Raw genomic sequence first — 57,671 nt, 5'->3', positions numbered from 1 at the left:
TTGATTGCCAAATTATTGTATTTGGTCATGGCGTACCTGATTAAACGTTGGTGTATTGGAAAAGGTAAAGGCTTCTTCGATCTATTCAATTCCATTGTTTCTAGAAGCAACTCTATGATTATTATTAGTATCATTGTTGCTCTTTTTGTGGTGTTTGCCACGCCAGAATCAGTATTAGAAATGCTACGTCCTTGGTACCTATATACACTCTTAGCTCTATTTACACTTAGCAATGTTATCTGGCAAGGTTCAATAATTGTCACAATTGTGATGGATGAGGGTAAAGCTAAATTTGATAAGTTTTATATCGCCATATTAGCTTTGATTTCAACGACAATCGTATCAGTTTTAATTTCAGTATTAGCTATGGCAATTATTCATTTTATTAAGTAATCAATGAACGGCATGTTTTCAATTACGAAAGCATGTCGTTTTTGTTTAATGTAGGATCAATTGAAAGAAATTAAATAACAATTTTACGCCGTAACCAATAATAATTACTCCACAAATCAAGTTGATGATTCGTAACACTTTGGGATTGAACCAATCACTGAAAAATGAGATCAACAATGTTAACCCCGTGAACCAGATTACTGAAGCAATGGAAACTCCGGTGATAAAAGGGGTGGAACTGCTTGTTGGTAGAGTTACTCGGAATGCGCCTAACATCATCGTTCCATCAATAATTGCTTGCGGATTGAACCAAGTAACCACAAAAGCTGTGGAGATGGTTTTCTTTAATGTGGTTGTTGATCTGGATTGATTGGCTTCTGTTTTTCCTGGTCGAATTAATCCAACTCCGATATAGATAACTATTAAACTTCCTATCAACAGGATTGCTAGTTTTAACCACTGGTAATGTTGCATCAGGATACCTATCCCAAAGAAACAGCTAAGCGATAATGCTACATCGAAAAATATTACAATTAATGCGTTTAGTAATGCTCTTTTACGTGTGTTTGTTAATGCAGAATCGATCACGAAAAGGTTCTGCATTCCGATTGGGATGACATATGCCAATCCCATAGTTAAACCCTGAATGAAAAAGTTCATTTATATTACCTCTATACCAACCAAATTTTCTATATTAATTATCTTAAAAGTACTAGTATTAGACTTAATATAGATGATTATAATGTTGGTCTTAACGATTGTGACCAGCCAAATCAATATTGTAGACCCAGCCAAACGGAGTGATTAGATGAAACAAATTTCTGCTATTGATATTGAATGGAAACCGAACAAAGACAGCAACGTGCCGATGTATCGTCAAATAGTAAAATTTGTCAGTGACAAAGTCGCAAGTGGGGAATGGCCAATTGGGACGAGATTACCTTCGCAACGCGAGCTATCAGCGATTTTTGAAGTCAATCGTAGCACCGTTACAACTGCTATTGATGAATTAACTTCCTATGGAATCGTATCAGGACGACATGGTGCAGGTACTCAAATTTCCAGTAATACTTGGTCACTTCTATTGCCCGATAATTCGGAATGGAACAGCTATTTATCTTCAGGTTTCTTCCAAGAAAATAAAGCTATCGTACAATCAATAAACCGCTTGGAATTTACTGAAAATGTTATTCGAATTGGGACGGGTGAAATTGATCCACGACTGTTCCCTCGAGATATGTGGAAGGATATTCTGCTGAAAGTTAGTAATAGATTAACGTCATTGGGATATCTTGAAAATTTGGGATTGTCAGAACTTCGACAAGCAATTTCAAATCATCTTGAGAAATTTGGTATATATGCTAGTCCAGACAATATTTTGATCACTTCAGGTTCCTTACAGGCGTTACAACTTATATCAGTAAGTCTTTTAAAGCATGGCAGTACTGTCTATACAGAGGCTCCGAGCTACCTGAAATCTTTAGAAATGTTTCAGTCTGCCGGTATGAAGTTGTCGGGTGTACCGATAGATCATCAAGGATTGGAATATTGGAAATTGTCTAGAAATCAGGATGAGCATAATGCTCTCTATACAATCCCAACTAATCAGAATCCAACCGGTATCACTATGTCTGAAGATAGACGACAAGATTTAATGAAATATTGCAATGATAACGGATTGCCAATTATTGAAGATGGTGCATATCAAGAACTTTGTTATGACGGCGAATCACCGACTACTCTGAAATCATTAGATGAAAACGGAATGGTTATTCATTTAGGAACCGCATCTAAAACATTAGCTCCTGGTCTTCGAATAGGCTGGGTAGTCGCTGATAAGCCAATCGTAGATAGACTTGGTGATATCAAAATGCAGATGGATTATGGTGCGAGTTCATTGTCACAATGGGCGATGGCAGAATTTTTGAACAGCGGTGTTTATGACGAATATGTTGATGATCTACGAAAAATATTAAAAAAACGTCGAGATGCAGCCTTAGATAATCTTACAAAATATTTCAGTGATATCGCTACATGGAAAAAGCCGACTGGTGGTTTTTATATCTGGCTGACGTTCAATAAGAAAATAAAAATTGAGAAGCTTTTTGAGATTGCTGCAAACGCTGGTATTTTACTGAATCCTGGTGATATATATGATTTTAAGGAAAACCGATCACTCAGATTATCATTCGCATATGTAAGTAGTTCTGAATTTGATCAAGCAATCAAAAGACTATCTGAAATAATAAAGAGCAAATTTCTGTAAATTGACACCTGATTTTCATAAGACTAATATTTTACGTTATGAGTACTAACTGCTTTTGTTTCAAAAATGGGGGAATAAATTGTGAATCGGAGAAGTAAATATATCGTCACGTTTGCGTTGATTCTGTCGAATGCCATGGCAGGACTGGATGCGACTATCATTAATACTGCCTTGCCGGCAATCGTAAGTGATCTGCACGCAATCCAGTATATGGGATGGATTGTGGCAATTTTTCTACTTGGAATGGCTGTGGCGACGCCACTTTGGAGTAAATTTGGCGAGAAAAAGGGTAACAAAACTGCTTATATCACGTCAACTATTGTGTTTATGGTCGGTGCTTTATTCCAAGGTTTAGCTACCAATATTACATGGTTTATTATTGCCCGTGCATTCATGGGAATTGGCGCGGGTGGTATGAACACGATTCCTTTTATTATTTATTCTCAAATGTTTAAAAATATTCGTCGACGAGCCCAGGTTATTGGAGTTGCGGCTGCCAGTTTCAGTGGTACTTCAATTATTGGCCCATTGTTAGGTGGCTGGATTGTTGATACTTTCAGTTGGCACTGGGTGTTCTACATTAATCTTCCTTTAGCCTTATTATCAATTTTAATTGTCGTGTTCTACTTCAAAATTAAACAGAGACTGAATAAGGCAAAGATAGACTACAAAGGTGCTACGTTAATGGTATTTGGACTGGTTTCTATCTTGATTGGGATTCAGGAATTAGGAGTTTCTTCTATATTTGTGACACTTGGATTTATTTTAGTTGGTATTTTACTTGTGGCATGGATGGTCAAAGCTGAGAGTAAAGCTGTTGACCCAATCGTTCCTAACCGATTATTTAAAAATGCTCAATTAGTTGTCGACATGTTGTTATTCGCATTATTGTGGGGAGCATTCGTCGCTTTCAATATTTACGTTCCAATGTGGGCGCAAGGTATCATGGGATTGAGTGCTCTAATTGGTGGTATGACACAGATTCCAGGTTCAATAACTAACTTTATTGGATCAGAATTGGGACCTATTTTGCAGAGACCTTTGGGAAGATACAACATTATTTCCATTGGTACAGCTTCGTTTTTAGTTGCCTTTATCGGATTATTCATCGCTGGACAGCAGACGAGCTATACATTTTTATTGATAATGGGGATGTTTGAAGGATTTGGATTAGGACTATGTTTCAACGTTCTGCAAGTTGCCGTTCAATCTGATGCTGAGCCACGAGATGTTCCAATCGCAACATCATTCGCATATTTGGTCAGAATTTTAGCTCAAACATTTATGTCATCTATTTATGGAGTTATTTTGAATCATGCATTGTTCCGTGGAGTTGCCGAAAGTCATGGCCAGATAACAATGGCCATGATGAACCGCTTGAGTGATTCGAAAGCTGCCAAACTTTTGCCACAACATTTATTGCCGGAAATGAGAACAATATTGTTCAGTGGAATACATAATATATTTTTGACCGCACTGATATTGCTCGTTGCTGTATCAATATTGTTGGTTATTCTGTACAAAATGGGATTCAATAAAACTATTAAGTCACATGATATTTAAAATCAAATATCATATCATATATGAAGTGATCCGTTGAAAAACGGGTCACTTTTTTGTTTTGTAATCGTTTTTATGCTCGTATATTAATATTTTGGGTATTTTATTTGCTATACTATTTGTATCTTTAAAAAAATATTTATATTTATGTTGTAAGGGGGAAATACTTCATGAAGAACTGCCCAAATTGTGGTGCACCACTTCAACCTGGAGTGAAATTTTGTACGAAGTGTGGGGCAAAGATTCCTGAATCGAACCAAGGGGAAAGTTCAGTTCAAATGGATCCGGCGAACACATCAAAAATGGAACCTACAAAAAAAGAACCTAATCCTGTTCAATTAGATCCCAAAGAAAATAAATCAGGTTTTGATAATAAGCCAGAACCTCAACCTGAACATAATACTTCAATTCCAAATGGAGGGTCGAATCAACAAAATCTTTCTACTTCGAATGGCCCCATCAATCCAAGTGGAGTTCCTAATCAATCAATGCCTCAAAACATGGGACCTGCACAAAATAATCAACCTCAAATGAATCAAAATGTTAATTCCAATACTAATCCAAACATGCAACCCAATATGGGACCAATGCCAACTCCAAACAATCAACCCCAAATGAATCAGGGACAGAATATGCCACCTAATATGCAGCCCAATATGGGACCTACGCAAAATGGGCCAATGCCTGGCAATCAAATGCCTGGCAACCAGATGCCTAATAATCAGCCATTTCAAAATCAGCCTCAAATGAATCCAAATATGAATCCAAACTTTCAGCAACAGATGAATCCCAACCAGCCGGCATCAGGTAACTCTGGAGTGCACAAGGATAGTTTTTCTAACTACTTTGTTTGGTACAAGAATTCTTTGATCCATCCATCTGAAGTATCTAATGAGAACAACTTTTTCGGATTGATTTCTCTTCTTTTGAATTCTCTATTAGTCGCTTTGGCATTGTACGTCACCGGAAGTCGAATTTTTGGAGCAACACTGGAAGCTCTCAGTGAAGTGCAGGATTATGTAGAAAGCTCAGGTAGTAGTGCTTCATCTACCATTCAAAAAATGGTTCCATCTGGGATTATGCTGTATCTGAAGCTATTCTTACTTGTACTGGTATTTAATGCCGTATACTTGTTAATCGGATTTTTAACAAAGCGGTATTTCATAAGCGACAAATCTGGTGCATTTTCATATTTCAATCAAATCGCCAGTTACAGTAATTCAATGCTGATTCTTGATGTGTTATTGATCATTTTAATGTTCGCTCTGACTCCGAAAAATCTCGAAAACTTTATCAGTGCCGAACAGAACCAGTCGTATGCTTTCATGACCGTTTTGATATTGATGCTTGCGTTTATTACGATTATTTGGACTGTCGCGTTCCTAGCTTCGATAATCGTAACTGATGTCAAAATGAGGATCGATAAAATTTACGTCGCCATCATTGCCTTCATAGTTGTAACAATCATTTTAGCCTTGATAGGTAGATTCATTGGAAATTCACTTATGCATAGTATTTCTAATCAAAGTATTGGGCAGAATATTATTTCAGGAATTATAGCTTGATGAAAAAACGTAGTGGAATCTTTTATGTTCTTCTTCTTTTACTGGCGATTGTAGTAACTGCTTGTGCCCAACAAACTAATAACGCTACAGACAAAAAGTCAGTTAAGACTGAACATAAACAAACTAATAATAAAAAGAAAAAGCCGAAAATGACGTCAAAGAAAACTATTCTATCAACTTTAAAGAACTCAAATAAAAAGACGATAACTTATGATGCTCTGGGTGATTCTTTATCAGTTGGACTATTTTCCAACACTAAAGCGACACGCTTTACGACCCAATTTGCCAATGATTTGCAAAAGGGTACTGACAAAAAAGTTATCGAAAATAATACTTCTTTAGCGGGTAAAACTGTTACTAATTTTGGTTTGCCGATGGTCCAAAAGGTCATCGATGATAATCCAGATTTGGTAACAATCGAATTTGGAACGAACGACGCAGCATACGGAACTGATGCAACAAATTTTGGAAACTTTTCTCGTAATTTAGATACAGTAGTTTCCAAAGTGAAAAATGGAACGCATGCACAGATTTTATTGATGACAACCTGGTCACCTACTGGTGGTCAATTTGAAAAAAATGATGTTGTTTATGATCAAAAAATCGAAGAGATAGGTAAGAAATACAATATTCCGGTAGTTGATCTTTCAACTATTTGGAAAGGTGATCCAAGTGTTACTAAGAACGATTCTGGATATAGCGACGTTTACAGTATTCAAAAAGATTCGTTCCATCCTAACCAATTAGGTCACGACAAAATTGCAAAATTACTTTATCAAACGGTTCAAAAGTAAAAATTTTTAGGGGATTAATATGAATAAATTAGAGAATTGTCCTAATTGTGGAACACATTTAGGTGCTAATGATGATTTTTGTCCAAACTGTGGATTTAATCTGAAAAAATTTGCTGCAGAAAATATTGCCAATAACAATGGTCCTGTCAACAATCAACCAATGAATAATGGACCTCAAGGCCCACAACCAAATGGTCCTATGCAACCAAATCAAGGACCAATGAATAATGGACCACAAGGCCCAGTTCCAAACGGTCCGATGCAACCAAACCAAAGACCAATGAATAATGGACCTCAAGGTCCAGTACCAAATGGCCCAATGGGACCAAATCAAGGACCAATGAATAATGGACCTCAAGGCCCAGTTCCAAACGGTCCAATGGTACCAAATCAAGGCCCAATGAATAATGGACCACAGGGCCCGGTTCCAAACGGTCCAATGGGACCCAATCAAAGACCAATGAATAATGGACCCCAAGGTCCAGTACCAAATGGTCCTATGCAACCAAATCAAGGACCAATGAATAATGGACCACAGGGTCCACAACCAAATGGCCCAGCTCCACAAAATAAGAAGCCAGCTGACAAGGCACCTCAAGGTTCTAAGCCAACAAACGCTGCACCTAAGGCACCAAAGGATACAGAAGCTCCCAAAACTAGTACCAAAGAATCTCAATCAACAACGTCAAATTCTCAAGCTACTAAACCAAATGGTCCAGCACCACAGAATCAACGTCCAATGAACAATGGTCCTCAAGGACAACAAAATAGACCTCAAGGTCCAGTTCCTAACGGTCCTCAAGGTCCTATCCCAAATGGTCAACAACCAAACAATATGGCTCCTCAAAATACGCAACAAATGAATCAAGCTTCTAACACTAATCAACCAACTCCTAACAACAGTGCACCTACAACTAAGAAAGCTAAAAAGGCTGCACGTAAAGGTAAGGGTAAAGGCAAAGGAAACAGCAAGTGGTCACAAATGAATCCTAAATTGCGTATTGGCCTGATTGTTGTCGGTACTTTACTTGTTTTGTACCTATTAGGATTCTGGTTCTATGGTCAAAACCGTCAAGTACACAGTCTTGAAGACAAGGTAACTAGCGGTGACGTTGGTCAAATGAGAAAAGCTTTGGTCATGCAAGATGGCTCTCAATTGACTGAAGATCAAGCTGATTCTTTGAAACGTTTATACACTAAAGATGATTCAACTGTTTCAAAAATCAGAACACAAATTCAAGCAAATGACCAATCGAAAACTTTCAGCGTGGTACAACAAGGTAGATATATGTTGTTGTATAAGAAGTACAAGATTCTCGTTTCCACCAAGAATGTGGCAGTGCAAACAAATATCACTAACCCAAGCTTCACAGTAAATGGGAAAACTATCGCTGCTAAATCTTTCAACGACGAATATACTTTGCCAGAAATGACTCCTGGTGTTTATGACGTTAAGGCCAAGAGCAGCACAAAGAGTAAGCAATCGAAGTTTAAACAAGTTGAAGTTGGAATCGACGGATCTACTTCTGATGTTCAAATGAATGTTAAGAAGGCTAAGAAAGATAAATCTTCTGACGATGATACTGATACTAGTTCAGATAATTCTGATAACGGTGGAGATACTTCAGAAGGTAGTTCTGATAATGGCGGTGGATCATCATCGTCTTCCTCATCAAACAACAGCTCAAGTTCAAGCAGCAGTTCATCCGATAGTGATATAGTTGGTGACTATGAAGGTGAAAATGATGACGATGATTTAAGCTTGTACGGTGATGGAACTTATCAACTTGGCGACAAGTCCGGTACTTACAAGATTGTCTCCAACAATGGCGATCACGTTAGAATCCAATATAACGAAGATGGTGGCGGTTCAGTTACCGAATCTTATAGTTATGATGGATCAAGTTTGTACTCGTCTAAGTATGGCGAAACATGGTCAAGATATTAAAATTGTTCAATTAAAAAAGGCTTTAGGAAATAATTTTCCTAAAGCTCTTTTTGCATATTAACGTGCGAGATTTTCATCTTTTACAAATTCATTTGTAGATACTCGATAGTAAGTATGATCACCTATTATAATAAGTCTATCTGTTGCCCAGCTAGAACCTGGAGCTAATCCACGATTAGAAACTCGTGTTCCGTTAAATGTGTATAGTGGGGAATAATCACCACTAATGTTAACTATCTCCATGTTTCCTCGGTCACTTAGTTGAGTAAATGTATATCCGTATTGTGGATCGTTTCCAACATAACCTCTGTAGTCTGTACGTGTGCCATTTTCGTCAACTAGGTCGTAACGGACTCTTTCAAATCCAGTTTTTCCATTGGAAGTATAAAGTACATTCCAGGCACCAAGTGCACCATTTCCACCGGCACCTTGAAATGTTTCTGGTGTTCCAGCGAATACTCCAACGTTGAAAGTTGTACCATCACTACCAGTTGCGACAGCAAATGCAGCATGATCAATAAATGGACTTAACATACTCTTCATGTGTCCAAAATCTGCATTTCCATAATCACGATAGTAGTCGGTGATTATTCGTTGGCCTTTTTGAGTGGTATCTAAGTTATCAAAACTCATGTGAGGTCGTTTCAATCCAACAATTTCACTACTTGATGACGTAACATATTGTGATGGATAAACACTTCTATCGAAACCACGGTGATAATCGACATCGTTTATTGCAACTTGGTCGTTAACTCGTTTGTTGGCAATATTTTGTAAATCTGCGTCCCAAGATACTGGATATTGACCGTTTTGAGTCCTTAACCGATTCATTTCATTCAGTGCAGCTGTTGCAACGGCCGAATCGCTATTGGCATCCGCTTTGACTTCTGAAATTTTATTCCCCGACAAATCGCTTAGTACTGGGTTACTCACTACTGCTGTTAATCCTAGAGTCAATAGTGCCGTAACTATTAATGGCTTAGCTAGTTTCATTTATAACTCCCCCTAAAAATAAAAATATTTATATTTTTAATTATAGTTGAAGCTGTAATTAAAGCCAATAAAATTTTAAGGATTTTGACTAATCAGTAGTTACGATGACTTGTCCAATATTTCTTGGAGATTCCATAACATATTTATGGACTTCTTGAATATCAGACAACTTGAATATTTTTGCGATAGGTATCTGTAAATCGTTAGTGTTTATGATGTCGAACATTTCGTCTACTAACTGCGGGTCAACATTGGTTGAGTCATAATAGGTAAGGTATTTATTGCTCATAAATTCAAATGGATCAAAATCATTTATCTTCCATTCGCCAGTGACCATACCTAAAACTGTACATGTTCCTCCGACTTTCAAATGGCTTAGTGTATTTTCCAAAACAGGATTACCAATCATGTCTATAACGCCGTCATACATTTCATCTGTCTCGAGAACACCATTAGTATCAAGTACAGCATTATCAGCGGTAACAGTTGTTATCATACCTAAATTAGATTCATGACGGCTAGTACCTGTGACAACGAGTCCCATGGTTTTAGCCAATTCAATTGCCGCCATACCGACAGCTGTAGTTCCTCCTCGAACTAGTAGATGTTGTCCCTCGTGTAGATGTGTCGCTTTTAAGGCACCAAAGGCCGTATAGAACGTTTCCGGAAATGTCGCTAATGTTTCCCATGCTCCGTTATAATGTACAGGATACAGCTGATCATTGGGTACTAGGGCATATTCTTCATAGCTTCCGTCAAATTCACGTCCAAAGCCGCCCATTAAAGTGATGACTTTTTCTCCAATTTCGAATTCACTATCCTCAGTTGTCTCATAGATTTCGCCGACTGCTTCAACTCCAATAACACGGGGGAATTTAACAGATGGTGACCCACCTTCACGGGTCAATACTTCATATCTATGAACGGGAAAAGCATATATCTTCATAACTGATTCATACTTGTTTGCTTTGGGGATCGGGCGTTCCTCAATTTCCAGGGCCTCTGGTCCTCCAGCTTTATTTACCACAACAGCTCTCATTTTTGACACTCCCTTCATAACTATCTTTATTCTATACTTTTTCAAATTGGCATAAATATAAATGTAGATACTTTTTAGTTAAAAATAGAAGAGACAAAAGTGGCTCGATAAAGTTGGAAATATTTTAGCTTAACATTGACTTAATAATATTAGAATGCTTTAATTAACGGTAATAAGAAAAGAAGGGAAACAAAACAATGGCTAAACTCAGACCTACTATGAATACAGCGTTTATGGGCTTTGTAAACTTTAGGTAGCGTCCGTATTGCACTTAGATGCGGACGTCCAACACGTTCGTGTCTAAGGTTAGCGAAGTCAGTTTTGTCTTGGCCAACTAGACACGTGAAAGTCTAGCTGGTATTCCTTTGTTATAATGTTGAACTCGTCAATTATAGCCAGCTGGATTTTCAAATCTAGCTGGCTTTTTATTTTCCAAAAAATTGTGAGGTATATCATTATGAAAATTCACACCCTAGGACCACGAGAGACCGATAGTTATGCAGCAGCAAAACAGTATAATAACAAAGAATGTCAGGGTAAAGCTGAAATTGTTGGTCATTCAAGTTTTGAACGAATACTCGATAATTTAACAAGATATTCCAATGATTATTTGTTGATTCCAGCTGCATTTAAATCCAAGCAGATGCAGGCAAGCTGGGGCGATATCCACTATGAAATGTTGGATAACCTTGAATTAGAAAACTGCTTTATGACTAATCTTGATCCATTGGTAGTCGTTCAGCGAACTGACGCTAAGAATGATGTTGGATATACACATGCTGCAACAGCACAATTATTGGAAAAGGTGGTCGGAGATGTTGACGTGAAAACCGCCGCCAGTAAGTATCAGGCGTATCAACTTTATGAGGATACAGATGCAGAATATGTTTTGACGAATGAGAAAAATGTCGCTTTGAAATCTGACGAACGGGTTATTAAACGTATGACACCTTCGATGGTTTGGTGTTTGTACAAAATTGCATAAAAAAAGCCTTGGTTTCCCAAGACTGATGTTTTATCCAAATACTGAAAGTGAGATCCACAATCCTAATAGGGTAACGAATAACACAGGGATCGTAATTGTGATACCGATTCTGAAGTAAGTTCCCCATTTGATTTTGACACCTTTTTGGTCAAGTACATGCAACCAAACTAGAGTTGCTAAAGAACCAATTGGTGTGATCTTTGGTCCTAAATCTGAACCGATGATGTTGGCATAAACTAATGTCTGATGCATAAGGCCAGTAACGTTGGCGCCTTTGATAGCAAGTGCATCGATCATAACGGTTGGCATATTGTTCATAGCTGATGAAAGGAATGCGGCTAAGTATCCCATTCCCATTGTTGCTAAGAATGTTCCACCTGATGCAATTTTAGCGACCAATGTTGAAAGCAAAGCCGTCAATCCAACGTTTTGTAGTCCATAGACAACGACATACATACCGATGGAGAAGAAGACGATGTTCCAAGGTGCGCCTTTAACAACAGTTTTAACGTTAACGTGAGAACTTCTACCACCAACAATCAAGAAGATGGCGGCAATCGTTAAGGCAATCAGTGAAACAGGAACGTGGATGAAACTACTACTGAAGTAGCCGATCAACAAGGCTGCCAGAACGACCCAAGAAAACTTAAATAGTCCTGGATCTTTAATAGCAGTTTTTGGCTCAGCTAGTTGAGTAACATCGTATTTCTTTGGAATGGATTTTCTGAAGAAAATGTACAAGATACTTATACTTGCGACTAATGAGAATAAATCTGGAATCCACATTCTTAAGGCATATTGTGAAAAAGTAATTCCGAAAAAGTCTGCCGAAACAATGTTGACGAGGTTACTAACAACTAGTGGCAATGATGTTGTATCAGCGATAAATCCACTGGCGATTATGAATGGGAAAACTTTTTTCTCATCAAAGTGCAGTGCACGAACCATTGCTAAAACGATAGGTGTCAGGATCAGAGCAGCACCGTCGTTAGCGAATAATGCCGCTACGATCGCACCGAGGACTGAAATGAAGATAAACATTCTGATACCATGGCCATTAGCAAGTCGAGCCATGTGTAGAGCTGCCCATTCGAAGAAACCAATTTGATCAAGAATCAGCGAGATCAAAATGATGGCAACAAACGAAAGTGTTGCGTTCCAAACAATGCCGGTAACGGTACCAACATCCTTAAAGGTGACAACTTGGAAAATCAGTGCTAGAACTGCACCACCGATGGCAGTCCAGCCAATCGATAATCCCTTAGGTTGCCAAATTACGAAAACTAAAGTAAGCAAAAATATAAATACGGCTAAAAATATTTGCATGATATCCCCCTAGATAACATATAGATATTTGTCTATGCTTTAACCATACTTGTATACGGTTTCTTTTTCAACATAATATAAAAAAACGTGTAATCCAATTATGAATTACACGTTAATATTAATCGTTTAAATTATATCTAAGTTTCATATTTTCTGATCCAGCAATAACCATGTCACCAAGTAGTTTAGTTTGACGTTTAAGTGATTCATTAGCAAGCTTGTTGTTAGCATCTGCTAAGAATGACTGCACATCATTTTTTCCAGAAATACCTGCATCAGTTTCATGTTGAATTTGACGATAAGCACCCATGGCTTCTAGTTCAAAGGTGTTACGGAAGTCGACGTAGAAGTCGTAATCAGTATCACCCAATAGAGCAGTAGTACAGCTCAACCAATACATATTGTTCAAGTTGAAAGTATCGTCAGCGTCTTTGTAGCAAGCAGGTGTGTCGTTAACGTTAGCATAGAAGGGAACGACTGAGTTGAAAGTATTGGCACCAAATGCTAACCAGTGGATACCAGCAATTTCGTCAGGCACACCATTTCTGATTTGAAGAATGTGAACATCGTGATTACGGTTGATACCGATTGGACGGAATAATTTCTTTTCGGCTTCAGTACCATTTCCATAAACATCATATTTTGTATTCTCATAGTGAGAACTCAAAACGAATTTAACATCTTCGATTGAAATCTTACGGTTGGCGTGGCAGATGAATGGTAAATCTTGACCCATAGGATCCTGTTCGATCTCTGGGTTAAAATACTTTTGTCCGAACCAAGCACGAGGATTGTTGTAAACAGTATCTTTGATTGAAGAACTACCAAAGATATGACGGAGATTATATTTTTCAAAATCAGGGTTCAAATCATTCTTGTCGATCATTTCTTTCAAATCAGCGGCGTATAATGTGTTGTCTGATTCGAAATCAAAATCATCGATATTCATACGATTAGGTGCAACAACGTAAGCGTCATCGGGGATACGGACAGCTGCCCAGTGGTGACCACCGATTGTTTCAAGCCACCAAACTTCGTTTTTATCAGAAAAACCAATTCCGTTTGGTTCGTATGTTCCATATTTTTCAAGAAGTGAGCCAAGACGTTCGACACCTTCAGCAGCACTGTGAATATAAGGTAGAACAAGAGTAACTAGATCTTCTTCACCAATTCCACCTTCAACGTAGGGATCAAGTCCAAGGACACGTGAGTTAGTAGTGATAGTTTCAGTAGCTGACATAGCAACGTTATCACTGTTGATACCAGCAGCAGGCCAAATTCCGTTTGTCAAAATTGAATTTGGAATAGAAGTATAACGCATAGGGTCATCAGGCAAATCCACCTTTACGCCACTGATCACAGCTTGGTAATGTTTAGGTTGATCTTCAGGATTGATAACAACAAAGCGCTCAGGATCGAGAGCTTCGTGACCATCATCATTACGGGAAATAATTGTAGAGCCGTCAATAGAGGCTTTTTTACCGACTAAAATAGTCGTACATGAACCTTTAATTCTTTTATCCATTATTAAGGGATGCTCCTTTTTGATATTAATATCTTAATTATAACGTTTTTTGATATTGGACTAAATGATTTCAAAAAAATAGGTGTCAATTTTATCTTTATCATCGATAGTTCAAATAAAATCAAATAATTATCTATAAATTTTGTATATAAAGTCTTAGAATTATCCTTTTTGGGAATTCTAGGGCTTTTTCTGTATAATAGTAATATCAAGAAACTGTAAATATATTTTAATATAATGATATTTATATTTACTCAAGGAGATATTAATGGGTTTTCTATCAACAATATTTGGAAAAGACATGGCATTACCGGCACCAAAGATTTCAAACGATCCACATGCAGCAAGAAAAGTAAGAATCGACGCACATCATTACATCATTCCAAAGGAAGTTTATGACTTACTGTGGTTCGGTGATGGTCGGCACAAAAACACCCAAGAATTTGTTAAAGAGGGCATGGTGGCTGAACCGTCAATTATATTTGGCAAGTCATCGGTAATACGAGAAGATCCAACAACGAAAGTAGAATTTTATCCATCTTATGACAGTCTGACACCAGAACAGAAGTATCATTACGTCAAATGGCTGGGGAAAATCGATAAGTCCGATGATGTAGGATACGCGTTTCTCTTCCTGTACGGGTTAGAAAGACATATCCACGCAGGAAGTATGGTCGAACAAGCAGTAAGCATGATCAGTAGAATGCATCAAAAGTTCGATAACGAGTCATTCAATTATTATTCATCAAATACATTAGTATGGGCAGCTCATAAGTATCGAAGAGTTGAATTTTTGAATGGATTAAAAATGGATACAATGCCACCAGGCACGCAAATATTCGTAAAACTATATACAAAAGGACACTTAACGCCAAATGACATCATGATTTTGTCAAAAGAATTAGGATTGGCAGACCAAGATTTCATAAAAGATGATCCAGAATTATTTGAAGCAAAATTACTAGAAAGATTAATAAAGAAATACGGAGAACCAAACTTCCCATTAAGTGAAGTACCAGGTTCATCCAGTGAGACAACCATTTCGGTGAGATTAGCCAACTTCTCATTACCAGAAGCAGAACGAACAGTAGAAATACCAGACATGCTAAATAACAAGTACGTCAGAGAACCACTTCAAGAATTACTAGAGAAAACAAATCGTTCAGGCAGACTAATAGTCATATAAAAAATTACAGTGTATACAAAAAGGTCAGACAGAAATTGTCTGGCCTTTTTGTACGCACTTGACCCAGTTTCGTATGCAAAGCATACGAGACAACAGGACACCTGCAAAGCAGAAGGATTTTCACTGAAGAAAGCTTCGATTTGTCCTGGTAAACCTTTTAAGTTCAAGTATGTTAAAGCAATTACTGAGAACCAGCCAAGGATTTGGATCCAAAGTTTATTCTTGAATCTTTGTCCCATTTCATTTGCGCTACCTGTCATGATCAACAATGGCAACATTGAGAATGGTAAAGCGAAGGCCAAGAATACTTGGGAATTATTCATTAAATCATTCAAGGCACGATGTTCTTCAACCATTGATTTTCCGCTGGTCATTAATACGCAGATAAGTACTGGAACGACGGCAATCAAACGTGTGATCAATCTACGTAACCAAATTGGCATGCGTAAGTTGATGAATCCTTCCATGATTACTTGTCCTGTCAATGTACCGGTAATAGTTGAGTTTTGTCCTGATGCCAACAAGGCTACAGCAAATAATGTTGAAAGAATTCCTGTTTTTGCAACGCTGATTAGAACGTCATTGTTTAAAGTTGATGTATCTGAAAGTGCGTTAAATAGTCCGAAGAATGATGGATCGCCAACTGCACCGTTTTTAAATACAGCCACACCCATGATCAATAGTAGGGCGTTAACGAAGAAAGCTAAAGTTAATTGGATATTTGAATCCCAAGCTGTAAATCGAACTGATTGTGCTACTTCTTCTTCATCGTTATGGTTCACTTTACGAGTTTGAGAAACAGCTGAGTGGAGGTACAAGTTATGAGGCATAACTGTTGCTCCGATGATTCCTAAGGCACCTGTAAGTGGTGAATGTCCACCAACTGGTGTATCTGAGAATGCTTGAGCTGAAGGAATTAATCCTTTCACAACGGCACCCCAGTTTGGATATGATAAAGCTACTTGGTAAGCAAAAACTGCAATGATAACCAAGATAAGACATACAACGATTGCTTCAATTTTTCTAAAACCAATTTTCGTTAATAACAATAGTAGTAATACGTCGAAGACTGTAATGAAAACTGCGACTACTAATGGAATATGGAACAGTAGGTATAACGCGATTGCCGCACCGATAACTTCGGCGATGTCGGTCGCCATGATTGCGAGCTCGGTCAATACCCATAAAACAATCCCCAAGGACTTGCTTGTTCTTGCTCGAATTGCCTGAGCCAAGTCAGTTTGTGTCACGATTCCTAGTTTAGCGGCCATGTATTGAAGTAACATCGCAACCAAACTCGAAAGTAGGATTATTGACATCAACATATATTGGAAGTTTTGACCTCCAGTAATAGATGTCGACCAGTTACCTGGATCCATATATCCAACGGCTACTAGAGCCCCTGGGCCTGAATAGGCAAATAATGTACGTAGAAAACCTTTTCCTTTTGGTACCTTAACGCTACCATTAATTTCATCTAGAGAGGGTCCGTTTGTGTATTGCATCATTTTGGAACCTCTAGGATTTTGATTAGACATAAGTTAAATCCCCTTTCCCTAACGACACACTATAAAGTATAAGTTTGCGTAAGGAAACAAGAAGTTTAGGCCGGGCTAAATTATTCGAAAGATTCGGGAATTGTAATGGTTGTTAGCTTCATACGTAGTATGGATTTGCCAAAGTAATTGTCCAAATATTATTTTTCTAAAATTAATCAATAAATCACGAATTATTTAGCATAGAATGTAACCACTAACACGGTATTGCTACATAGGTTGAAAGCAATATCAATGATATACTTTTGGTACTGTATTTCCAGGAGGAATAAAATGTTTGAACCCACTAAGCTCGAAAGAATGTTAACTATGGTCTTAATCCTTTTGTCAAAAAAAGAGGTCAGCTCAATGCATTTGATCAATTACGCTGACACCACAGATGATGAATTACGTGAAACTGTTGGATTTTTACGAAAAGCAGGTTTGCATATAGACAGACATCATAGTACTGAAATTTCCTATCGACTGGATACTCCTCTATACAATAATAGAAAGTTTCTGACACTTAACAATTTTCTCGCAATTAAACACTTGGCTGAAGGTAACAATGATACATTGAATGAAAATGAGTTAAGATCTTTTATTATTTCAATTCTGTATAATGATTTTTCAGCCAACACACAGAGATTAGAATCAGAAGAAAGCCATATTATGGCAGAACCAACCGATGCTAGATATTCTGCCAAAATCTATAATGCCATCGAGAAGAATGAATTGTTGGAGATTCAATATGAAGATGTGGAAGGTCAGCGAACTCGACGTCGTATTGAACCTATGGAAATCTATTTTCAGGGTGGCTGTTGGTACGTTTGGGCATACTGTTTGAAAAGAAAGGATCTTCGTAACTTTAGAGTTGACCGAATTGTTGGGCTGACTGAAACAGGCGAAATCTTTATTCGTCGGCCTTTTGAGATGGTCGAGAGTGAGAAAACTGCGTCATCCTATAAGGTCAGTTTGAAATTTGACCTTAGTATGAAACATATCGTGATGCAGGATTTTATTGACGATAATCCAACTGTGGTCAAGGATGGAGTACTTGTATTAGAAAAAGACTTCTATAATGAGGAGTTTGCGATGGCAAGCATTATTAAATATGGTAATAAAGTTCATATAGAAGCACCAAAACAATTGATTGCGGAATTACTTCAACGAATTACAGAAATTCAGAACTTGTACAAATAAAAAAGTACATCAACTAATGATGTACTCGAGTGACATTTATCTGCTGTGTTCCTATCAACACAGCTTATCTGAAAATCATTACGGAAATGTCCGCGTATTTTGCCATATAGGCAGCTTGGCTTCCAAAGTGTTTTGAAATCCCTTTGCGCGCCTCTGATCCAACTACTAACAGATCAGGGTGAACATTAGGGATTATTTTTTTGACGATGGTTTCTCCAGGTTCACCTTCATCAACTACGGCAAAAACTTTTTCAACTCCAGCTTTTTCAGCTAGATTTTTGAATTTAAGAATGTGTTCCTCTAATTGTTCTCTTTCTCCATGAATGTAGTCTTTATCTAAAACTTGAAAGACGTTCATATCATTACTTTCGAGAATTGAAACGATATATAATTCTGATTTATCTTCTTTGGCAGTGTGAATTGCATACTTCAGAGCTAATAAAGAATCTTCTGAATCGTCAACTCCCACTAATATCCTTTTAAAAATATTATCACTCATGATTTTTTCTCCTCATATCAGCTATTAGATTATTTTGATTGAATTTTTGAAATCTTCTGATTTCCATGATAAAGCTCGATGACTGTCCAAAGTAGTAATCCAACGACAGCTGCAATCAGAGCGTAGGAAATATAATCAGCGGTCATCAGTTGACTCTTGGTGGCGTTATTTCCGAAGAATGCTTCGATTTGTGCTGGCAGACCTTTCATATTCAAAACGGTCAAACTTATAACAGAGAACCATCCCAAGATTCTTAACCACAAGCGATTTCTAAATCTTTCTCCCATTTCCGCCTTACTGTCAGTCATAAGTAATAATGGCAACATTGAGAATGGTAGTGCGAATGCTAGAAATACCTGTGAATTATTCATCAAATCATTTAAAGCTCTATGTTCATCGATTGGGCTTTTACCACTGGTCAACATTACACAGATCAATACGGGAATAACTGAAATTAGTCTTGTGACCAATCTACGTAACCAGAGAGGCATACGTAAGTGAACGAATCCTTCCATAATGACTTGACCAGTCAATGTACCAGTAATGGTTGAGTTTTGGCCAGAAGCCAATAGGGCAACCGCGAATAATGTTGAAAGAATTCCTGATTTAGCGACTCCAATCAATAGGCCGTTGCTCAAAGTGGATGTATCAGACAATGCAGCAAATAATCCGAAGAATGAAGGATCTTTGACGGAGCCACTTTTGAAAACTGCAACTCCCATGATCAATAACAGGGCGTTTACGAAGAAAGCACCAGTTAATTGTATGTTCGAATCCCATCCTGAAAATCTAACTGATTGTGCAACTTGATCTTCATCGTTATGGTCAATATCTCTAGTTTGAGAAATGGCTGAATGAAGATATAGGTTGTGGGGCATAACAGTGGCTCCAATAATTCCTAACGCACCGGTCAATGGAGTTTGTCCTCCAACACTTGGTGAATCAGAAAATGTGGCAGCTGAAGGGATCAATCCTTTAACGATGCCACCCCAGTCAGGGTCTGATAGTGCAACTTGATACACGAAAACTAAAATAATAACTAAAATAAGACAGACAACAATGGATTCGATTTTTCGGAAGCCTATTTTTGTCAAAAGTAACAGTAACAAAACATCGAAAACTGTTATAAATACGGCTATTACTAGTGGAATATGAAACAGAAGATACAGAGCAATGGCGGCACCGATAACTTCGGCAATGTCAGTCGCCATGATTGCAAATTCTGTTAATATCCATAAGACAATCCCCAAGGACTTACTTGTTCTGGCTCTAATTGCTTGAGCTAGATCCATCTGAGTCACAATTCCTAGTTTGGCTGCCATATATTGCAATAGCATCGCAACCAAACTCGAAAGTAGGATTATCGACATTAGCATGTACTGAAAGTTTTGACCTCCAGTAATACTAGTTGACCAATTACCGGGATCCATGTATCCAACGGCAATCAAAGCTCCTGGTCCGGAATAAGCTAGTAACGTGGGCCAGAAGCCTTTCCCCTTTGGTACTTTGACAGTACTATTTATTTCTTCCAAAGATGGACCGTTGGCATATTGGATCAACTTAGTCCCCTTGGATTTTTCATTTGACGCCATAAATAAATCCCCTTTCACATAACCTCTATATTTTAGCTCTAATATTAGAATATGTGAACAATTAATTTAGATGAGCCTAACAAGTTTGTTATACATCATGAATAATATGAGTGCAGGGCAGATATGTGGAGCGGCTTTCCGCAAGATGATAAAATTAATTTATAAAGTAATATAAATTTACTTTAAATTATGCCAATTGGAGGTGATCAAATTGGGCAAAGCAGTAGTCGCCATGGATTTGTCTAGATTAATTTTTGTAGACAAAAATACGACCATTTATACAGTTTCAAGTATGGAATCAAAAAAATGGGCTGATGAACATCAAGGTACTAGTATTAGATTTATCAAAATTCCTTCGTACGTTAATATAGGCGATAAAGTCGTGAATGGTTTTGAGAAACATATCCTAAAAATTCACGACCAATCTGAGTATGTAAATATGCTCCACTTTGTCTATTTTGCTCACATGGCAGCATATTACATTGCTAATAAGGAATATACGCAAGTATTGTTTGAAAATGCCAATTTGCAGAGTAAGGTGTTAATGCAATTTGGCAATGGCATGAAATATTTGGATTGTGCCGATGTTATTTAGTACGGGAAACTAAATATTATTGGAGGGATGACTAATGTCAAACAATAAAAAGAACTCACAAAAATTTAACAAAAAAGATTCCACTGTAAATAGAGATTGCCAATCATTCGAGTCAAAAGTTACTCAAAAAAGTAAAATCAAGATACCTAAAGAGATTCGGAAGGCTTTAAATATAAAACCAGGTAACAGTGTCTGGTTTGAAATGGATAAACATAATGAAGTTAGAGTAAGGAAAGTTCCAACGGCTGAAGATTGGGCAGAATTGATTCGTGATTTTCCAACTGAAAATGTCAAATTTGACGAAAATGGTCACTATGATCCTAAGGCGAGTCCTAACTTTGATGAGTGGATGAAGAACGGCTGATTAAGTATAATTAATCAGCCGTTTTTGTTGTCTATTATGAATTATTTTACATTTAAACCGGTCATATATGACCATAAATAAATCTTGACCTCCCCCCCAGAACGTGAGAGAATACACTTCTGCTTAATTCATTAAAGGGAGGGATTTCAATGAAACAAGAAACAAGTTTATTACCAAATTGGCGTTCTAATATGTATTTGTTTTTATCAGGACAGTTCTTTTCTGGTGTTACTAGCATGGTCGTTCAATATGCGATTATATGGTATTTGACCAAGCAAACAGGGTCAGCAACTATATTGAGTTTTGCAACATTATTGGGGATGTTGCCGATGGTATTACTCAGTCCGCTGATTGGTCCATTTGTGGATCGTACTAATAAGAAAATATTACTTATTGTTCCAGATATTGTTGCCGCAGTCGTCGCAATAATTTTGGCAACCGTAGGAATAATCAGTAGTGATTTTCCTCTGTGGCTGATTTTTGTTTCATTGTTAGTCCGTTCCATCGCACAAACATTTCAGATGCCAACGATTCAGTCTATCGTTCCAACTATGGTACCGGAATCTGAAATCACCAAAATAAATGGTCAATTAGGAATGGTGCAATCTGCCAACATGATTATTGCGCCTGCTTTGGGTGCGCTACTATATTCAATTGTGCCGATAAGCTACTTGATTCTTCTTGATGTACTTGGTGCTATTGTTGGAGTGACAATTATTATCTTTGTAAAAATTCCCGAACATCTTATTTTTGATGAAAAAATCAGAATATTTGAGGATGTTAAATTTGGTTTAGACAAATTGAGATCGAATAAAGGTCTCTGGAGAATTACCATTATGGGTTCCGTTTTTACATTACTGTTCATGCCCGCTGGAAGCATGTATCCGTTGATGACTATTTCTTATTTCCATGGAACTGTCGCACAAGCTGGAATTATCGAAGTGGTGTTCTCAGTTGGGATGTTAGCGGGAGGAACGATTATTGGGCTATTTGGTAACTGGAAAGATAGGATGAAACCAATTCTGTGGTCAATTTTTGTCATGGCAGCTGCCTTTATCCCTAGTGGCTTTTTACCAGGTAATTTTAAAGGATTCATTTGGTTCGCTATACTAAATGCAATTGCTGGTATGTCAGTTCCGTTCTTCAATACTTTATTGATGGCAATGATTCAACAGAGTTATCCACCGGAAATATTAGGTCGAGTGTTAGGTATCTTGAATTCATTAATGAGTATTTCTGGACCAGTTGGACTTATTTTTGCTGGACCTCTGGCTGATAAAATTGGTGTCAATATGTTATTTGTTATTGCTGGTATTGGTGCTTTGCTGTGTGGTGCATACATCTTATTTACGCCATTGGCTCGCAATTTTGATCGCGACTTACAAAAGAAGTTGTCTGAAGAATGAGTTTAACGGTTAAGGCTATCAATTCAAAAGTTTCTCAATACAATGAAATAAAAAATCTGTTCAAAACTGCTTTTCCGCGTGAAGAACGAACTCCATGGTTATTTCTGAGATTTCGAGCTTTGAGCGATAATATTCAATTCCTAGCATTTTACGATAATACGCAATTTGTTGGGTTGAGTTATTTGATTACCTGGAAAGATATCACGTATGTGTTTTACTTAGCAGTTAATGCTAAAAGCCGTTCTCATGGGTATGGTGGGGAGATTTTGAAACATATAACTAATATGTATCCTAATAACCGCATTTTCCTGTGTGCAGAAAAACCTGATGATGCTGCATCCAAAGATGATCAGAAACATCGTAGAATCAAATTTTACAATCGAAATGGATTTGTTCAAAATGACTACACCTTGGTTGAGGGCAGAGTTAAATATGTAATGTTGACGCATGATTGTGTGATCACAAAAGATGAATATATTGGCTTGCTAAAATATTATGCTTTTCCATTTGGATTATTCTTGAATCCGAAGTTTGCCTGAGGAAAAATTGAACGTGCAATTTTTAAATAAGTATCAGAAAAATAGCTGTTTTTCATAAAGACTAGATTGATAGGATGAGTGATTTCGAATCCCTTGATAGCTAGTCTTTTTAGTTTGCCAGTTTTTATTTCGTCTCTGACTAACGATTCATATATAAAACTGATTCCAAAATTTTGTTCCAGTAGTTTAATGATGACATTTGGACTAGCAATTTCGACGATATGCTTAAAATCTTCTATCTGATAATTTTGAGTTCCCAACCAATTTTCAAAAATCTCTCGGCTACCTGAACCTCGTTCTCTGATTAAAATGCTTTGGTTGAAAATATTTTCAATTGTTGTTGGAGATTGCAAATTTACAGTTGGATTTGTCACACAGATGAATTGTTCTTTTCTCAAAAATATTGAGTCGAATTCATCTTTATTGAAATTACCTTCGATCAAACCGAAATCGACTTTTCCATCGCGAATGTTTTGAAGGATGTGATCTGTATTGTTTATCTCAGTGGTAATGACTTTTGTTGTTGAGGAGAGTTGGCTGATAAACTGTGGCAGTAAGGTAGAACTTAAAGAAAGTGTACAACCAAGTTTTAGACTTCTTTCTTTATTAGCGTTTTGAAGTTGTTCGATTACTTTAGAACTCTCCAAATCAATTTGTTTTACATAAGTAGCAAGTTTTTTACCAACATCAGTCAGCTTTATTTTGCGATTTGTTACATCAACTAATTTTAAATTCAGCTCATCTTCAAGTGATTTGATTTGTTGAGAAACTGCGGGTTGAGTTATGAATAGCTGGTTAGCAGCTTTAGTGTAGGATTTGGTCTCTGCCAAGGTGCTCAAGGTCATATATCGTTTATCGAGCATATTTTCTCCATTCATAAGTAATATTTATGTATATGTAATAATTACTAATTTTTACTTATGCTAACTGTATATTAAAATTCTAAATATGCAAAGGGGGACTTCACATATGTACGTTAAATTATTTGAACGAGGATTTTACTACGCGTTAGTAATGACATTAGTTTGCTCGATTCTTGGAACTGTTTTGGGTGGGCTTCCTTACCTGTCTATTATTGGGGCTCTGGTTATTTCTTTAGTTTTAGGGATGCTTTTTCAGCTATACCGGCCAGCTATCAAGGCAGCGGAAGTTGGAATTGGTTTTATCTCCAATAAATTTTTGCGATTAGGAATAATTCTGTTGGGATTCAAGTTGAACTTGATCGACTTGGCAAATGCTGGTGTGAAAACAATTTTGGTGGCTATGGTTGTTGTAACTGGGGTAATTTTCTTAACTTATAACATTGCTAGAAAATTCGGTGTCAGCAAACAATTAGCAATTTTGACAGCGAGTGGAACTGGAATCTGTGGTGCTGCTGCGGTCATGGGTATATCTCCACAAATCAAGGCTGAGAACGGCGACGAATCGGCTAAACGTAACGATGAAGTTTTGGCCGTGGCAATTGTAGCGATATTGGGAACTGTATTTACGTTGATCGAAATCACAATTAAACCATTATTAGGGATGTCGTCTACTCAATTTGGCGTAATGGCGGGCGGTTCACTTCATGAAATTGCTCACGCTATCGCAACTGGTGGCGCAGGTGGTGCTGTCAGCTTGGACGCAGCAATAATCACCAAACTTTCTCGTGTCTTGATGCTTGCTCCGGCAGCGTTGATTATTGGTATTTGGTATCAACATCAGAACAACAAGTCTTCATCGGCTGAAAAACAGAAATTACCTATCCCTTGGTTTATGGCGGGATTCTTGTTAGCAAGTATCATCGGTACATTTGTGCCAATGTCAGCCGCATTGTTAGGTGGCTTGGTAAAATTAGCTTATCTAGTACTTGGCATGGCTATGGCTGCCCTAGGAATGAGTGTTAACTTTAAAGCTTTTATCAGCAGTGGGAAAAATGCTGTTGCTGCAGCTTCATTAGCGTCGGTAGTATTGCTTGGATTTATGATTGTTGTTAGTAAAGTATTCTTTTAAAAATATTTCTTCATAAAAAAATCACTATGCAACTTGGTAATTTAGGACTAAAATTGAGTCTTAAATAGGAACCAAAAGTTGAGGTATTTGAAATTGAAAAGATTTTCGATACAACAGATTAAATATGGATGGGTTTTGCTGATTTCAGTTGTAATATTCTTTACCGCATATTTGTTGGATCTTTTGAGTTTGCGCGGATCTTCCGAAGGCCCATTCGTAATGGGATACGTGGTAGCAACTTTGGTTGCCGCAGTTTGGGCAATTCTTAATTATGTGGATCACTTAAAAGTTAATCCACTTTATCAAAAGGATGACGGTGGTCATTCTGAAGCACATGCGATTTTCCAATATATCCCACATCAATATCTTCTGTTTTGGGGTTCAATTTTAGTGTTAGTAGGGATGTTATTCTTTATTGTTCAGTACGCTGTCCCATCATTCAGGTCCCCATGGGGCATGGCAATCGGAGTTACGACTGCCTTTTATGGATTTGGATTCTATCTATCATTTTTCATGTACAATGTACTCAATAAACTTTTTTGTCGTAAATAATCGAGCTTGGTAAATCCAAGCTCTTTTTTATTGCCTTTTTTGTAAGTCTTATTAATTGAAGCTGTCTTTAAGGCGGTCCAGAATGTGGGCGAAACAGATAATATGTCTGGCTTCAAGGACGTAATTAATATGAAAAAATTGATAAATTATTATGATCAAAGCTTGCGACAGGCCGATTTGGAAAGTTATGTTCCAGATAAAAATGATTGTTTAAAGATATCTAATGAAGATTTCAAGAATGGAATTTTGCTTAATGAAGACTTGGATAAATTTTTAGGTGATAAAGAAGAAATTGAGATCACTATTTTTCCAATTCAATTGTTGACGGAAGGATACAGTAAGAAGCATCTATATCCGCTGATAATTCCAGCTCTACTGAGGAAAGATGGAACACTGAATTTTATTGAAAACAGTATTCCGTGGATACCACGTGATATGTTGGCGCCTTCCGAAAGCAGCTATTATGATGCGATCGGTGTAACTGATAAGTATTTCGAGTTTATTGATAAGCATTCATTTGAGGATTTAAAGTGGAGTGATTATCTCAAGCTGACTTCCAAATTATTCAAGTATGTGACTGGATTGGGGTTGTTTGATGACTATGATGATCTGCTGAACAAGACCAGTTCCGTCGCTGGAGTTCTGATTTCCAAAGGAGTTCCTGATGGTGGATTTGCGCGAAAGATCGTTCAACTCTATGAAAGTATTGAGCAGACGAAGACCAAGCTACCTTTGCTGGAAAATTTTCTCGGTCGGGATGAATCAGTTTCTACTAATTTATTAAACGAAGACGAACGGTTGCTGATGGAAGCTAAACATCTGGGCCAGATGAAGCCTTCATTTGGACTTTCTCCTAGCCAGCGTGAAGTTATTGAACATATGAATGCCTTAAAAGATGGAGAAATATTAGGCGTTACCGGTCCCCCAGGTACTGGTAAAACTACGTTGTTGCAGAGTGTCATTGGTTCTAATTGGATCCAAGCCGCATTGGATGAGGATGATGCACCTATTTGTGTGGTCTCGTCCACCAACAATCAGGCAGTTACTAATGTTATCGATAGTTTCAAAATTGACACCGATACCAAGTCAAAATTCGATATTGATCGATTACCAGAAACTGGATTCCTGCAATATTTAAAAGATAATATGTCCGACCTGGAACATCGCTGGATCCCTGAATTTGATAGTTATGGACTCTATATTGCCAGCAGTAGCAATAAGTCTGAGATGAAGATGAAATTAACTTCATTTCGTCCGGACCAAATTGAGCGGGCAGTAACTTCTGAGAAACTAGAAAGTATGAATGGCAGATTTCTAGCAGAATTTGAACGGACTTTTGATATCAATGTAAAGTCTGTAAAAATTGCGCACGAATTGTTACATAAATGGATTCATCAGCTATCTGAAGACTTGTCGGAATTAGTTTTGAAACGTAAGGTGTCGTTAACATACGAAGATGAAGTTCACAAAATTGAAGCTGAAATGGAACGTTATCATATCAAGATTTCTAAACTTAATGGTTCGATTGAATCACTTCAGGCTTTGAAAGCAGAGTGGGATGACTTTTATGCCAACTCAAAGAAACATTTCTATCTTTTGCCTAGTAGAAAAGCCAAGGATAAAGCAGACTTGCGAGAAAGTTTTTCTGAAATTAAAGGCATCGCTTCGATTCACGATGAGATTGCAACGTTGGGCGCCAAGAATGACGAAATTGAACAAGACAATATCGAATATGCTAAATTGAATGAACAAAAAATTCGTTTGGAAAGTGCGGACTTACAGTATCAACATTTATGTAAAACCTATAAGATCGACCGAAGTGCTGATATTGAATCTCAGCTAGATATGGGCATCCGTTACATTTTGTTCATCATAACCAGTCATTATTGGGAATCACGCTGGTTATTGGAAATGAATCGCCGGGATAAAGATGGCAAATTGGGAAAAGCTATTCATACTGAAGATGAATATATTCAACTTTGGCATCGGTATGCTATGTTGATGCCTTGTATCGTCGGGACTTTATATCAGTTACCACCATTTTTTACTTTTGAAAACAGACCATTGTTTAACCAAATTGATTTGTTGATCACTGATGAATCTGGTCAGGTAAGTCCGGAAATTGCGACCGCCAGTCTCTCATTAGCTAAGAAATATTTGGCAGTCGGTGACACTAAACAGATTGAGCCGATTTGGTCATTGTCAGAGGTAGTCGATAAAGCCAATATCAAGCGATTGGTTACCAGCAGCCCCGAGGATTTATCGAAATTTATCGACAAGGGTTTATCAGTTGCATCAGGAAATTTAATGGAAATTGCACAGAGAAGAAGTAGATTTCATAAGTTTGATTATATGGGTGGATTGTTCTTGAGTGAGCATCGTCGCTGTTTACCGGAAATAATCTCATACTGTAATGATTTAGCATACGATGGGAAACTTCAGGCGTGTCGAAGACCATCCAAGAAATACTATGAAGGCAAGTTGCCTCCAATGGGGTATGGTCATATTTCTGGAAAACTGATTCGCAGCCATGGAAGCTATGCCAATCCCATCGAAGCCAATGTTATTGCCAGTTGGATCAAGAGTGAAAAAGCTGCGTTACTTAAAATGTACGGTAAGGATAAAATTGGTGATGTGCTGGCTGTGATAACACCATTCAGGGCTCAAAAGCTTCAGATTTTGCATGCACTAAAACAGAATGATTTCGATAAAAATGACATCACAGTGGGAACGGTCCATGCTATGCAGGGTGCTGAACGTCCGGTAATTATATTCTCGACAGTTTATACGGCGCTAGATTCATTGACCAATGATCACTTCTTTTTCGATACGAATATCAATATGTTGAATGTCGCCGTTTCGCGTGCGAAAGATAGTTTTCTAGTCTTTGGTGACACAGGTATTTTCAAATTGGAAGGCGACTCACCGTCCGATAAGTTAGCTAGAATAATTTTCGCTAAAGAATCAAATGCTATTCGAGGTTTGGAAAAATTCGAAGTTACCGGGGATACTCGTGTCAAAACATTGACCGGAGCGGAGCAACATGATGATGAACTTATTGCGAATATTGAAAAAGCTAAGAATAATGTCTACATTGTTTCGCCGTTCGTCTCGGAGTATACGTTGATAAATTATTGCCAGGAGATTTTAACTGAGATTCGTCACAAAACTGAGCAAGGTATCAATGTGTATGTTTTCGTCAGTCCTGATTTAAATAAGAAGCGGGAGTCGAGTTTCAAAGCGGGTCTGAATATTTTGGAGGCATATGGCGCTCAAGTGTTCAAACTGAATCACGTTCACAGTAAGGTGGTCATGATCGATAAGAAAATAATCATTGAGGGTTCGTTCAACTGGTTTTCAGCTTATCGAGATGTTAAACATGATTTTTATAATCTTGATACTAGCATCGTTTATTCTGGGGATGCTGCCAAAAAGGAAATCGAATCACGTTACAAAGTTTTGAAGGCAAGATGGATAAAATAAAATAGCCGTACTCAATTGAGTGCGACTATTGTTGTATTTAGATGTCTTTAAAGACTTTTTCTCCGTATAATTCCGAAAAGATTTTCTCCCGTTTTCTTGCTTCAGCGGCCTTATCAGGTTGATTATAGGTATCGGCCAATTCTGCAGATAAAAAGTAACAATTTGCCAACATGTAATGAGAATTATTTTTAGCAATAAATTTGATACCTTGGTTCAAATAATCTGTTGATTTAGCCAAGTCATGTATTTTGAAATATATCAAAGAAGCAAGATAGAAGAGAATATTTTGATTTTCTTCATAAGGCTGATTGGACAGGCTTTCGAACGCTGCATTTAGGTTAGCTATGGCCGACTTATTCTGCAATTTTATCGCGTTCAAAAGACTCAGAGACATGTATCCCAATCTTGATAAAGTTGATAAACTCTGTCGATTTATATCAGCTAATGACAATTTCAGAGACTTTTCAGCTTCCGCAAAGTCGCCTGTTTGTAGCTGAGAAATACTTAAATAGTAATAATAGGCTTGAAGTTGTGTATCAGATTTAAGATTATCGATGACGCTATCCTGCAAAAGAAATTCGTGTAACTGCTTGTATTCATGAGCATTGCATAGTTTTTCAACAGTATCATTGAATTTATCGATAGAACTGATATCAAAATTTTGAGAAAGACTGATCTCTGTCAAACTAAGTGACAATCGATTGCACAATTCAATCAGCAGTTTGGCATTTGGAGTGTACTTGTCGTTTTCGATCGCCGATAACATTGATTGAGCACAGATACCATCAGCCAAGTTTTTTTGGGACATTTTTTTGTTGACGCGGACGTTCCTTATTGTAGTTCCAAGGCTGTTTTTCATAATGAGTTCCTCAACTGATAAGATTTTAATTGTTCATAAAATATTTTCTCGATTTAAAACAATATTCCAATAAAATTTTCGCAAATGAGATAGAATTATTGTAAATACATTTGAGGATGGAGAAATAATGGCATACCCACAATTAGATTTAGAAAATCAAACTGGTACTAAAGTAACTATGAAGACAAATCATGGAGATATCAAGATACAATTATTTGATGAGCAAGCTCCTAAGACTGTCAAAAACTTTGTTGAACTAGCAAAGAAAGATTATTATAACGGAATTATTTTTCATCGTGTAATTCCTGATTTCATGATTCAAGGTGGAGATCCAACTGGTACTGGTGCCGGTGGTGAAAGTATTTATGGAGAAACTTTTGAAGATGAGTTCTCTGATGAATTGTTTAATTTTAATGGAGCTTTATCGATGGCTAACGCTGGCCCTAATACTAATGGTAGCCAATTCTTTATTGTTTCTAATGAAAATGTTCCTAAGAGGATGATCAAGAGTATGGCCTCTGCTGGTTATCCTGAAGAGGTTATTGCTGCTTATAAGAAGGGTGGTACTCCTTGGTTGGATCACAAGCATTCGGTTTTTGGTCAGGTTATTGATGGGATGGATGTTGTTAAGGCTATTAGCAAGGTTAAACGCGATCCTGGTGATCGTCCTGTTGAGGATGTTGTTATTGAAGGTATTGTTGTAGGTTAGTTAATGAGTTGGTGGTGGTGGTTCACTGCCGCCCTCTGGTCGGGTTCGTGGTGGCCGGAACGCCATGAGTTGAATCTGATCCAAAGGGCGGTATCAGATTACAACTTTTGTCTAAGCTTGGCTTTTGCCAAGCTAAGTCAAACCCCACGGCTTGGCCACCACGAACCCTTCCGACGGGCTGATATTGGAGCATTTGCATACCCCTATTTTTTCGTGGGCACGCGACTAGTTTAGTTAAAACTTTTTATTCTTGTCCGCGTCTGTTGTTTCCACGTCTAAAAAAGTATACATAATATTGTCCTTCGACCTTTGATCATCCGTGATTTTTAGTTCAAAGTCAAAGTCACGTTCAAGTTTAAAATCAAGTTCAACTGAATAAATATTATTTTCCCTTTGGGTCTCTCTTTCGTCCAAAGGGATTTTTTTCTTACTTAACTTCTTTTGTTGTACTAAACTTTAATCGTGAATCTACTCTCGGGGGGTTATTATTTATGGAATATGCTAAATTGGGTAATACTGGATTGGATGTTTCTCGTATTTGTATGGGTACTATGGGTTTTGGGAAGCCTGGCAACTCGATGTTTCCTTGGGCTGTTGGTAAGGATCAATGTAAATCGGTTGTTGGTAAGGCTTTGGATTTGGGTATCAATTTCTTTGATACTGCCAATATTTATTCTCATGGTGACAGTGAAGAATATCTTGGTGCTGCTTTGAATTCTCAAGCTAACCGTGATGAAGTGGTTGTTGCTACTAAGGTTTTCTTCACTCCTGAAGACTCTCCTAATTCTTCTGGCTTGTCTCGTAAATCTATCATGTCTCAGATTGATAAGAGTTTGGGTCGTCTTAATATGGATTATGTTGATTTATACATTATTCATCGTTGGGACTACAACACTCCTATTGAGGAAACTATGGAAGCTCTTCATGATGTTGTTAAGTCTGGGAAAGCTCGTTACATTGGGGCTTCTGCTATGTACTCTTGGCAACTTGAGAAGGCTCAAGCTATTGCTGAAAAGCATAATTGGACTAAATTTGTTTCTATGCAAAATCATATGAATTTGCTTTATCGTGAAGAGGAGCGTGAAATGATGCCTTTGTGCGAGGATCAGAATATTGCTATGACTCCTTATAGTCCTTTGGCTTCTGGTCGTTTGGCTCGTGACTGGGGTGCTTCTACTAAGCGTTTTGAAACTGATAAAACTGCTCGTGCTAAATATGATTCTACTGAATCTCAAGACAAGGTTATTGTTGACCGTGTTGGTGAAGTTGCTAAAAAATATGGCGTTGAACGTGCTGATATTGCTTTAGCATGGCTGTTACAAAAACCTCAAGTCGTTGCGCCTATCGTTGGTGCTACTAAACCGTCTCATTTGGAAAGTGCTGTTCGTGCTTTGGATTTGAAATTGGATCCCAAAGACATTGAATACTTGGAAGAAGAGTATATGCCACACAAATTAGTTGGTGCTTTAACTGATAAGGATACTAACTTTACAAGATAAAAATAAGGAAGAGTCTACTTGGGCTCTTCCTTTTACTTTGGTTTACGAAGTATATTTTCCATCTTTTTACCTTTTGCCACTTCATCTACTAATTTGTCTAGGTAACGAATTTTTTGTGCTAGTGGATCTTCCATATCTTCTACTCTGATTCCGCAAATAACACCTGTGATTAAATTTGCGTTGTCGTTGATATGTGGTGCTTGATTGAAGAATTCTTCCATTGTTACATTATTGTCGATTTGCTTTTGTATCGCTGCATCATCATAACCGGTCAACCAACTTATTACTTGATTCAATTCGGCTATTGTATGATTTTTCTTCTCTACTTTTTGAATATACATTGGGTAAATGCTACTGAAGGTCATTTTAAAAATCCGGTCTGTTGCCATCTTGCTTTCCCTCCGATTCAATTTATTATAATGATTATATCAGGGATATATAACATTTACGATTCAATTGAGATATGATATTTGTAATATCTATTAAAGGGGTGGCTCTTCACATGAACATACCTAATCCAGATGAAATTTATCCAAATCCAGACTTGAAAGAAATAGTTTTTATTAAAAATGTAATCACTCGGCCTAATATTGTTGTCGGTGATTTCTCATATTACGATGACGTTGATCATCCGGAAAATTTCGAAAAGCATGTTACTCATCATTATGAATTTCTTGGCGATAAATTGATTATTGGGAAATTCTGTTCGATTGCTAGTGGTATTCAGTTTATTATGAATGGTGCTAATCATGTGATGGAGGGTGCTTCTACTTATCCTTTCAACATTCTTGGTGGTGACTGGGCAAATAATGTCCCACAAATGTCAGATTTACCGCTAAAGGGTGATACTGTGATTGGGAACGACGTTTGGATTGGTCAGAACGTGACTATTTTACCAGGTGTACATATCAATGATGGTGCAATTATCGGCGCAAACAGTACTGTGGCCAAGGATGTTGAGCCATATTCAATTGTTGGTGGAAATCCTGCTAAATTTATTAAATACAGATTTTCTGTCGAAGAGATTTTATTGTTAGAAAAGCTGGCTTGGTGGGATAAGGACATTGCTTGGATCACGAAGAATATTCCAAATCTGACTACTGAAAAAATTAACGTGGATAATCTTTATAAATTGATTGAATCTTAATTCAGGGAGGGTGAATTCGAATGACAAAAATTTTTATCACTGGCTCAACTGATGGGTTAGGTCTATTGGCTGCCAAAAAATTGATTGAGCAAGGTAATGAAGTCGTGCTCCATGCTAGGAATCAAAAGCGTGCTGATGACGTTCATCAAGAATTACCAGATCAAAAAGTTTTGATTGGTGATTTGGCGGTTCAATCGGAAGTTGAGAACTTAGCTAAGCAAGTAAATGATGAGGGCCCATTCGACACTATTATTAATAACGCTGGAGTTTATACTTCAGACACCAAAATGATTTTTCACGTAAACGTGTTGGCACCATATATTCTCACTTCACTTATCAAAAAGCCCAAGCGAGTTATTTATGTTTCGTCTGGGATGCATGAAGGCAGCAAACTGGATATGGATGATTTGGAAGCAGACACGAGCTATTCGTCTTCCAAATTACAAATTTTGATGTTAACCAAAGCAGTTGCCAGATTGTGGCCAGATGTTGCAGCAAATGCTGTCGATCCAGGCTGGGTACCAACTAAAATGGGTGGTAGTGAAGCTAACGACGACTTGAAGCAAGGCTATTCTTCACAAGTTTGGTTGGCTACGTTTGATGATCTTTCTGTTACTGGAAAATATTTCTATCATATGAGTCCTAATACTTATGATGAACGTGCTGATAATGTTGAACTGCAGGACGAGCTGTTGCAGCAATTGAAGCTGTTTTCCGGGATTGCTTTTCCGGTTTGATTCGTGCTTTCTTGCCACCTGCGGATGCCAGAGATTACGGCTGCTGTGGGACCGTCCTCAGCCAAAATGCAGTCTGAGGACTCGATTTTGAGTCTGACGTGGTTCTTGTCAGTCTTAAAACCGTCCTACGCTGTAAGCTGATTCTCAGCTAACAGCGTTGTCACAGCTGCCTCCATCTCTGGCTTCCTTCGGTTAAGTTAGTCTGATACTTTGAGTTGGATGTATATATTGTAGAATTTTATTATCAAATTACTTTTTTTTAAGCGACCAATTAAATCTTTTAGAGTTATATTCTGTGTAAAGTGAATGTTATAATACTATTAATTGCGGTGATGCTTTGCGGAGCACACTTGAAACGACTGATTACTTGTAATCGGTCGTTTTTTTGTATTTATATGGTTTACAATAGTTAGACATTACCCTGTTCAAAAGATTAACGTCAGATAGTTATTTTACTTTATTACAGTTTATGTACTTTAAAATTATAATGTAGTACCAATTCAGTACGGAGGAGGACAGGGATGTAACCAGCTGTGAAAATGTACTAAGTTGGCGGGAACGCCAGCCTAGTACATGGGTGTCTTTGAAGACACAAGAACCACGTGGCTTCAAAGCAAGACGGAAGCCCGAACTTTGGCTGGAGACGGCCCCACAGCAGGTGGAATCCCTGTCCTCCGGAGTTTCCCCCTTAAATATAATTAATGTTATGATAAAACAGTCAATTAGGAGGATGAATATATGATTTGGTTATGGACACATTTAATTACCTGGATCGTTATGGCAATTTTAGTATTATTGGTATTATTTACAGACTCAAACACAAAAGTTTACGAGATGATCACCCGAGTTCTTTATATTGTGGCAATCGTAAGTGGAATTTTTCTTTTCGGTCACGCTTGGGCAAAGGATCCAACTTTACTTATCGTTAAAATCGTAGTGGCAATTATCTTCATTGCTTTGATTGAAATTTCTTTTGCCAAGAAAGCAAAAGGGCAATTAAACAGAACTTTGATTATTTCTGTTATCGTATTTTGCTTGGTAGTCGGCATTCTTGGAATGGCTGTCGCAGGTGGATTACCTGGACTTAGATTCTAAAATTAATCACACAGAGTTTCTTTTAACTCTGATATATCAACATTGGCTAATCCCCAGTCACAGATAACATCAACGACTGGTATCAAGGATTGGCCTTTTTTTGTGAGATTATATTCCACGTGAAGAGGTTGTTCATGAAAGTCATGTCGTTCAACCAAGCCATCATCGATCAATTGGTTCATTTGTTCTGCCAAAATTTTGTGAGTAATAGGATTTAATTCATGCTGTAGTGTGTTAAATCTTGAATGAGAATTAGCATTCAATTTATATAAAAGTCTGATTTTCCATTTGCCACGAATCATCTGCATTGTGGCGTCGAATTCATTTGCGTACATATCGTGATTCCTTTCGTGATAGTTACCAAAAAGTGCGTACTTTTCAAATAATCATCTCAGTCTATAATAGGATTTCGGAGTCGTCAAACGGACGAAATAGATATTATAGGAGTTTATAATGAAAAAATTAATTGTAATCACAGGTGCCAGTTCAGGATTTGGTGCTGCAATGGCAAAAATATTCAATGCCAACGATTATCCACTATTATTATTAGGACGTCGTACTGAAAAAATTGAAGCTTTGAAATTATCAGGTGAGGTTATGATCAGACACACTGATGTTACTGATCAAGAAGAATTTTCCGCCGCAATTCATGAAGCTGAGAAAAAATATGGTCCAACTGACTTGTTGATAAACAACGCTGGACTTATGCTATTAGGAAATGTTTGGAAACAATCATCTAAAGAATGGCAAACTATGCTTGATACCAATGTAATGGGTGTTTTGAATGGAATGCAAATCGTGTTGCCAGAAATGAAAGAAAATCATCATGGTACTATCATAAATATTTCTTCAATTGCCGGATTTAAAGCTTTCCAAAACCATGCGGCTTATGTGGCAAGTAAGTATGGTGTGCACGGATTGAGTGAGACTGTTCGCCAAGAAGTTTCTGGTGATAATGTACGTGTTATGTTGGTTGCACCGGGTGCTGCTGAGACTGAATTGTTGACGCATGTTACTGATGACAGTGCTTTGAGCGAGTATGAAGCTTGGAAGCAGTCTATGGGTGGGATTACTTTGGATCCTGTTCATGTGGCTGAGACTGTTAGGTTTATGTATGAGATGCCGCAGGAGGTCAATATTCGTGAGGTTGACATCGCTGCTACATTACAAGATAACTAATATTTTTGTTGGTTGCTGTTCACTGCCGATTCCGAAAGCAAATTGATTCCCTGGCTGGAACGTGTTGGAGCAACTTTAAGCTAATTGCATGAACCGCAATCATCTTAAAGCTTGCTCTTTCACTAAGTGTGCTTTGCACACTAACTGAAATCTCAACACTGAGCCGGAATCAATTTGCTTTCTACATCTGGGTTGGGCTAAAACTTTAGTTTGTTTTATGTCCATCTTATTTTTGGTGTGGTTCACTTGGGTTTGGTTCTGGTTCTATGGTGGTTTACTTGATTCTTCGAATCTCGTAAATTTTCATCTTGAGTTAAAGCAAATTCTGATGGATCTTCGAATCTCGTAAATTTTCATCTTGAGTTAAAGCAAATTCTGATGGATCTTCGGATCTTGTAAATTTTCATCTTGGACAATCAATCTTTCTTGGATCCTAAAATCTTGTATACTTTTATCCATAACAAAAAGCGACCTTTTTTATTGGTCGCTTTTTTAGTGTTGTGGTTTTGCCCATTTAAATGTTTTGTAATTTAGAATTCTTGAATGTCCATAATTATAATTGCCATTTGTGAATGTTGTATAGAAGCCTTTTTGGACTTCATCTGGTGTCATGTCTTTATAGTCGGTCATTGCGGCCATGGCAATGCCTTGGGCACGATTTCCTATGGCTGTTTTTTCTGCTTCTGGGAATTCTTGGAAATCTGAAGTTATGCTGATGTTCAATTGTCCGGTTTTATCAAATTCGATGCTTCTGACATAGATTGACCATGCGTAATCATCATTTGGTGTCCCGGTCTCTGTTGGCTTTCCGTCGTTATCTAGTGTTCCCATTGCCCATCCTTGGTCTTCTTCCAAGTATTTGGCTATTCTGGTATTTACTTCTTGATAATTGACGGCTTCTTTTGTGGTCTTAGTTTCTGTTGTTGTTTTGTTGGTCGGCGACTTCTTTGTGGTTGCTTCAGTTTTTACTTTTTCTGGTGGATTGGTTTTTTGTAATGCTATTCCACCAAATTCCACGATCACTAATCCAGCTATTAATAGAAATTCGATTTTTTTGGTTCTTTTTCCAAATATTTCCAAAAATTTTTCATGCTTTGATTTGTCTAATCTCGCTAGAAATTTTTTCTTCTCGAAGTGTCTATAAATTGGATATATGATGATTGCCAAGAATAATGCACTGAGGCCTGCTGTAATAATTCCTTCCATAATTTCACCCCTAGGTGAAAAAACAAAGCTAACTCTAGCTGAAGTATAATCTCAATTCTTTGAGATTTCGATTATCTAGGCTTGTATTGTTGGTAAGTAATTATTGATGGCATAACTTATTCCGTCATCATGATTCGCTAGTGTAACGTATTTTGCCAATTCTTTTATGTTTTTCGGAGCATTATCCATGACGATTGGGTAGCCAACTGCCTCAAACATTGGTATGTCGTTTTGACTGTCGCCAAAGGCTACTAGCTCATCTTTCTTCAATCCTTCGCGGTCCATAATGAACTGAATTCCGGTCGATTTGACAGCTTTATTGCTGGTAACTTCTATATAATAAGTTCCCGAACGTTGAATACTGATTAAGTCCGACTTCAAATCTAAAATAGCTTTTCCGACTGCTTGAAGTTCTTCTTCGTCAAAAATAATCATCATAATCTTAAATACCCGAGTATCATCACTATCAAGAAATTCATTTTGAGTAACGATGTCAGGAAGTAAATTAGTAAAGCGAGATTCAAGAGCAGTACCTTGATTATTTCGTTCAGAGTACCAATGTTCTAAGCCGTACCAACTAATACTAATTTCAGGAAATTCATCTTTAATTAACTTAAAAATAGTTTCGACAGTACCATTATCAATAGGATTTTCACTCAAAACATTCATACCAGATTCATTTTTTTCAAAAATCAATCCACCATTAAATGCAATCTGAGGGTCCTTAAGTTGCAAACGATCCATAGCAAAATCCATCTCCATAGGAGCACGAGCTGACACCAAAGTGAAAGGAGTATTTAAACGATAAATAGCCTGGGCATTAGTAGCAGAAATACCACCCACTTTATCCAGTAAAGTACCGTCCATATCAGAAAAAATGTGTTTGATCATACGATCCCACCTTCCGTGTATCTACAAAAACAATTATAACTTGTAAAACTTGTTTTATGTCAAGAACATGAAATATATTCAAATATTAACGAAAATACCATCAGTGACCGATTATTTTCCAAACCAAGATCCCCATTCACAAAAACGAATGACGATCTCCACAATTAAAAATAAATAATTGGAAAATAAAAATCAAGCACCAAAATAACAGTTTCCCACTCCATACCAAAGCACCAATAATATTGATTAAAATTAACCAAATCAGCACACACCAACATTAGCCGTAGGCAGAATTTTGCGAAGCAGTGAAAGTACTGTTAGTCGGAAAGGCCCAACCCGGCAACAGAACTGGGCAGATAAGAAACTCGTGAAACGAGGTTCCTATCTGAGCCAGAAGACCGCCCCAAGGCTTCCGGCGTACCCACAGCAAGAGCAAAAATGCAGCCGAAGGCGAAAAGTAAGAGGAATAAACCAGAGGAGAGCAGGGGTTAGAGGTTTTGAACCAGAACTAATTCTATTTAAATAAAAAAAGAACCAACATTATTGGGTAATGTCAGTTCATGAAGGTTTATAACTTCGCAAATTGTTTTGTGGCAAACGGTTCAAAAAAGAAACCGAAGTAACAAAACCTCTCTCTTTGCTACTAAATAAGTATATCATGAGATGGAATAATTATAAAATTTGAATTAAGAAAATGAGAAATTATTTTTTAATAAAAATTATTTAATTTATCACACGATAAAGTATTAAAATAATTAATCCAATATAATGGCAAATAGTTTATAGATCCAACAAAAAGTGATAAAACTTGGAATAAAGTTTTATCACTTTTTTGGCATATTTTACTAAAAAATGAACATAAAAATTGGAAGAAACTAGGATAATTATTAAAATGGTGTTAGACTTATTAGAAATTATTTAATTTTAAGAACGAGGTGCGAAATGGAAAATACTTATCAAAAACAGTTCCAAGCAAATAACAAAGTATATACCTATTACGATATTGCAGGCTTTTTGGCCGAACACCAGCAGCAGTTATCCGCAATGCCGTATTCAATCCGAGTCTTATTAGAACTTACTTTGAGGCACAGCGTTACCAAACCAAAGATGAGAGAATTCTTAGATTCATTTATCGATTGGGATAAGAAACATGATGAAGATGTTGCTTACAAACCAGAAAGAGTGATTTTACAAGATTTCACCGGAGTCCCAGCATTAGTAGATTTGGCAGCAATGCGAGATGAGGTTAAAAAACGTGGTGGTGATCCAGAAAAAATCAATCCGGATGTACCAGTTCATTTAGTCATCGATCATTCAGTTCAAGTTGATATGGCAGCTAACGACGAAGCTTTTGACTTCAATGTTAAGCAAGAATTCAAACGCAATCATGAGCGTTATACATTTCTAAAATGGGCTCAAAACAGCTTTGACAATTTAACAATTATTCCACCAGATACGGGTATTATCCACCAAGTCAATTTGGAATATTTGTCAGAAGTTATTCGCCATGATGATAAAAATGTCGCCTTTCCGGACACGTTAGTTGGTACCGATTCGCATACAACTATGATCAATGGACTTGGCGTTCTTGGTTGGGGTGTTGGTGGTATCGAAGCTGAGGCCAGCATGTTGGGCGAAGAATCATATTTTCCAATGCCAAAAGTTGTTGGCGTTAAGTTGACCGGTAAATTGCCTGAAACAGCTACTGCAACTGACTTTGCGTTGACGCTGACTAATTTGTTACGTAAACACAATGTAGTTGGAAAGTTCGTTGAATTCTATGGACCAGGGTTGAAAGATTTACCTCTTGCTAACCGTGCCACTGTCGCAAATATGGCTCCTGAATATGGCGCTACTTGCGGGTTCTTCCCAATTGATGATCAAACGTTAGCTTATTTGAAATTAACAGATCGCAGTGCTGAACAAATTGAGTTTATCAAGGCATACGCTAAAGCCAACAGTTTCTTCTACAATTCTGCAGAAGATGATCAGAGACATTATTCTGAAAATGAATCGCTAGACTTATCAACAGTTCAAAGTAGTTTGGCTGGTCCAAAGCGTCCACAAGATTTGATTTATTTGAAGGACATGCCAAAACATCTTAGACAATATGATGAATTACCCGACTATCCCGTCAACGTGGAGGATACAGATTTTTCATTGAGACCTGGTGACTTGGGAATTGCTGCTATCACTAGTTGTACTAATACTTCTAATCCAGAGGTGCTGATCGAAGCGGGATTACTGGCAAAACGCGCTGTCGAAAAGGGCTTGAAGATTCCAAAATATGTCAAAACTTCATTTGCCCCTGGTTCACGTGTGGTCACTGAATACTTAAAAATTGCTGATCTCCAACAATATTTGGACGCTCTTGGCTTCAACATTGTTGGTTATGGATGCACAACTTGTATTGGTAACTCTGGTAAGTTGAAGGAAAATCTGCAGAGTCGTCTTGATAATGAAGCTTATCCAATTGCTGCTATCGAAAGTGGTAATCGTAACTTTGAAGGTCGTGTAAATCCACTAACTAAAGATACTTTCCTAACTTCGCCACCACTTGTTGTCGCCTATGCGTTAGCAGGTACCGTGGATATTGATATCACTAAGGATCCACTTGGTCATGATAAAGATGGCAATCCGGTTTACTTCAAAGAATTATGGCCTGATGCTAACGAAGTAAGCAAGGTTATTCACGACTACTTGAAGCCGGAATTATTCAGCACTAATTACAGTAATATTTTCCAACAAAATAAAACTTGGAATGAACTGACTGCTCCAACTTCAACCACATATCAATGGGATAAGAGGTCGACTTATATTGATGATCCACCACTATTTGAAAATAATGGTGATGCTGATTTACAAGACATGCGTGTTTTGGCAAAACTTGGTGATTCGATTACTACCGATCATATTTCACCAGCTGGATTCATTGGTAAAACTACGCCCGCCGGTAAATATTTATTGGAGCACGGAGTTCAAACGACTGACTTCAACTCTTATGGTTCCCGTCGTGGAAATCACGAAGTTATGATGCGTGGGACACTTGCCAATGTTCGTTTACAGAATGAACTTACACCTGATAAACGTGGTGGTTTCACTAAATCCTGGCTGACTGGAAAAGACACAACTATTTATGAAGCAGCGATGGACTATAAGAAACATGGTATCGACTCAGTTATTTTAGCTGGAAAAGATTACGGAATGGGTTCATCTCGTGACTGGGCGGCCAAAGGGGTCGAACTCCTTGGTGTCAAAGCTGTTATTGCTGAAAGTTTCGAAAGGATCCACCGTTCTAATTTAGTCATGATGGGCGTTTTGCCACTTCAATACTTGAACGGTGATACTGCTGAATCGTTGGGATTAGTAGGGGATGAAAAATTCTCAATCACTCGTGACGATAAAGTAGCACACGTTCATGCTGAAGATGATGATCACTCAATTGATTTTGATGTAAAAGTTAGATTTGATGCTCCAATTGATTCTGAATACTACAAAGAACATGGTATTTTGCCAATGGTTATTGGTAATAAACTAAATTAATTTTAATAAGGAGGTAGTGAAAATGGATCATGCAAAAGGATTAGCAGGTATCGTCGTTGACGAAACTAAAATTAGTTCTACAAAAAATGAAAAACTAACGTATGCGGGTTATTCTGTCGAAGAAATTGCTAAAGCACACGCTTCATTCGAAGAAGTCGTTTTCTTGCTTTGGTATACTCGTCTTCCAAGTGAGGATGAACTTCGAGAATTTCGTAGAGATTTAGTTAGTAAGATGGTTTTGCCAGCCGAAACAATTCGTCTGTTGCTATATATTGCCAAAGAACCACAACATCCAATGAGTATTTTGCGTACAACAACTTCATTGCTTGGTACCACAAATGATGTTGATCACGATGAGCCACCAAAGATTTTGGCAAAAATGTTAACAGCAATTGCTGCAATTATTAGGATTCGTGATGATGAACCGTTCCTTGATGTTGATCCAGAGTTGGGCGTTGCTGATAATTTCTTATATATGATGACCGGCAAGAAGCCAAATGCTGAATTGTCCCAAATGTTCAATACAGTGATGATTTTGCATGCTGATCATGAATTCAACGCTTCAACTTTCACTGCCAGAGTTGTTGCTTCAACTATGTCAGATTATTATTCATGTTTGACTGCCGCAGTTTGTGCTTTGAAGGGACCACTTCATGGTGGCGCCAATGAAAGAGTTTTTGAAATGTTGAATGAAATCATGTCCCAAGATGAAGACCCAATCGACTTTATCAAAAATGAAATTGGACGTGGTCGTAAGATTATGGGGTTCGGTCACAGAATTTATAAGCATGGTGATCCCAGAGCGTATATTTTGAAAGATATTGCCGAAAAATTGGCTGAAGAAACTGACAATATGGACTATTACAATATTCAACAACAATTGGCCGATTACATGCTTGAGAAAGACCACTTACATCCAAATGTCGATTACTATACAGCGTTGATATATCACTGCTTAGGGCTGGAAAAGGAAACATTTACATTAGTGTCTGCCGCTTGCCGTACATCAGGTTGGCTGGCACATGTCATGGAACAACGTCGTGAAAAAACTTTGATTCGTCCGAACTCTGAATATGTTGGACCAACGAATCGTAGTTATCTTGAAGACACAGCCGTTAAGGAGGCAAGATAGTGAGTTCAGGGAAAATTGAAATGAAAAATGGTAAATTGGTGACACCTGACGAACCAACTATTCCTTTTATTGCTGGGGATGGAATTGGTCCAGAAATTTGGGCAGCCGCCAAAGAAGTTTTTGATGACGCAGTTGAAAAAGCTTATGGTGGGGCCAAAAAGGTAAACTGGTTACCACTTTTAGCTGGTGAAGTTGCGTATAAGGAAACTGGTAAATGGTTGCCAAACGAGACCGTAGATGGATTAGTCGATAATTTGGTCGGAATCAAGGGACCTTTGACTACTCCAATTGGTGAAGGACATCGTTCCATCAACGTTACTTTGCGACAAAAGCTGGACTTGTATGCTTGTTTCCGTCCAGTGAAATACTATGCGGGAACTCCTTCGCCTGTGACGAAACCAGAAAATGTCGATATTGCTGTTTTCCGTGAAAACACTGAAGATATATATGCTGGGATCGACTTTGAAGCTGGCTCTGCTGGCGCCGAAGACTTGATGAAATTATTGGAAAACTATGATCAAGCTGACAAAGTCAGGTTTCCACACACTTCGTCATTTGCTATCAAGCCAGTTTCATCTGAAGGTTCGAAACGATTAGTTCATGCTGCGATTCAATATGCGTTGGATCATGATTTGAAGACCGTCACTTTAGTCCATAAAGGTAATATCATGAAGAAAACTGAGGGTGGCTTCAAAAAGTGGGGCTACTCAGAGGCAACTACTTTTGGTAACAAAGTTTTCTCAATGAATGATTATGATAAAATCGCTGCTGATCAAGGTAAGGATGTTGCTGAAGCTAGTTTGAGTAAGGCAAAAGCTGATGGGAAAGTTATCATTAACGATTGTATTACTGACAATTTCTTCCAACAAGCTTTGTTACATCCGGAAAATTTTGATGTTGTTGCTACGATGAATTTGAATGGTGATTATATTTCTGATGCGTTAGCTGCTCAAGTTGGCGGTATCGGAATTGCACCCGGTGGTAATATCAATTATCAAACTGGTCAGGCTATTTTCGAAGCTACTCACGGAACGGCTCCTCAATTTGCTGGTCAAAACAAGTTGAATCCTACTTCTTTGATTTTGTCAGGTGCTATGATGTTTGATTATATTGGCTGGCATGAGGTGGCAGATTCTATTCAGTCGGTCGTTGAAGATGCAATTTCTAGTGGACATGTTACAGAGGATTTTGCACATGCTATTCCTGGCTCCGTGGAGTTGGGTACTAAGGAATTTGGTTCTTATTTGGCTGGTAGTATTTAAGTTGGAGGTTCACTTTCGTCCTTCGGTCGGGTTAATCAGGGGTGTGAACTGATTTTTTTCCTTCCATATCTATGTGCAGGTAATAAATATTGTTTTTTAAAAAACTGTAAAAAAAATGAGCTGATCTCGTGTTGAGATTGGCTCATTTTTTGGTTTCTGTTTGGCTGAATATTTTCTTTTCTTTTTCTGAAAGATTATCCATTAGGATCTCAGCCATTTCTTCTGGGGATTCTTTGTATCCATTTATTACCCATTTTTTGGTGGCTTGGGTCAGTCCGGCTACGTTGAATTCTGCTAGGTAGGTCAATTCTGTGTCTAGGGTTTTGATGCCTAACTTTGTTGTATATTGATTGATTGTGTATTCCATGGCGGTTTTACGATAGTAATTGGTGAATGAATTTTGTCCTTCGTATTCGAATATTTTTTTGAAAAAATTCTTTTTTTGGTACATCATTTTTATTGAGTCATTGGATAATTGTCGGAAATTATTGTTGCTATAATATCTTTTTGAAATTTTATCTGACATTGTATCGTAGATCCAATTTACTAGATCAAATTTATCTTTGAAATGGCGATAAAATGTGGCTCTGGATACTTTTGATTTAGAGGTTATATCTTGAACGGATATGTCTTTTAAACTTTTTTCTTCAAGCAATTCTTGTAGTGAATATGAGAGGGATTCATCGATTAAATTTGTGGCGCTCATCTGAAAATATCCTTTCTAAATAAAATGTGTGACATTGGTTTATATTTGTTTGTCTGTGAGACATATTACTTCTATTGTAACTTAAAATATTTCTTTTAATAATATATTGTGAATAACAGAACAAGAAATGCAATTGTAGAAGAGGTAGATAATTATGAAGAACAGAATTACTGAAATTTTGAACATTGAAAAGCCAATCATTCAAGGCCCGTTGTTGTGGTTGACGGATGCTAAATTGGTTGCAGCTGTTAGCAATGCTGGTGGTATGGGGATGCTAGGTTTTAACGCCGGACAAACCACTGTCACAAAATCAATTGATGAAACTATCGAAAGAATGCGTCAACAGATCAAAGAAACTAGAAAGTTAACTGACAAACCTTTTGGTCTCAATTTTGGGCCAACTGGAACTGACAATGATCCTTTCTCAGAACCTATGTTGAAATTGATGATTGAAGAAAAAATTCCGGCTGTTACTTATGTGGGACCAATTGTTCCTGAACTGTTTAAGAAATTAAAAGATAATAATATCAAAATTATTTATCGTTATGGCACTCCAAACATTGAAAACACTAAAGAAGCTGAGAAGAATGGTGCTGATATTATCGTCGCTACTGGTTTTGACGAGGGTGGTACTGTTCCAGAAAAGGTTATCGGAACATTTTCTATTGTGCCTATGATTGTCGATGCTGTGGATCACACTCCTGTTATGGCTGCTGGTGGTATTACTGACGAACGTACAGCTGAAGCTGCATTTGCATTAGGTGCTGAAGGTGTCTATGCTGGTACTGCATTCTTGGCTAGTGAAGAATCAAGAATGGCTGACAACATTAAGCAACAATTACCTGGTTTGAACGCTGAAGATATGTTGATGTATCGCGATGTTCCTGCATACTATCGTTCTATTCCTGGTGAACTTCCTAATAAGCTAGTTGAAATGGATAAAGCTGGTAAGAGTGGGGAAGAGATTTTTGACGCTTCAAATAGATATGATGGTATGCGTTTAGGAATGCTTGTTGGTGACCTCAGTCAAGGCTTTGCTTCATTTGGACTTGGGATCTCTAATATTCATGCTATTGAACCTGTTCAAGTTATTGTTGATCGTTTGAATGCTGGAATTGAAGAGGCTGAGAAGTCTTATAAGGAATTTGTATAGGAAATTTAATTACAATATATTTTTGGTATCTTGGAATTTATTGATTATTCTGGGGTGCCTTTTTATTTGGAGTTTGGTTCGATGGATAGAACTGGACCGTTCCGCTGATTGCTCCACTTTCCAGTTCTTTTTCTACCAACTGGTTTTGGTAACTTGTTTCTGTTTTATAGTGGAAACGAGTTGCGTGGCACAGCTTCCTACACATAACTGCAAAAAAGGGATTATCCGCTTTGCAAATAAGTCCCTTTTTCACTGTTATGACCGGAAGCTAATCGTGCCACTCCACTCTCTGCTTTTTGCGTTACAATCTTCATAATAACTAAATGGAGGTGTTGTTTATGGCTGATTTAATTAATGTGGGTAAGTCAGATGTTTCTAGTATTAAACTTGGTTTGGGTACTAACAAGGTTGGTGGCCATAATCTGTTCAAGAATCTGAATGATGAAGATGGTTATGCTGTTGTTAAAGAGGCTATCGACAGTGGTATCACTACTTTGGATACGGCTTATATGTATGGTTTGGGTCGTTCTGAAGAGATTATTGGTGATGTTATTCAAAATTACGATCGCAGTAAACTTGTGATTGCTACTAAGGGTGCTCAAAATCCTGATAAGGATAATGCTCCTGACAACAATCCTGAATTTCTGAAAGCTACTGTTGAGGCTTCTTTGAAACGTTTGAAGACTGATTATATTGATGTTTTCTATATTCATTTTCCTGACGAGAATACTCAAAAGGATGAGGCTGTTGCTGCTTTGAATGAGCTGAAAAAGGAAGGGAAGATCAAGGCTATTGGTGTTTCTAACTTCTCTTTGGATCAGGTCAAAGAAGCTAACAAGGATGGTCTTGTTGATATTGTTGAAGACAACTACAGTTTGGTTCATCGTGATGCTGAAAAATCTTTGTTCCCTTATTTAAGAGCTAACAAAATTTCATTCGTTCCTTATTTCCCACTTGCTTCTGGTCTTTTGACTGGTAAGTATAATCTTGGGGATGCTAATAAATTCAAACAATTTAGTAAAGATCAGTTTTCTGACATTATGGATGCTTTGGGTGTGGTTCATAAGGTTGCTAACAAGACTAACTCTACTGTTGGTGAAGTTATTCTTGCTTGGTATATGAAGAACCCTGATATTTCGATTGTTATTCCTGGTGCTAGAAAGCCTGAACAAGTTGATCAAAATGTTAAATCATTGGATATTGATTTGAGAAATAGTGATTATCATGCTATTGATGAGGCTTTTGCTGAATTTGTATAAATTTAAAGCTACTCCTGTTAATGGGGTAGCTTTTTTAGTTCTATTTAAAAGCTTCCATTTCCTCAGTAAATCTTTTTAGTGGGAATGGGTTCTTTTTATCATGAAATTGAAACGGGATGTCCCCAACTTTTTGTGAGAATACAGCCTGATAGGTGAAGCTAGGATTAATTAAATTTGAAAAATTTGAACCCATTGAGATCATGTTTACTGTGGCTCCGGATACTCTTCTGTTATAGGGACCATTTTCTAACAGGACAATTTCTCCAGCTGCTTTCATATAATTGTCAAAGGTTTCCTTTGGTAAAAACAAATCGTCAAAAAGCCTAAACATACCGTCATAGATTTCTTGTTGGATATTTTTCTTTTTTTGAGCATTGATATCATAAAGAACTATTGGAGCGTAGGTAGATGCATTAACTATAAATACTATTTTTTTTCGATCCATCGTTGCATAACTCGCATGCCAAGTGAATAAGGGATTTATTTCTTCATTTGAATTTATTGAGACTTCTGGCAAGTGGTTGAATATTGGTTTTGCTTTTTTCGTTGGTTTAATGAACATGTCTACCTCCATATTTGAATGTGTGATTATATTTTTGCATATTGTTATGACTTTAGATATAGATTGGCCTTGATTGATGGAAAGGAGAACAGTTCGATGGATAGAACTGGACCGTTTCGCTGATTGCTCCACTTTCCAGTTCTTTTTCTACCGACTGGGGTTGGTAACCTTCGTCTGTTTTATTGTGGAAACGAGTTACGTGGCACAGCTTCCTACACATAACTGCAAAAAGGGGATTACCCGCTTGCGGATAATTCCCCTTTTCACTGTTATGACCGGAAGCTTGTCGTGCCACTTCACTCTCTGGCATTACTCAGATCGTAATGCGGTCGCTGCGTCTTTCTTTGCGGCCATTCTTGCTGGTATGTGTCCACCTAGTACTGTTAACACTGTACTGATGATGATCAATATTATTGCTGCTTTAGGATCTAATTGCGATACGTTGCTCAAATCTGTCATGCTCTTTAAGATCATGTTGATTGGGAACGTTGCTAACCATGCGATGATTACACCTAGCAATCCTGACGAAACTCCTAAGATGGCTGTTTCGGCATCGAATACTCGGGTTATATCTTTCTTTCTGGCTCCTAAGGCTTTCAAAATACCGATTTCTTTGGTTCTCTCTAGTACTGATGTGTATGTGATGATTGAAATCATGATCATACTTGTTACTAATGAGATTCCGGCGAAGGCTACTAGCACGTATGTGATTGCGGTCATTAATCCACCGGTTAGGTTTGATACTTGGCCGGCTAAGTCGGTATAGATGACTTTGTTGGCTTTGCTCTTACCTTTGTTGTACTTGTCCAAATATTTGAGGACTTTATCTTTGTTGTCGAAAGTATTTGGATAAATTAGGATACTTGATGGTGTTGTTGATCCACCTAAGTAGCTAACTAGTGTAGATTTTGATGTTGTGGCATCGATTGGTGTGCCTGTTAAGACGTTTGAATCAGATTTCTTTTGTGCTTGGACGATATCTGAATTTTGGTTCATGTCGATAATATCTTTTGTTAATTTGTCACTGTAGGCGATTCCTGGTGACAAGATGTTTTCTGATGATGTTGATTTAACTTTCAAAATTCCGGCAATCTTGATTGTCTTGTTTGAAGCGTTATTGTACATCGATGTTCTGTCTGTGTTTGGTGAATATGTGCCTGAAGCATTCTTTTGATAATAAGTGTTGTTTGCTACTACTTTAAATTCTTTTCCAACTATCTTGCTGTAATCGATCTTTTGACCATCTTTTGCGGAAACTCCGATGTTCTTCAATCCATTTACATTAGTTGAGTTGTCACTATTTACGATCAAAACTACTTCATTTTCATTGTTTGGCATATTTCCTGAAAGTACTTTGTAGTGTTTTTTCAAGAATCCTTTTCCGTTGTTGTCTGATGAAGGATAAACTGATCCACCAACTCCGGTTGAAGCTGCCATTTGGCTCATACCCATTGATGCAGCATTTGAGCTGGCATTTGAAAATTGAACTGATTTAACTTTTCCGTCAGTTTTACCTAACAAGTTCATTCCTGTTGAGTATGTGTAACCAACGTTTTTACTTAAATCCTTGCTCATATCTTTTACATAGTTGATATATTTCTTGGTGATCTTATTTGTATGTGTAGATTTCTCTGCTTGACTCATTTTAGCTGTAACTTGCTTAGACTTGGGAGCTTTCTTTTCCTTTGTCGTGCTTGCGGAACCACTTTGAGTTGAAGCTGTTTGAGAAATTGTTACTGGGAATTGAGCTAGGGTATTACTTTGAGTCTTATCGATTTGTTTTTGGAATCCAGACGATAGGGCCAAAACGATGGCGATACTGATGATACCAATACTTGATGCGAAAGCTGTCAAAGCGGTTCTGGCTTTCTTAGTTCTCAGGTTGGTAAATGACAATTTTAAAGCTGTCCAGTATGTCATTTTTGTTTTTTGTAATTCGAAGTTATCTTCTGCTTCATCTTCATGATAAGGATTTGAATCATCTTGGATCTTACCATCAGCGAAGTTGATGATACGGTCGGCGAATTCATCTGCTAGTTCAGGGTTATGTGTAACCATGATTACTAGTCTTTCTTTCGAAAGTTCCTTGATGAGTTGCATGATCTGTTGACTTGTTTCGGTATCGAGAGCACCTGTTGGCTCATCACATAGCAAGATTTCAGGGTCATTCGCAATTGCACGAGCGATGGCAACACGTTGCATTTGGCCACCTGATAATTGATTAGGTTTCTTATTGATATGTGGGCCCAATCCAACTCGTTCTAGTGCAGAAATTGCTTTCTTTTTCTTTTCTTCATTTGGAACACCACTCAAAGTCATTCCCATTTCAACGTTATCTAGGATACTCAAGTGTCCGATAATGTTGTAGCTTTGGAAAATGAATCCGACTGAGTTGTTACGGTATGCGTCCCAGTCTGCGGCTTTAAATTCTTTGGTTGATTTACCTTTGATGATCAAGTCACCAGAGTCATAGATATCTAGTCCACCGATACCGTTCAACATTGTTGTCTTACCAGAACCACTTGGTCCCAAGATTGCAACGAATTCTTGTTTTCTGAAGGATACGGAAACGTCATCTAATGCTTTTGTGACAGAGTCACCAACGTAATAATATTTTTTTATATGTTTTAATTCCAGCATTTAAAATACCTTTCTGAATTAAGTTTTTAGTGGCACAAAATCAATTATCTGTTACACTGTCATTATTGCAACACTATGTTTCATATAATAAGAATTTTAAGTCATCTATGCAATCAGCAAATTTAAACATGGTGTTGTTTTTAAAACAAAATCATAAAAAGTGTTGCATGATAGGAGTAATTTTATGGTCGGAGTTAAAAATAATCGACGTGCTAAATACACTAGAAGTGTGATCCAGGATACTGTTCTATCACTGCTTGAAAAGAAGCCCATTGACAATATCACTGTTACTGAAATTTGTAAAATCGCCGATATAAATCGAACTACTTACTATCGATATTATGATGATGTCTACAAATGTGTCGACGCCATTGAGACTGAATTTTTGGACTCGATCGAGATCAGACAAGGGATGAGTGCGCAAGAATCATTGCGTACTCTGCTAGATGCTTTTTATGAAAGACGTAAATTGAGTAATCTAGTTTTTGTTGAAGGTAAGACGAAAGTTTTGGAGCGTATGAGCATCACAATGAAGGGTAAGGAACCTCGACCTATTGAGGGTAATGACGAATATCAAGAAGTTTACGTCATGCTTGGGATGCAAGGTATTTTGAAGAAATGGGTCAAAGATGGCATGCCTCAAACTCCAGATGAATTAACTAAAATAATCATGAAAATCTTCTTTGCGGATAACTTACAAGGGTTGCGAGCAAGGGTAGATATATAGGAAGGGGATGTGGATTTTTCACATCCTCTTTTTTGAAACGTGCAACAAAAGGAAGCACTCTGTTTTTTGTCTTGAAAGCGCTTCTCACTGTGCTATACTAAGAATCCATTCAAATATGAATCAAATTATATCGGAGGTTTTGCCATGTCTAACGAACAATTCATTGAAATTGTGAATGACCGTGAGAATAATCTTAAGAATGTCAGTTTGAAAATACCCAAAAATAAAATAACTGTCTTTACTGGTGTCTCCGGTTCTGGTAAGTCATCTATTGTTTTCGATACTATTGCACAAGAAGCTGGACGTCAGCTTAACAGTACTTATTCAAGCTTTACCCGTTTATATCTACCTAAATATAAACGACCAGACGCTGATGAAATACATAATTTAACTACCGCAATTATCATTGATCAGAAACCACTAGGTGGAAATGCTCGTTCTATTTTGGGAACCATCAGTGATATTAATCCTTTATTTAGAATTCTATTTTCACGCTTTGGAAAACCTAAATATGGCGATGCCAGCAATGCTTTTTCATTTAATGACCCAATGGGTATGTGCCCGAAATGTGATGGTGTCGGAAAAAGTTATGTTTTGAAAATGGATGCTGCTTTGGACATGGATAAAACTCTTTCGACTGGTGCCATAAAGTTACCTGGTTATACTACTAAGACATCTTTCTATCTACAGACTATTTTGAATTCAGGGATGTTCGACAATGACAAACCTATCAAGGATTTTTCTGAGGAAGAAATGGAAATGTTACTTAATGGTGAGGAGTCGTTGAAAGTAGAATTCAATGGTGCTGAACGTAATATTACATATGAAGGAATTGAGAGACAATTTTATCGTCGTAATTTCCAAACTGGCGGCGACCTAAGTTCTACAGCTAGAAAAAATTTGGAAAAATTTGCGGAAATGGCAACTTGTAACGAGTGTCATGGAATGCGTTATAACAAAAAAGTTCTGGCTTCAAAAATTGATGGTAAGAATATCTTTGATCTCACAAATATGCAATTAGATGAATTGCTGAAAGAGTTAGACAAATTCAATCGTGATCAGATGCAATCGATCGTTAAAGACATCAAGAAACGTGTTGGTGATTTAGTCGATATCGGATTGGATTATCTATCACTCACTAGAGAGACTACCAGTCTATCAGGTGGGGAATCTCAGCGTGTTAAAACAGTTAAGTACCTATCTAATAGTTTGACTGGTTTGACTTATATTTTGGATGAGCCAAGTACTGGTCTGCATCCTCGAGATGTTCATCGATTGAATGATTTATTAATGAAACTTCGCGACAATGGCAATACTGTTCTAGTGGTCGAGCATGATCCAGATGTAATCAAGATTGCTGACCATATCATTGACGTCGGTCCTCGTGCCGGTATTCATGGTGGTGAGATCATGTACACTGGCTCATATGACAACTTACTGAAGTCAGATACTTTGACTGGAAAATATTTACAGAATCACCTGCCATTTAACGATTCGCCACGTGAAGCTAATGACTTTATCGAAAGTAGTGCTAGTTCACTTCATAATTTGAAGAATGTTTCTTTGAAGATTCCTAAAGGACTGTTTTCAGTTATCACCGGTGTTGCTGGTTCTGGTAAGAGTACTTTAGTCGAGCAGGTATTCTCAAAAGAATATCCAGACGCAGTGATTATTGATCAAAGCCCACTTCATGCAACTAGTCGTTCAAATTCGGCAACTTATACAGGAATAATGGCTGAGATTCGAAAATTATTCGCGAAAGCTAATGATGTAAGTGATGGGTTGTTCAGTTATAACTCCACTGGCGCCTGCCCTGAGTGTGGTGGAAAAGGTGTCATTGAGATGAATCTTTCCTTTATGGAAAACTCTGAAATTGAATGCCCAGTTTGTCATGGTGGCAGATACGATCCTAAAGTTTTGGAATACAAATTGAAGGATAAGAATATTGTTGAGATCATGAACATGACAATTGAAGAGGCGGTCGACTTCTTTGATGACAAAAAAATCAGTTCTAAGTTGTCACATATTCAGGACGTTGGCTTGGATTATTTATCAATGGGTCAGCCTTTGAATACTTTATCAGGTGGTGAATGTCAGCGTCTGAAGATTGCCAAAGAATTGAATAAAAAAGGCAATGTCTTTATTCTCGATGAGCCAACCACAGGATTACATGTCTCTGATATTGAAAATATAATCCGAATAATTAACAATCTTGTCGACAAAGGTAATACTGTTATCGTTATTGAACACAATACCGATGTTATGCGTAGTGCCGATTGGATTGTTGATATGGGTCCCGATGGTGGATCTCGTGGTGGACAGATTTTATATGAAGGTCAAGTTGCTGGAATTAAAAAAGTTAAAGAATCTTATACTGCAGAGTATTTATTTTAAATAATTTTATTGATAACAATAATTATTTCTCGATATGTTAGCCTTTTCTAAATATACAACGGTCAATATTGCTGTTATTCTTGCCTTATCAAGGGTTATAGGGGGATAACATTGAAATTTATTGGCGATTTTAGCGTGATTTTCATCAGCATATTATTACCATTATTTTTGATTGTATTTGTATTTGGCTTTCCAAGAATTGTGATTTTAGCAATGACGGCATTATATTTATTTGTGTTTTATAAGATGGTGAAACGATATGCCATTACTAAATTTATGGTGTGGAATGGTTATTGTTATTAGTATGTAAAAAGATTGATCAGTGAAGATGACTATCGAGAAACAGTTTGTCTTCTTGGAAATACTGACCATCGAAGATTACAGAGAATATTATCTTTGCAAGAATATAAATCTTTACTTAGTGTTCTTCCTAAGGATGAACAAAGTATACGTTTGAAAGAATATTATCGATATAACGAATCACCAATTCTGATGATTCACAAAAAAATCGGTTCAGCTTAATGGCTGAATCGATTTTTTAGTCTATATATGAACGCCTACGCCATAAAATGAAACCTGAATAGAGAAGGAAAATTATCGTTATCGATAAACCTAGTTTTTGGACGAAGGTATATTGGTACTGCATTTTAAAAGTTCCGGATCCGTACAATTTAATATTAGTAAATCCTCTATCAGATAGACTTGGATCGAAGCTTGATTTGTTTCCATCTACTTTTGCGGAATAGCCTTTATAGTAGAACAACGGCAGTTCAATCGTAGTAGGTGTGTTACCAGTGTCAAAATCAAACTGGATATATTCTTTGTTTATCGTTTTATTTTCGATGGAAACAGTGGATTTATCGTAGCTGATATCGCGAGGTTTATTCTCCTTAACATCGTCGTAATTAACTGAACTAGGTAAGTATTCGTGACCGGCGCCAATCAAGTAACTGCTGATTTTATCGTAGGAGTTGTAAGTATTCAAACGGAATGGGGATGCCTGAACTGTCAATTGTGCCATCGTGAAACTTAGTAATAGTGTCACGGCAACAAAGGCAGTCGTGAAGTATTTCTTCTGGAATAGTTTCAAATCATCGTTAGCAATAAAGTAGGCCACGATTAATGAAATCAGTGAGAAAAATCTCCATGGAAATTGGAATGAGGCAAAGATTGAGTTTCGTAATTGGTACCATGGGAAGAATTCCGTACAGGCAACAAACATAAATAATGCAATTACAGTCAGACTGATATTCTTACGTTTGATGAAATTATAGCCTGTGTAGATTATCAATCCGAAGAATATGATCGAACCAATATTGACTGTGTGCGCATGAAAAACTTGATTTGAAAATGAGTGTGCAACAAGTTTAGTGAATGGTTGGATCTCGTCTTGAATATGAATAAGTGGTTCTGTCGATACTTTGAAATCCTGGCTGAGCATTTGTTCAAATATAGGTAAGAAAACAGCTGCAATAGTCCCTAAAGTCAGGCCGGCTGCTTTTAAGATAGCTTTCCAAACGTCCCAGTTCCAGAAATATTTAATATTCAATATTACGAACATAGCGGCAAAACAGATTATCATAAACAGCGAGATAATATGTGAGAAACCGATACCAATCATGGCAAAAGCTAGAATGTACCACTCTTTAAATTCGCCTTTTTTGAATTTTATTAATTCTGAAAGGACAAGTGGGAAGAATGCCATTCCTAGCAATTCTCCCAAATCATGTCGGCTGAATAATACTTGCAGTCTATAAGTACTGAAGACATAGATAAGTGTAAAGATCAGAGCATTTTTATTTTTGAAATCTAATCTTTTTCCAGCCTGATATGTGAGAAGAAATGTGACAAAATTGATTGCTACAAGAGTGATCAAATACGTTAGGACCGTGTTAACTCCAAGTGCCTTAAGAATTGCTGAAGGATAAAGCAAGATATCTGGATAGAACAAACTGGAAGCATATCCTAAACCTCCACTGAAATAACCGTCAACTTTCGGAAGAAAATTAAAATGTCTAAATGATTCAGCTAATGCATTGATACGGTTAATGTGATATCGATAATCACCAGTGGCAAAGACATAACCAGGATGCCAATTTACGAAAGCTACTATTAATATACTGGTTACTAAAAACATTAAATATATGTATTTCTTTTGATTTAATTTTTGAGTTAAATTATTCATTATCTAATCCTAGTCATTTGAGATTTTGGAAAACTATTGATGTTTGTATTGTAGCATATAATTTCTTTGCTATTTAATTGTATTATTTATCAATACAATTTGATTTCAATAATTGAAAGAATAATTTATAATTTAAATCAACATTTTGATTTTATTTGTCCATTTGTTTTTCTGAAAAAAGATTAATTTACCTGTTGCCTTACAGTCAGGTCGAAGGTATATATTACTTATTGTGGTTTATTAAACTTTCAAAAGAAGGTAACGGAATGACAAAATTAAATGAAACATACACTTTAAATGATGGGACAAAGATTCCCAAAGTGGCATTTGGTACATGGCAAATGCCAGCAGAAAAAACTCGTCAATCAGTTTTGGATGCAATCGAAATCGGTTATCGTCACATTGATACTGCATTAGTTTATGGTAACGAAAAAGAAGTTGGACAAGCAGTTCGCGATTCCGGCGTAGCTCGTGAAGATCTTTATGTAACTTCAAAATTGCCTGGAGAAACAAAAGATGCCGCTGGCGTTAAACGAGATTTTGAACAAACAATGAAGAATTTGGACATAGATTATCTTGATTTATACTTGATCCATGCACCATTCCCATGGGATGAAATGAGTTCAACTTCTGGTACAGTCGAGAAATACGACAAAGCTAACCAAGAGATTTGGAAAGCAATGGAAGAAATTCAAAAATCTGGACGTGTTAAATCAATCGGTGTTTCAAACTTTAATGTTCATGATCTACAAAGCTTGTTGTCGACAGCAACAATTAAGCCAGTAGTTGATCAAGTTCAATATTATATTGGCTACACTGAACCAAAAGTTTCAGAGTTTTCTAAAGCTAACGATATTATGATTGAAGCATACTCACCATTGGCAACTGGTGGCTTGATCAACAATCCAATCGTTAAAGAAATTGCTGACAGATATGATGCTAGTGTTGCACAATTAGCTATTCAATTTGTTGTCCAGAATGGTGCTTTGCCACTTCCAAAGGCAACACAAAAAGCACATATTTTGGATAATTCCAAACTTGATTTCGTTATTTCTAATGATGATATGGCTAAGTTGAACAAAATGTCAGATTCAGCTCCAAGTACATTCCATCATGCACGTCAGGAGTAGGTTTTTACTGTCGCCTACGGAGAAAAATAGATTTTTTGGCTGGAACATAGGCGACATCGTTTGAAGCTTTTCCAAGTTCAGGAAAATCTCCAAATCGAGTCTTGTTCTAAGTATCGTCCCGATACTAAGAACAATTTGCCTATTGAGCCAAAATCGATTTTTCTCCTTCAGCTTGATAGAATGAGCTTCATTTTAAATTAGTAAAATATAATTGAAATATGCAAAAAGGCCGAGAACTTAATAGAGTGCCCTACAATTGTTAGACAAAAATTCTAACAATTGTGGGGTATTTTTTTATGACCAAATATGATCCACT

The 57,671-nt window shown here is 37.3% G+C and carries 49 protein-coding genes (1 of these 49 running past the window's edge); 31 read left to right on the top strand and 18 right to left on the bottom strand.

Going from position 1 to position 57,671, the window contains the following annotated elements; translation table 11 throughout:
* Positions 1-393: the 3' portion of a hypothetical protein gene (locus EKM63_RS10020; RefSeq protein WP_125706242.1), read on the top strand. It extends 270 nt beyond the left edge of the window; the window shows 393 of its 663 coding nt (coding positions 271-663); the start codon falls outside the window, past its left edge; its stop codon occupies positions 391-393.
* 45 nt (positions 394-438) lie between these two features.
* Here the strand turns inward: EKM63_RS10020 and EKM63_RS10015 are convergent, their stop codons facing one another.
* Positions 439-1,053, bottom strand: a complete 615-nt coding sequence (locus EKM63_RS10015) for a LysE/ArgO family amino acid transporter (RefSeq protein WP_125706240.1) — start codon at positions 1,051-1,053, stop codon at positions 439-441.
* A 148-nt stretch (positions 1,054-1,201) separates the two neighbouring features.
* Between EKM63_RS10015 and pdxR the strand changes: the two genes are divergently transcribed.
* From pdxR to EKM63_RS09990, 5 genes are all read left to right on the top strand, one after another.
* Positions 1,202-2,659 carry a MocR-like pyridoxine biosynthesis transcription factor PdxR gene (pdxR, locus tag EKM63_RS10010; RefSeq protein WP_125706238.1) on the top strand — a complete coding sequence of 486 codons (1,458 nt, stop codon included), beginning with the start codon at positions 1,202-1,204 and terminating at the stop codon, positions 2,657-2,659.
* 81 nt (positions 2,660-2,740) lie between these two features.
* Entirely contained in the window at positions 2,741-4,222 is a 1,482-nt protein-coding gene (locus EKM63_RS10005; protein WP_125706236.1) for an MFS transporter, read from the top strand.
* Between the two features lie 167 nt (positions 4,223-4,389).
* On the top strand, positions 4,390-5,784 hold the full coding sequence (locus tag EKM63_RS10000; RefSeq protein WP_125706234.1) for a zinc-ribbon domain-containing protein: 1,395 nt from the start codon (positions 4,390-4,392) through the stop codon (positions 5,782-5,784).
* Entirely contained in the window at positions 5,784-6,578 is a 795-nt protein-coding gene (locus EKM63_RS09995) for an SGNH/GDSL hydrolase family protein (RefSeq protein ID WP_125706232.1), read from the top strand. The genes EKM63_RS10000 and EKM63_RS09995 overlap by 1 nt, the downstream gene beginning before the upstream one ends.
* A 19-nt stretch (positions 6,579-6,597) precedes the next feature.
* The gene (locus EKM63_RS09990) at positions 6,598-8,526 is read left to right on the top strand and encodes a zinc ribbon domain-containing protein (protein ID WP_125706230.1); all 1,929 of its coding nucleotides are present in this window, start codon (positions 6,598-6,600) and stop codon (positions 8,524-8,526) included.
* 57 nt (positions 8,527-8,583) lie between these two features.
* Here the strand turns inward: EKM63_RS09990 and EKM63_RS09985 are convergent, their stop codons facing one another.
* On the bottom strand, positions 8,584-9,519 hold the full coding sequence (locus EKM63_RS09985; RefSeq protein WP_125706228.1) for a CAP domain-containing protein: 936 nt from the start codon (positions 9,517-9,519) through the stop codon (positions 8,584-8,586).
* 88 nt (positions 9,520-9,607) lie between these two features.
* Positions 9,608-10,558 carry a zinc-binding dehydrogenase gene (locus EKM63_RS09980; RefSeq protein ID WP_125706226.1) on the bottom strand — a complete coding sequence of 317 codons (951 nt, stop codon included), beginning with the start codon at positions 10,556-10,558 and terminating at the stop codon, positions 9,608-9,610.
* Positions 10,559-11,015: 457 nt separating this feature from the next.
* On the opposite strand from EKM63_RS09980, the gene EKM63_RS09975 reads away from it, so the two are divergent.
* On the top strand, positions 11,016-11,543 hold the full coding sequence (locus tag EKM63_RS09975; protein ID WP_125706224.1) for an amino acid biosynthesis protein: 528 nt from the start codon (positions 11,016-11,018) through the stop codon (positions 11,541-11,543).
* Positions 11,544-11,573: 30 nt separating this feature from the next.
* On the opposite strand, the gene EKM63_RS09970 is transcribed toward EKM63_RS09975, so the two are convergent.
* The gene (locus EKM63_RS09970; RefSeq protein WP_125706223.1) at positions 11,574-12,869 is read right to left on the bottom strand and encodes an arsenic transporter; all 1,296 of its coding nucleotides are present in this window, start codon (positions 12,867-12,869) and stop codon (positions 11,574-11,576) included.
* A 118-nt stretch (positions 12,870-12,987) separates the two neighbouring features.
* Positions 12,988-14,394 (bottom strand): C69 family dipeptidase, encoded by a 1,407-nt coding sequence (locus EKM63_RS09965; protein ID WP_125706221.1) that lies wholly within the window; start codon positions 14,392-14,394, stop codon positions 12,988-12,990.
* Positions 14,395-14,662: 268 nt separating this feature from the next.
* Between EKM63_RS09965 and EKM63_RS09960 the strand changes: the two genes are divergently transcribed.
* Complete coding sequence (locus tag EKM63_RS09960; RefSeq protein WP_125706219.1) at positions 14,663-15,580, top strand: TerB N-terminal domain-containing protein; 918 nt, start codon at positions 14,663-14,665, stop codon at positions 15,578-15,580.
* Here EKM63_RS09960 and EKM63_RS09955 read toward each other — a convergent pair.
* Positions 15,529-17,118 carry an Nramp family divalent metal transporter gene (locus EKM63_RS09955; RefSeq protein WP_125706217.1) on the bottom strand — a complete coding sequence of 530 codons (1,590 nt, stop codon included), beginning with the start codon at positions 17,116-17,118 and terminating at the stop codon, positions 15,529-15,531. The two genes, EKM63_RS09960 and EKM63_RS09955, sit on opposite strands and share 52 nt — an antisense overlap.
* Before the next feature lie 291 nt (positions 17,119-17,409).
* On the opposite strand from EKM63_RS09955, the gene EKM63_RS09950 reads away from it, so the two are divergent.
* On the top strand, positions 17,410-18,318 hold the full coding sequence (locus tag EKM63_RS09950) for a helix-turn-helix transcriptional regulator (protein WP_164504951.1): 909 nt from the start codon (positions 17,410-17,412) through the stop codon (positions 18,316-18,318).
* A 64-nt stretch (positions 18,319-18,382) separates the two neighbouring features.
* On the opposite strand, the gene EKM63_RS09945 is transcribed toward EKM63_RS09950, so the two are convergent.
* Together EKM63_RS09945 and EKM63_RS09940 are read right to left on the bottom strand one after the other, a co-directional pair.
* Positions 18,383-18,817, bottom strand: coding sequence for a universal stress protein (locus tag EKM63_RS09945; protein WP_125706213.1), 435 nt, complete (start codon positions 18,815-18,817; stop codon positions 18,383-18,385).
* A gap of 29 nt (positions 18,818-18,846) precedes the next feature.
* Entirely contained in the window at positions 18,847-20,409 is a 1,563-nt protein-coding gene (locus tag EKM63_RS09940; protein ID WP_125706211.1) for an Nramp family divalent metal transporter, read from the bottom strand.
* A 211-nt stretch (positions 20,410-20,620) separates the two neighbouring features.
* On the opposite strand from EKM63_RS09940, the gene EKM63_RS09935 reads away from it, so the two are divergent.
* The 4 genes from EKM63_RS09935 to EKM63_RS09920 all read left to right on the top strand — a co-directional run bounded on the left by EKM63_RS09935 (position 20,621) and on the right by EKM63_RS09920 (position 23,313).
* On the top strand, positions 20,621-21,004 hold the full coding sequence (locus tag EKM63_RS09935) for a hypothetical protein (RefSeq protein WP_125706209.1): 384 nt from the start codon (positions 20,621-20,623) through the stop codon (positions 21,002-21,004).
* A gap of 34 nt (positions 21,005-21,038) precedes the next feature.
* On the top strand, positions 21,039-21,368 hold the full coding sequence (locus tag EKM63_RS09930; protein ID WP_125706207.1) for an AbrB/MazE/SpoVT family DNA-binding domain-containing protein: 330 nt from the start codon (positions 21,039-21,041) through the stop codon (positions 21,366-21,368).
* A gap of 149 nt (positions 21,369-21,517) precedes the next feature.
* Positions 21,518-22,774 carry an MFS transporter gene (locus tag EKM63_RS09925; protein ID WP_125706205.1) on the top strand — a complete coding sequence of 419 codons (1,257 nt, stop codon included), beginning with the start codon at positions 21,518-21,520 and terminating at the stop codon, positions 22,772-22,774.
* Entirely contained in the window at positions 22,771-23,313 is a 543-nt protein-coding gene (locus EKM63_RS09920; protein ID WP_125706203.1) for a GNAT family N-acetyltransferase, read from the top strand. The genes EKM63_RS09925 and EKM63_RS09920 overlap by 4 nt, the downstream gene beginning before the upstream one ends.
* Here EKM63_RS09920 and EKM63_RS09915 read toward each other — a convergent pair.
* Positions 23,268-24,176 (bottom strand): LysR family transcriptional regulator, encoded by a 909-nt coding sequence (locus EKM63_RS09915; protein ID WP_125706201.1) that lies wholly within the window; start codon positions 24,174-24,176, stop codon positions 23,268-23,270. The genes EKM63_RS09920 and EKM63_RS09915 overlap by 46 nt on opposite strands.
* Before the next feature lie 106 nt (positions 24,177-24,282).
* On the opposite strand from EKM63_RS09915, the gene EKM63_RS09910 reads away from it, so the two are divergent.
* The 3 genes from EKM63_RS09910 (at position 24,283) to EKM63_RS09900 (ending at position 29,340) form a co-directional block, all read left to right on the top strand.
* Complete coding sequence (locus EKM63_RS09910; RefSeq protein ID WP_125706199.1) at positions 24,283-25,305, top strand: YeiH family protein; 1,023 nt, start codon at positions 24,283-24,285, stop codon at positions 25,303-25,305.
* 93 nt (positions 25,306-25,398) lie between these two features.
* The gene (locus tag EKM63_RS09905; protein ID WP_125706197.1) at positions 25,399-25,857 is read left to right on the top strand and encodes a hypothetical protein; all 459 of its coding nucleotides are present in this window, start codon (positions 25,399-25,401) and stop codon (positions 25,855-25,857) included.
* 129 nt (positions 25,858-25,986) lie between these two features.
* On the top strand, positions 25,987-29,340 hold the full coding sequence (locus EKM63_RS09900; protein ID WP_164504950.1) for an AAA domain-containing protein: 3,354 nt from the start codon (positions 25,987-25,989) through the stop codon (positions 29,338-29,340).
* 37 nt (positions 29,341-29,377) lie between these two features.
* On the opposite strand, the gene EKM63_RS09895 is transcribed toward EKM63_RS09900, so the two are convergent.
* Positions 29,378-30,199 carry a helix-turn-helix transcriptional regulator gene (locus EKM63_RS09895; protein WP_125706193.1) on the bottom strand — a complete coding sequence of 274 codons (822 nt, stop codon included), beginning with the start codon at positions 30,197-30,199 and terminating at the stop codon, positions 29,378-29,380.
* A gap of 127 nt (positions 30,200-30,326) precedes the next feature.
* On the opposite strand from EKM63_RS09895, the gene EKM63_RS09890 reads away from it, so the two are divergent.
* Positions 30,327-30,908: a peptidylprolyl isomerase gene (locus tag EKM63_RS09890; protein ID WP_125706192.1), complete on the top strand. Its 582-nt coding sequence runs from the start codon at positions 30,327-30,329 to the stop codon at positions 30,906-30,908.
* Between the two features lie 491 nt (positions 30,909-31,399).
* On the top strand, positions 31,400-32,407 hold the full coding sequence (locus EKM63_RS09885; protein ID WP_125706190.1) for an aldo/keto reductase: 1,008 nt from the start codon (positions 31,400-31,402) through the stop codon (positions 32,405-32,407).
* A 32-nt stretch (positions 32,408-32,439) separates the two neighbouring features.
* On the opposite strand, the gene EKM63_RS09880 is transcribed toward EKM63_RS09885, so the two are convergent.
* Positions 32,440-32,796: a DUF2200 domain-containing protein gene (locus EKM63_RS09880; RefSeq protein ID WP_125706188.1), complete on the bottom strand. Its 357-nt coding sequence runs from the start codon at positions 32,794-32,796 to the stop codon at positions 32,440-32,442.
* Positions 32,797-32,909: 113 nt separating this feature from the next.
* Here EKM63_RS09880 and EKM63_RS09875 point away from each other — a divergent pair, with 113 nt between their 5' ends.
* The 3 genes from EKM63_RS09875 to EKM63_RS09865 all read left to right on the top strand — a co-directional run bounded on the left by EKM63_RS09875 (position 32,910) and on the right by EKM63_RS09865 (position 35,386).
* Positions 32,910-33,554 (top strand): Vat family streptogramin A O-acetyltransferase, encoded by a 645-nt coding sequence (locus EKM63_RS09875; RefSeq protein WP_125706186.1) that lies wholly within the window; start codon positions 32,910-32,912, stop codon positions 33,552-33,554.
* Positions 33,555-33,574: 20 nt separating this feature from the next.
* Positions 33,575-34,291 (top strand): SDR family NAD(P)-dependent oxidoreductase, encoded by a 717-nt coding sequence (locus EKM63_RS09870; RefSeq protein WP_125706184.1) that lies wholly within the window; start codon positions 33,575-33,577, stop codon positions 34,289-34,291.
* Between the two features lie 738 nt (positions 34,292-35,029).
* Positions 35,030-35,386 (top strand): DUF1516 family protein, encoded by a 357-nt coding sequence (locus tag EKM63_RS09865; protein WP_125706183.1) that lies wholly within the window; start codon positions 35,030-35,032, stop codon positions 35,384-35,386.
* A 2-nt stretch (positions 35,387-35,388) separates the two neighbouring features.
* On the opposite strand, the gene EKM63_RS09860 is transcribed toward EKM63_RS09865, so the two are convergent.
* Positions 35,389-35,721, bottom strand: a complete 333-nt coding sequence (locus tag EKM63_RS09860) for a winged helix-turn-helix transcriptional regulator (protein ID WP_125706181.1) — start codon at positions 35,719-35,721, stop codon at positions 35,389-35,391.
* A 118-nt stretch (positions 35,722-35,839) separates the two neighbouring features.
* Here EKM63_RS09860 and EKM63_RS09855 point away from each other — a divergent pair, with 118 nt between their 5' ends.
* A complete protein-coding gene (locus tag EKM63_RS09855) occupies positions 35,840-36,565 on the top strand; it encodes an SDR family oxidoreductase (protein ID WP_125706179.1) in 726 nt (241 codons plus the stop codon).
* Between the two features lie 492 nt (positions 36,566-37,057).
* Here the strand turns inward: EKM63_RS09855 and EKM63_RS09850 are convergent, their stop codons facing one another.
* A complete protein-coding gene (locus EKM63_RS09850; RefSeq protein WP_125706177.1) occupies positions 37,058-37,771 on the bottom strand; it encodes a hypothetical protein in 714 nt (237 codons plus the stop codon).
* Between the two features lie 75 nt (positions 37,772-37,846).
* Positions 37,847-38,662, bottom strand: a complete 816-nt coding sequence (locus EKM63_RS09845) for an HAD family hydrolase (protein WP_125706176.1) — start codon at positions 38,660-38,662, stop codon at positions 37,847-37,849.
* A 942-nt stretch (positions 38,663-39,604) separates the two neighbouring features.
* Between EKM63_RS09845 and acnA the strand changes: the two genes are divergently transcribed.
* The 3 genes from acnA to icd are packed head-to-tail and all read left to right on the top strand — an operon-like array spanning position 39,605 to position 44,599.
* Positions 39,605-42,205 (top strand): aconitate hydratase AcnA, encoded by a 2,601-nt coding sequence (gene acnA, locus EKM63_RS09840; protein ID WP_125706174.1) that lies wholly within the window; start codon positions 39,605-39,607, stop codon positions 42,203-42,205.
* 22 nt (positions 42,206-42,227) lie between these two features.
* Positions 42,228-43,337, top strand: coding sequence for a citrate/2-methylcitrate synthase (locus tag EKM63_RS09835; protein WP_125706172.1), 1,110 nt, complete (start codon positions 42,228-42,230; stop codon positions 43,335-43,337).
* 20 nt (positions 43,338-43,357) lie between these two features.
* Complete coding sequence (gene icd, locus EKM63_RS09830) at positions 43,358-44,599, top strand: NADP-dependent isocitrate dehydrogenase (protein WP_125706252.1); 1,242 nt, start codon at positions 43,358-43,360, stop codon at positions 44,597-44,599.
* A gap of 142 nt (positions 44,600-44,741) precedes the next feature.
* Here the strand turns inward: icd and EKM63_RS09825 are convergent, their stop codons facing one another.
* Positions 44,742-45,305: a TetR/AcrR family transcriptional regulator C-terminal domain-containing protein gene (locus EKM63_RS09825; protein ID WP_125706170.1), complete on the bottom strand. Its 564-nt coding sequence runs from the start codon at positions 45,303-45,305 to the stop codon at positions 44,742-44,744.
* A gap of 154 nt (positions 45,306-45,459) precedes the next feature.
* Between EKM63_RS09825 and EKM63_RS09820 the strand changes: the two genes are divergently transcribed.
* Both EKM63_RS09820 and EKM63_RS09815 read left to right on the top strand, forming a co-directional pair.
* Positions 45,460-46,458: an NAD(P)H-dependent flavin oxidoreductase gene (locus EKM63_RS09820; protein WP_125706168.1), complete on the top strand. Its 999-nt coding sequence runs from the start codon at positions 45,460-45,462 to the stop codon at positions 46,456-46,458.
* 338 nt (positions 46,459-46,796) lie between these two features.
* A complete protein-coding gene (locus EKM63_RS09815) occupies positions 46,797-47,717 on the top strand; it encodes an aldo/keto reductase (protein WP_125706167.1) in 921 nt (306 codons plus the stop codon).
* Positions 47,718-47,757: 40 nt separating this feature from the next.
* Here the strand turns inward: EKM63_RS09815 and EKM63_RS09810 are convergent, their stop codons facing one another.
* Entirely contained in the window at positions 47,758-48,279 is a 522-nt protein-coding gene (locus EKM63_RS09810; protein ID WP_125706164.1) for a DUF6933 domain-containing protein, read from the bottom strand.
* Between the two features lie 309 nt (positions 48,280-48,588).
* Positions 48,589-50,919, bottom strand: coding sequence for an ABC transporter ATP-binding protein/permease (locus tag EKM63_RS09805; RefSeq protein WP_125706162.1), 2,331 nt, complete (start codon positions 50,917-50,919; stop codon positions 48,589-48,591).
* 184 nt (positions 50,920-51,103) lie between these two features.
* Here EKM63_RS09805 and EKM63_RS11365 point away from each other — a divergent pair, with 184 nt between their 5' ends.
* From EKM63_RS11365 to EKM63_RS09790, 3 genes are all read left to right on the top strand, one after another.
* Positions 51,104-51,646 carry a TetR/AcrR family transcriptional regulator gene (locus tag EKM63_RS11365; RefSeq protein WP_164504949.1) on the top strand — a complete coding sequence of 181 codons (543 nt, stop codon included), beginning with the start codon at positions 51,104-51,106 and terminating at the stop codon, positions 51,644-51,646.
* A gap of 144 nt (positions 51,647-51,790) precedes the next feature.
* A complete protein-coding gene (locus tag EKM63_RS09795) occupies positions 51,791-54,040 on the top strand; it encodes an ATP-binding cassette domain-containing protein (protein WP_125706160.1) in 2,250 nt (749 codons plus the stop codon).
* A gap of 315 nt (positions 54,041-54,355) precedes the next feature.
* On the top strand, positions 54,356-54,562 hold the full coding sequence (locus tag EKM63_RS09790; RefSeq protein ID WP_125706158.1) for a hypothetical protein: 207 nt from the start codon (positions 54,356-54,358) through the stop codon (positions 54,560-54,562).
* Positions 54,563-54,578: 16 nt separating this feature from the next.
* On the opposite strand, the gene EKM63_RS09785 is transcribed toward EKM63_RS09790, so the two are convergent.
* A complete protein-coding gene (locus EKM63_RS09785; RefSeq protein ID WP_125706156.1) occupies positions 54,579-56,225 on the bottom strand; it encodes a glycosyltransferase family protein in 1,647 nt (548 codons plus the stop codon).
* Positions 56,226-56,491: 266 nt separating this feature from the next.
* Between EKM63_RS09785 and EKM63_RS09780 the strand changes: the two genes are divergently transcribed.
* Entirely contained in the window at positions 56,492-57,355 is an 864-nt protein-coding gene (locus tag EKM63_RS09780; protein ID WP_125706154.1) for an aldo/keto reductase, read from the top strand.
* The last annotated feature ends 316 nt before the right edge of the window (positions 57,356-57,671 follow it).

It is taken from the genome of Companilactobacillus mishanensis (assembly GCF_003946505.1).
Taxonomy (GTDB): domain Bacteria; phylum Bacillota; class Bacilli; order Lactobacillales; family Lactobacillaceae; genus Companilactobacillus; species Companilactobacillus mishanensis.
The sequence above is the reverse complement of the archived record's forward strand: the minus strand, read 5'-3'. Positions and strand labels throughout refer to the sequence as shown.

What these genes read in the sequence shown, in the direction of transcription:
- EKM63_RS10015 (WP_125706240.1), bottom strand. Translation starts at nt 1,053, where the DNA reads ATGAACTTTTTCATTCAGGGTTTAACTATGGGATTGGCATATGTCATC.
- pdxR (WP_125706238.1), top strand. Translation starts at nt 1,202, where the DNA reads ATGAAACAAATTTCTGCTATTGATATTGAATGGAAACCGAACAAAGAC.
- EKM63_RS10000 (WP_125706234.1), top strand. Translation starts at nt 4,390, where the DNA reads ATGAAGAACTGCCCAAATTGTGGTGCACCACTTCAACCTGGAGTGAAA.
- EKM63_RS09995 (WP_125706232.1), top strand. Translation starts at nt 5,784, where the DNA reads ATGAAAAAACGTAGTGGAATCTTTTATGTTCTTCTTCTTTTACTGGCG.
- EKM63_RS09990 (WP_125706230.1), top strand. Translation starts at nt 6,598, where the DNA reads ATGAATAAATTAGAGAATTGTCCTAATTGTGGAACACATTTAGGTGCT.
- EKM63_RS09985 (WP_125706228.1), bottom strand. Translation starts at nt 9,519, where the DNA reads ATGAAACTAGCTAAGCCATTAATAGTTACGGCACTATTGACTCTAGGA.
- EKM63_RS09980 (WP_125706226.1), bottom strand. Translation starts at nt 10,558, where the DNA reads ATGAGAGCTGTTGTGGTAAATAAAGCTGGAGGACCAGAGGCCCTGGAA.
- EKM63_RS09975 (WP_125706224.1), top strand. Translation starts at nt 11,016, where the DNA reads ATGAAAATTCACACCCTAGGACCACGAGAGACCGATAGTTATGCAGCA.
- EKM63_RS09970 (WP_125706223.1), bottom strand. Translation starts at nt 12,869, where the DNA reads ATGCAAATATTTTTAGCCGTATTTATATTTTTGCTTACTTTAGTTTTC.
- EKM63_RS09965 (WP_125706221.1), bottom strand. Translation starts at nt 14,394, where the DNA reads ATGGATAAAAGAATTAAAGGTTCATGTACGACTATTTTAGTCGGTAAA.
- EKM63_RS09960 (WP_125706219.1), top strand. Translation starts at nt 14,663, where the DNA reads ATGGGTTTTCTATCAACAATATTTGGAAAAGACATGGCATTACCGGCA.
- EKM63_RS09955 (WP_125706217.1), bottom strand. Translation starts at nt 17,118, where the DNA reads ATGTCTAATCAAAATCCTAGAGGTTCCAAAATGATGCAATACACAAAC.
- EKM63_RS09950 (WP_164504951.1), top strand. Translation starts at nt 17,410, where the DNA reads ATGTTTGAACCCACTAAGCTCGAAAGAATGTTAACTATGGTCTTAATC.
- EKM63_RS09945 (WP_125706213.1), bottom strand. Translation starts at nt 18,817, where the DNA reads ATGAGTGATAATATTTTTAAAAGGATATTAGTGGGAGTTGACGATTCA.
- EKM63_RS09940 (WP_125706211.1), bottom strand. Translation starts at nt 20,409, where the DNA reads ATGGCGTCAAATGAAAAATCCAAGGGGACTAAGTTGATCCAATATGCC.
- EKM63_RS09930 (WP_125706207.1), top strand. Translation starts at nt 21,039, where the DNA reads ATGTCAAACAATAAAAAGAACTCACAAAAATTTAACAAAAAAGATTCC.
- EKM63_RS09925 (WP_125706205.1), top strand. Translation starts at nt 21,518, where the DNA reads ATGAAACAAGAAACAAGTTTATTACCAAATTGGCGTTCTAATATGTAT.
- EKM63_RS09920 (WP_125706203.1), top strand. Translation starts at nt 22,771, where the DNA reads ATGAGTTTAACGGTTAAGGCTATCAATTCAAAAGTTTCTCAATACAAT.
- EKM63_RS09915 (WP_125706201.1), bottom strand. Translation starts at nt 24,176, where the DNA reads ATGCTCGATAAACGATATATGACCTTGAGCACCTTGGCAGAGACCAAA.
- EKM63_RS09910 (WP_125706199.1), top strand. Translation starts at nt 24,283, where the DNA reads ATGTACGTTAAATTATTTGAACGAGGATTTTACTACGCGTTAGTAATG.
- EKM63_RS09900 (WP_164504950.1), top strand. Translation starts at nt 25,987, where the DNA reads ATGAAAAAATTGATAAATTATTATGATCAAAGCTTGCGACAGGCCGAT.
- EKM63_RS09895 (WP_125706193.1), bottom strand. Translation starts at nt 30,199, where the DNA reads ATGAAAAACAGCCTTGGAACTACAATAAGGAACGTCCGCGTCAACAAA.
- EKM63_RS09890 (WP_125706192.1), top strand. Translation starts at nt 30,327, where the DNA reads ATGGCATACCCACAATTAGATTTAGAAAATCAAACTGGTACTAAAGTA.
- EKM63_RS09885 (WP_125706190.1), top strand. Translation starts at nt 31,400, where the DNA reads ATGGAATATGCTAAATTGGGTAATACTGGATTGGATGTTTCTCGTATT.
- EKM63_RS09880 (WP_125706188.1), bottom strand. Translation starts at nt 32,796, where the DNA reads ATGGCAACAGACCGGATTTTTAAAATGACCTTCAGTAGCATTTACCCA.
- EKM63_RS09875 (WP_125706186.1), top strand. Translation starts at nt 32,910, where the DNA reads ATGAACATACCTAATCCAGATGAAATTTATCCAAATCCAGACTTGAAA.
- EKM63_RS09870 (WP_125706184.1), top strand. Translation starts at nt 33,575, where the DNA reads ATGACAAAAATTTTTATCACTGGCTCAACTGATGGGTTAGGTCTATTG.
- EKM63_RS09865 (WP_125706183.1), top strand. Translation starts at nt 35,030, where the DNA reads ATGATTTGGTTATGGACACATTTAATTACCTGGATCGTTATGGCAATT.
- EKM63_RS09860 (WP_125706181.1), bottom strand. Translation starts at nt 35,721, where the DNA reads ATGTACGCAAATGAATTCGACGCCACAATGCAGATGATTCGTGGCAAA.
- EKM63_RS09855 (WP_125706179.1), top strand. Translation starts at nt 35,840, where the DNA reads ATGAAAAAATTAATTGTAATCACAGGTGCCAGTTCAGGATTTGGTGCT.
- EKM63_RS09850 (WP_125706177.1), bottom strand. Translation starts at nt 37,771, where the DNA reads ATGGAAGGAATTATTACAGCAGGCCTCAGTGCATTATTCTTGGCAATC.
- EKM63_RS09845 (WP_125706176.1), bottom strand. Translation starts at nt 38,662, where the DNA reads ATGATCAAACACATTTTTTCTGATATGGACGGTACTTTACTGGATAAA.
- acnA (WP_125706174.1), top strand. Translation starts at nt 39,605, where the DNA reads ATGGAAAATACTTATCAAAAACAGTTCCAAGCAAATAACAAAGTATAT.
- EKM63_RS09835 (WP_125706172.1), top strand. Translation starts at nt 42,228, where the DNA reads ATGGATCATGCAAAAGGATTAGCAGGTATCGTCGTTGACGAAACTAAA.
- icd (WP_125706252.1), top strand. Translation starts at nt 43,358, where the DNA reads ATGAAAAATGGTAAATTGGTGACACCTGACGAACCAACTATTCCTTTT.
- EKM63_RS09825 (WP_125706170.1), bottom strand. Translation starts at nt 45,305, where the DNA reads ATGAGCGCCACAAATTTAATCGATGAATCCCTCTCATATTCACTACAA.
- EKM63_RS09820 (WP_125706168.1), top strand. Translation starts at nt 45,460, where the DNA reads ATGAAGAACAGAATTACTGAAATTTTGAACATTGAAAAGCCAATCATT.
- EKM63_RS09815 (WP_125706167.1), top strand. Translation starts at nt 46,797, where the DNA reads ATGGCTGATTTAATTAATGTGGGTAAGTCAGATGTTTCTAGTATTAAA.
- EKM63_RS09810 (WP_125706164.1), bottom strand. Translation starts at nt 48,279, where the DNA reads ATGTTCATTAAACCAACGAAAAAAGCAAAACCAATATTCAACCACTTG.
- EKM63_RS09805 (WP_125706162.1), bottom strand. Translation starts at nt 50,919, where the DNA reads ATGCTGGAATTAAAACATATAAAAAAATATTATTACGTTGGTGACTCT.
- EKM63_RS11365 (WP_164504949.1), top strand. Translation starts at nt 51,104, where the DNA reads ATGGTCGGAGTTAAAAATAATCGACGTGCTAAATACACTAGAAGTGTG.
- EKM63_RS09795 (WP_125706160.1), top strand. Translation starts at nt 51,791, where the DNA reads ATGTCTAACGAACAATTCATTGAAATTGTGAATGACCGTGAGAATAAT.
- EKM63_RS09785 (WP_125706156.1), bottom strand. Translation starts at nt 56,225, where the DNA reads ATGAATAATTTAACTCAAAAATTAAATCAAAAGAAATACATATATTTA.
- EKM63_RS09780 (WP_125706154.1), top strand. Translation starts at nt 56,492, where the DNA reads ATGACAAAATTAAATGAAACATACACTTTAAATGATGGGACAAAGATT.